This is a genomic window from Streptomyces sp. NPDC031497 (genome assembly GCF_055580905.1).
Genome location: NZ_JBVIKO010000010.1, coordinates 191,086 through 248,756, shown reverse-complemented (window position 1 = coordinate 248,756; position 57,671 = coordinate 191,086). Strand labels below are relative to the sequence as shown.

Genomic DNA, 57,671 nt, shown 5'->3' with positions numbered 1-57,671 from the left:
GCCGGCGGCGGGGGCCCTGTGGTCGGCGGAGGGCGACGCGGAAGCCGTACTCCCCTCGCTGCTGAGAGAGTTGACGCACGGTCGCAGCGGCAGTGCCCGGACGGCGGCCGAGCAGCTGGGGCGGCTCGGGGCCGCCGCCCGGGACGCACTGCCCGAGCTGCGCGCGCTGGCCGGATCCGGCCGGGTGCGGGAACGGACCGCGGCGGCGCAGGCGTGGTGGCGGATCGACGGGGATCCGGATCCCGTGCTGCCGGTGCTGCGGGCCGCCTGGTCGGAGAATCCCTACGCCCGCGGCGCGATCGCCGAGTGCCTGGCCGCGATGGGCCCGGCGGCCGCACCGCTGCGCGACCTGCTGACGGCCGAACTCGCCACCACCCGACGGCACACGGCACGGCCGGGCGGGTACGGCAGCCACGACATCGCCCAGGACGAGCGGCTGCTCGCCAACTGCCGGAGGGCGCTGGCGAGTCAGTGACCTCGGGGACCCCCAGGGGGCGGGCGAGGGCCTAGCCGGTCGTCCTGCCCCACTGCGGCCCGAGCCGCGACCACTCCGCGTCCCAGCGGTCCATCCGCCGCCGCTCCAGCCGGCCGCGCACCACGAGCCCGGCGACGAAGGGGACGGCGGCGGTGCTCAGCCCGACCAGCCCGCCGATCAGCGCGGAGCGGACATGGGCCTCGGACGCGGTGGGCGGACGGGTGACGAGATGCCCCTGGGGGTCCGTCCAGACGGTGACCGGAGTGCCGACCTTGCTGCCGGCCGGGACCCGGGCCTGGCCGGTGTGCGCGGAGCCGTCGGCGACGGTCCAGCCCACCCTCGCCCAGACCCGTTCGCGGTCGGAGGACTCGGACTTCGGCCCGGACCCTCCTGGGGCCTTGTCCATGACATGGGCCACGACCGGGTGCCATTCGGCGCGCTCGCGGGCCAGGCCGTCCTCGACCGACCGGGCCGCCGCGAGCCCGCCGAGCACCCCGGCCAGCAAGGTGAACAGCCAGGCGCCGAGCAGCACCCAGGCCTCCAGTGTGTCGGCGCGACGTTTCAGCGGGTTGCGCCGCCAGCGCCACAGCCAGACCTTCGGACCACGGAACGCCTTCAAAGGCATCCTCCTCACGCGCGCACGGACAGCCCGGACCGCCCTCCCATACGGGAGAGGCCGCCCCGTTGCTCACGGCGAACCTCCGAGTCGACGGTCGCACGACTGACCCCGCTCGCGCAGGCGTCTTCCGGAACGAGTTCCGTCACCCTGTTCGACCGGGCCGACACGACGGCTCCGACCTGCGCACACGAGCGGTCCGGCCGCTCTCGGTGGTGGGTGCGCACGGGCCGATGTCCGGGGGCCGGTTGCGCCGAAGACGTCGTGGAGGTCCACGGCAGGACGACCGGGCCGGTCGGGGCGACGGCCCGGGCCGGCCGGTCGCCGAGCAGGCGGTGGCCGCGCGCCGAACTGACGCGGCCACCACTGCCTGTGCGGGTCGGTCAGGTGGTCCGGGGCGTGCCGGTCGGACCCGGATAACGTTGTCGGCCGGTCATGACGCGGCGTCGAGCAGGTCGAGGGCGCTCTGCTGACGGGCGGCGTCCGCCTGGTCGAGCGGGCCGTACCAGCGCAGCCCGTACTGGTCGAGGGCGTTGCGGTCGCTCCCGTGGGCGCGGTCCGCCTGGCGTTCGAGGTAGGTGGTGTACGGGTGGTCCGGGAGCACGGAGTTGAGCCTGGCGAGGCCGCGCACGTGGGCGCCCTTGAAGGACGGGCCGTCGCCTCCGCAGTCGCCGCTCTCGCACGGATCGCGCAGGATGCCGTCGGAGGTGTGGAGCAGGGAGGTCGTGGTGGTGGCGTCGGCGATCTGCCGTGCGCTGGTGAGCAGTCCGCCGTCGCCCGTGGCCTGGTACAGCTCGGCCAGGGCACCGAGGAGGACGCCCTGGTTGTACGACCAGACGGCCTGGCCGTTGTTGCCGCAGGTGGACAGGTCGATGCCGTCGTTGACCAGGTGCGAGCCGTTGATCATGCCGCTGCCCTGGAACCAGCTCCAGCCGGCCCGGGCCCTGCCGAGGTACGTCGTGTCGCCCGGGACGCGGTTGTGCAGGGCGGCGTTGAGCTGGATGTAGAGGGAGTTGGCGATCGCGTTCTTGTAGGTCTTCGCCGTGCTCCACCACACTCCGCCGCCGCAGGTGCCGTCCCAGTAGGCGGCCATGTGGTCGGCGTCCGCGCGGGCCGTGGCCAGATAGCGGCTGTCGCCGGTCAGGTCGTACGCGGCCACCCAGGCCAGGCCCCACCAGCCGGTGTCGTCGATGTAGTCGTTGCGGAACTGCCCGCCCTGCGCGTTGATGTTCAGGTCGTAGGTGCGGGCGACGGCGTACCGGTAACTGCCCATGCCGGTCACGCGGATGTTGTCGATGAGCGCGGTCAGGGCGTTCGCGGAGTTCCACCAGCCGGTGGTGTCGAACAGGCCGGTCCCGTAGTCGTAGAAGGTCATCAGTCCGGTGGCCGCCGCGGTGCGCGGCTCGCCCGCGTTCCAGGTGGTGCGGGCCCAGGGAGTGCAGGCGATCTCGGCACGGTCCCCGGCCTTGCCGCAGGCGCGCAGGGCGCCCACGCCGAGGTTGTTCCAGTCGTCCACGTTGTACATGAGGGTGCGCCAGCCGCGCCGGCCCGTGGGCACGCTGGTGTCGCCGAGCTTGCTGCCCGAGCTCCAGGTGCGGCCGCCGTCGAAGGAGCGGTCGAGCCACACCTCGTCGCCCGGGTTGCCGTTGTCGATGGACGCCCAGCCCATGGCGTCGGCGTCGTCGAAGTGCAGGACGATCGACCGTGCGTAGAAGCTCGCCGTGACCGGTGTGCGGTCGCCCGGGGAGAGGGCGGGGTCACGGGTGTCGCAGTACCTGTTGCAGATGGTGCCGGCGGCGGACGCCGGTGGTGCGAGGGGGACGAGGACGGCGAGCAGCGCCGGGGCGAGTGCGGCCGCGGCTCGGGAAAGGCGGCGACTTCTTGATCTCTTTAGGGGGGTCATGGGACCTGCCTGCTCTGGCGATGGATGTGAGAGCGCTCCCAGAAGGTAGGAAAGAGCCGCGGGTGCGTCAACGCCGTGTGCGGGTGCGGACGTTGGATCGCCCGGGGCGCTAGCGGACCCCCGCCAGGACCTCCGCGGCGGCCACTCCGGAGGCGGCGGTGGCACCGTGGGTGAAGATCTGGGCGGCCGCGGGGACGGGGGCGCCCGGCAGGCCCATCTCCACGACGATCGCGTCGGGACGAGCGGTGACGATCTCGGCGAGGGCGCGCGCCATCCACCCGTGCCGGGAGGCGTCCCGGACGACCACGACCAGGGGGCGGCCCGCGGCCGGTGTCAGGGCATGCGTCTCCAGGGTGGCGGTACGTGACCGCAGGTCCTCGTCGCGCACCCGGATGGACGTCGTTCCGGGCAGCCGCTCGACCAGCGGGGCGGCCACGCCCCAGGGGGTCTCCTTGCCGATGGCCAGGTTGGTGGTGGGCACCAGCTCCACCACGTGCGGGGCGGCGGACAGGGGTACCGTCTCCTGCACGGCGCCGGTCAGCCGGATGGCCCGGCGGGCGGCCGCGAAGCCGATGCGGCTGCCGTTCGTGTCGGCGGGGCCGACCGGGCTCAGGCCTGCCGACCAGGCCGCGAACTCCCGCACGCGACCGCTCGCCTCGGCGAGCCGCGCCTCGGTGAGGTCCCCGGCGGCGACGGCGTCGACCAGGGCGTCGGCGAGCAGGCCGACGGTGGCCTCCTCGGCGTTCTCGCCGCCGACGCAGACGGCGTCGGCACCGGCGGCGACGGCTCGCACCGTGGCCCCGCCCAGGCCGTAGCGGTCGGCGACGGCACCCATCTCGATGGCGTCGGTGACGACCATGCCGTCGAACCCGAGCTCCTGACGGAGCAGGCCGTCCAGGATGCGCCGGCTGAGCGTGGCGGGCAGCTCGGTGTCGTAGGCGGGGACCAGCAGGTGACCGGTCATCACCGCGCGCACGCCGGCCTCCAGGGCGGCGCGGAACGGCGGCAGGGCCTGGGCGGCGATCTGTTCGCGGTCGGCGCCGTAGGTGGGCAGGCCGTGGTGGGAGTCGACGGCCACGTCACCGTGGCCGGGGAAGTGCTTGGCGCAGGCGGCGACCCCGGCCGACTGCAGGCCCCGGATCCATGCGCCGGTGTGCCGGGACACCACCTTCGGGTCGACGCCGAAGGACCTGACGCCGATGATCGGGTTGTCGGGGTTGGAGTTGACGTCGGCGCTGGGCGCGTAGTCGAGGCTGATGCCGGCGGCGCGTAGCTGACGGCCCAGGTCGGCGGCGACGGCCTCGGTGAGGTCGGTGTCGTCGACGGTGCCGAGGGCGAAGTTGCCGGGCCGGGTGGAGCCGGTCGCGGACTCGATGCGGGTGACGTCGCCGGCCTCCTCGTCGATCGCGATGACCAACTCGGGGTTCTCCGCGCGTAGTCGACCGGTCAGCCGGGCGACCTGGTCGATCGAGACGATGTTCCGGGCGAAGAGCACGACCGAGGCCAGGCCGTCACCGATGTCGCGCAGCACCCAGTCCGGCGCGTCGGTGCCCACGAACCCCGGCTGCAGGACGGAGAGCGCAAGTCGTCGCAAGTCCTTGCCCTGTGTGCTGGAGACCATCGAGTACGCCCTTCTGTTGGTACAGACCAATGAGCCTCCGCTCAGGCTAACCGCCCGTGTCAAGTGGGTCCGATTTCCGCCTTCTTGACGAAAACACGCCCTCAACTGCCATGTTTGACATGACGAGTTGGTCTAGTCCAAGTTAGGGCTGCGCGAGTTCGCACCGGGGCTGGTGTGTCACGTGGTGCAGTGATCCTGCGGGAACGACCACCGCCCTCGCTCCGCGCATCTGGCGACCCGGTCGGGGTCGCCGCCACCTGAGATCGAGGTCTGGAGCACCGCATGCCCACGACTGACCGTTATCTCCATCGAGCCCCGTCGAACCTCCCCTACTTCAGTTCCGACGGCGAGACCTATCTCGCCCAGACACCCCTGCGGGACCTGCAGAAGTCCCGCCCCCTCCGAGTCCTCTCCGAGGAGGACTTCGCCTTCTGGCAGACCTACGGATACGTCGTGGTGAAGGAGGCGATCCCCGCCTCGTCGGCCCGTCGGCTGCTGGACTTCGCCTGGGAGTTCCAGGGTCTCGACCCCGATCGTCCGGAGACCTGGTACGAGGACCGTGCCTACCGCTCGGACCTGGACCGGGAACTGCACATCTACGGCTTCGTCGAGGCCTACCACCACCAGCTCCTGTGGGACAGCCGCCAGACGCAGCGCGTCTACGACGCGTTCGTGGACGTGTGGGACGTCGAAGAGCTGTGGGTCACGCTCGACCGGCTCAACCTGAACCCGCCGAACATCAGGAACCGCGACCGGGCGCTGATCCCGAGCACGCAGGAGGGGTTCGACATCGAGCTCCACTGGGATGTCGACACCACCCTCGGCGTGCTGCCGCAGCGGGTCCAGGGGATCATCTCCCTCACCGACACCCGGCCGGAACTCGGCGGCTTCCAGTGCTGCCCCGAACTGTTCAAGCGGTTCGACCAGTGGAAGGCGTTCCAGCCCGACGACCGCGACCCGATCCGGCCCAGGATCGACCGTACGGAGTTCCCCGTGGTCCGGCCTGAACTCGGGGCCGGAGATCTGCTGATCTTCAACGGCCTGCTGGCGCACGGCGTGGCGCCCAACACCTCCGACGGGGCGGTGCGCGCGGCCCAGTACCTCTCGATGATGCCGGCGCTGGAGTCCCACGAGACACTCCGGCGCTCCCGGGTCGAGTCCTGGCGCACGCTCGGTACGCCGGACTGGAACGCGACGCTCCTCGGCGACGCCACCCGACACGAGTCCTTGCGGTACGGCAGGGCCGACCTCACCGATCTGGGGTCGAAGCTGCTGGGCCGCACGTCCTGGAGCGGGGCGGCCCCCGACGAGCCGGTCGAGCCGGTCGCGGGAGAGATACCGGCCGGAGAAGAGACATGCGCCGAATCTGCCTGACGCTGCCCACCAACCGACCGTGCTCCGCGACGATCGCCGCCGTCGCCGAGGAAGCGGCCTACGCGGCCGAGCACTTCGACACCGAGGTGCACCTGCTGATCCTGGACTCCTGCACGGCACCGGTCCGTGCGGAACACGCCGAGGCCGTACGCCGCGTCCCGGACGATCCGCGGATCGTCGTCCACCACCTCGACGAGGACGGGCAGCGGGACTTTCTCCGGCGGGCGATCGACCGGGCCGCGGTCATGAAGCCCGATCTGCTGCTGGACCTGATGCTCCCGGCCGGCGTCTCCTACGGAGCCTGCACCAACCGCGCGTTCCTCATCGCCGCGGCGCTCGGATGCGAGTCCGTCCACCGCAGGGACTCCGACAGCCGCTACCAGACGGTGAACGGAGACAACGTTTTCCCCGTCCATCACGAACTCCTGTCGCTCGGCAGGCGCGCGGCCGACGCCGCCTCCGAAGTCACCGAGAACGCACTGGCCGTCGACCACATGAGCAAGCGGGTCGCGATGGTGGGCAGCTCGTTCGTGGGCGAACTGTCCGTGGACATCGGCGAGATACTCCGGATCGACCCCGCCGTCTACCACGACGTGGTCGGTCTGTGGGCGCCCGCCCACTGGTCCGACGAGCAGCGCAGACAGCTCGTCGACGAGTCCTTCCGAGGCGCGGGCTCGGACGCGTTCACCACGGATCACTCCGTGCTGGCCCTGGTCGATCCCATGCGTGTGGACATGTGCAACATCAGCTTCCACGGAGTACACGAGCGCGTGCCGCTGCCGCCCGCGACCGACACGATCGGCAGCGACTACTTCCTGATCCACCTGGTCCACGACGCCGCCCTGCCGGGCGTCCTGCACAACCGGAACATCGTCAACTTCTACACCGGTGAGCGCAGGACCGACTCCGGCCTGATCGCGTACCAGATGCGCTTCGTCAAGTTCCTGCTGTCCATGCTCTACTTCAACTTCGTCTACGACGAGATGGCCCGCGCGGGCGGGCGGCTGCTCGACGACCAGGGGCAGGTGCGGGCGTCCGCGGTGGCCCGGCTGGCGCGGGAGAGCGCCCGGCTCGACCCGGGCGAGAACGTCCGGAAGCTGGACGTCCTCGACTCGGCCTACCGGAAACTGGGCGGCAGGTACGCCGAGTTCGCCGACCTCCTGTGGCAGCGCCGCGAGCGGCTCCTCGACGAAGCCCGCGGCGACATCGAGGACTTCGCCCTGCTCACGGAGGCGTGGGAGCCGCTGGTGCGCGCGGCGAGGCTCACCTCCGTACCCGCGACGCCCGGGCAGCAGCGGTGAGATCACCCGTGATCACCGTACTGGAAGGCGCCACCGAGGACCGGATCGTCTTCGACCTGACCGGGATCGAGGACGGCTACGACCGGCTGCGGCGTGAACTGCCCGGCGTCGACATCCGTTTCGCCATGAAGGCCTGCCCGGTGGACGAAGTGCTCGGGTGCCTCGCCGGGAAGGGCGCCGGAGTCGACGCGGCAAGCCCCCGCGAACTGGAGCAGGCGCTGCGTGTGGGCGTGCCGGTCGGCCGGATGCACTACGGCAACACCGTCAAGTCGGACCGGGACATCGCCGACGCCCACCGGCTCGGGGTCCGGGACTTCGCCACCGACAGCCTGGAGGACATGGCGGCGATCGCGGTCCACGCTCCGGGAGCGCGGGTGTTCGTCCGGCTCGCGACCGGCGGTGAAGGGGCGCTGTGGGGGCTCAGCGACAAGTTCGGCTGCACGCCCGCGGACGCGGTGCGGATCCTCACGGCGGCGCGGGAGAAGGGACTGACCCCCTCCGGGCTGTCCGTGCACGTCGGATCCCAGCAGATGACGGCCGACGCCTGGCACAGTGCCGTCGAGCGCCTGACGGACGTCCTGACCGCGCTGGGCCGGCGCGGAATCCTGCTGGACCACGTCAACCTCGGCGGCGGTCTGCCGGCCCTCGGATACCTCGACCGGTACGGCACGCCGCTGGACCCCCCGCTGGACAAGATCTTCGCGGTGATCCGCGAGGGCATGCGTCATCTCAGGAAGGTCCACGGCGAACACCTGGCGTTCGTCATGGAGCCGGGCCGCCACCTCGTCGCCGACCACGGGGTCATCCGGGCCCATGTGGCCAGGCTGTCGAAGCGGCGGCGCCCCGACGGCGAGCCCCAATACTGGCTCTACCTGAGCTGCGGCAAGTTCAACGGCCTGTACGAGATGGACGCGTTGCAGTACCGGCTCGTCTTCCCCACGCATCATGACGCCGAGTCCGTCCCGGCCGTCGTCGCGGGTCCCACCTGCGACAGCGACGACGCCTACCCCCATGAGCACGGTCTCGTGCAGGTCCCCGCGGCTCTGGCGTCGGGCGATCCGGTCTGGGTGCTGTCCAGCGGCGCCTACGCGATCAGCTACACGACCCAGGGGTTCAACGGCTTCGACCCGCTCCCCTACGTCTGCACGGGCGGGGGGCGGCCATGAGCGGCGACCATGTGCACATACGGCACATCACCGACGCCGACTGGGACACCATCGTCGCGCTGGAGTCCCGCGCGTACACGGCGCTCGGCCTGTCGGAGGGGCGCGCGGCGCTGCGGTCCCGGGCGGATGCCTCGCCGGACACCTGTTTCGTCCTGGACGTCGGCTCACGGCCGGCCGGATACCTGCTGGCACTGCCGTATCCGTCCTTCGGATACCCCGACCTCGCCCGGACGGAGGCGCCCGCGCTCGCCGCTGGCTCCGCACGCAATCTGCACCTGCACGACCTCGTGGTCACGGAGCGTCTGCGCGGCAGGGGCCTGGGCCGGCGTCTCCTGGACCACCTGACCCTGACCGCCCGTTCGCGCGGGTTCGAGCGGATCTCGCTGATCGCCGTCGGCCACAGCGAGCCGTTCTGGTCGGCGCACGGATTCACCCCGTACCCGGGTATCTCCCCGGGCGGTTACGGCGCGAACGCCGTCTACATGTCCCGTCTCCATGCCCGAGGCGACGGCCGAGTCGACCAAGCGAGTTGATGTGCGTGTTCCGTGTCCATGATCCCTTCCACCGCGCCCAGTTGGCCATCGCCGCGCTGTTCTGTTCGCTCGGTTTCCAGTACGCGACCTGGGCCTCGCGGATTCCCGCCCTCAAGGCGGACCTCGGTCTGACCGCGGCCGAGGTGGGGGTGCTGCTGATGGCCGCGGGCATCGGTGCCGTGGCGTCGTTCCCGCTGGTGCCCGTGCTCACGAGAAGGCTGGGTTCGGCGCGGCTGGCGCTGCTGTCGGCCCTCTGTCTGACCGTGCTGCTCCTCGCACTGGCCGCGGCGCCGGACTATCCCGTCGCCCTGCTGGTGATGGTGGCCGACGGGGTGTTCGTGGGCTGCCTGAACGTGGCCATGAACGCGCAGGGAGCAGCCCTGGAGACGCGGTACGAGCGCAACGCCATGGCCAGACTGCACGCGACGTTCAGCGCCGGCTCCCTGCTCGCGGCCCTCCTCGCCTCCGGCATGAACGCGGCGACCTCGTCGGTGGCGGTGCACTTCGGTGTGGCCGCGGTGCTGCTCGTGCTGCTGGTCGCCGTGGCGCGCCCCGGTCTGCTCGACGAAGACGCGTCCGCTGCGTCCGCCGCTTCCGCCGACGCCTCCGACTCCGACGCCTCCGCCTCCGCCGACGAGAAGCCCGGCAAGGCGAGGAAGAGCGGCGGCTGGAGCCTGCCGTCCCGCATGACGCTCTGGATGTGCTGCGCCATGGCGTTCGGCACCGTGACCGAGGGCGCCATGAACGACTGGTCCGCCCTCTACCTGAGGGAAGTCGCCAACGCCTCCGCGGAGTTGGCGCCGGCGGGCATCGCCGTGGTGTCGGGCATGATGGTGGTGGCCCGCCTCTTCGCCGATGGCTGGCGCACCCGTTGGGGCGACGGTCGGGTCGTCCTGTCGGGCAGCGCGCTGGCCGCCGCCGGGCTGGCCTTCGCCCTGGTGAGCGGGGGCGTGACGGCGGCCCTCATCGGGTTCGCCTGCGTCGGGCTGGGGTGTGCGGCCGTGACCCCGTGCGTCTATGTGGCCGCGGCGAAACAGGGCTCGGAGGCGCTGGCCCTGGTCGCCGCGACGGGCACGACGGGCCTGCTGGCCGGGCCACCGCTCATCGGGTTCGTGGCGAACTCGAGCAGCCTGGTGTGGGGGCTGGCGGTCGTCGCGGCAGCGGCGCTCGTGGTCACGCTGGCCAGTACGCAGATCCGCTGGACGCCGGCCGCCGGCCTACCGGCAGTGGCCGACCAGCCACTGACCAGCGGCAACTGACCGGCGGCCGGGTCATCGGGCGCCGCCTTCCGGGCCTGCCCGGCTGCCCCGTCGACGGGCACCTTGAGCCGGTCCGGTTCCCGTGCCACCCGCTCCAGCGCGGCAGTGGAACCGCACGGCGCCAACGGCTACCTGATCTCACAGTTCCTCTCCTCCACCGGTGTCCCGATCGCTCCCGTCGACGAGGCGACGTACTACCAGGGGGGGTGACGCCGGATACCTGACCTACCCGGCCTATCAGTTCACGGCGTGACGCCTCCCGCTCGTCGGCGGGCGATGTGCCCGTCGGCAGCGTGCACGTCGACAGCCCGCCGGAATGTGCGCTGCCGACGGCCGGGACGAGGCGGGCGGTGACGTCGGGGTGGGCGGCTGCCCGGCCCAGGGCCGGCCGCCTCCGAGGCGAGGCGCCGCACCCACGCCTCGGACCATCCGGCAGTCCGTCAGGACGAACGCCGGGCAGGCGTCGGGATGTCACCCGTGACGCCCGTACCGCAGCCGCCCTCCGAGCCGTCGCGGGCGCCACGGCTCACGGCAGACGCCAGTCCACCGGCTGGCCCCCTTGCCGCACCAGCAGGTCGTTGGCCCGGCTGAACGGGCGCGAGCCGAAGAACCCACGGTCCGCCGACATCGGCGAGGGATGAGCCGACTCGATCGCCGGCAGGTCCCCGAGCAGCGGCCGCAGATTTCGCGCGTCACGTCCCCAGAGGATGGACACCAGCGGCTTGCCACGCGCCGCCAGCGCCCGGATGGCCTGCTCGGTGACCTCCTCCCAGCCCTTGCCCCGGTGCGCCGCCGGACTGCGCGGAGCGGTGGTGAGTGCCCTGTTCAGCAAGAGCACCCCCTGCTGGGTCCAGGGGGTGAGGTCGCCGTTGGACGGTCTGGGCAGCCCGAGGTCGGTGTTCAGCTCGCGGAAGATGTTCTCCAGGCTGCCCGGCAGGGAACGCACCTCGGGCGAGACCGCGAAACTCAGTCCGATGGCCATTCCCGGCGTGGGGTAAGGATCCTGGCCGACGATCAGGACACGAACGTCGTCGAAGGGCTGCTGGAAGGCCCGCAGGACATTCGCTCCGGACGGAAGGTAGGTCCGGCCGGCCGCTATCTCGGCCCGCAGGAAGTTCCCCATCTCTGCGATGCGTTCGGCCGCAGGTTCAAGAGCCTTCGCCCAGCCTGCTTCAACTAGTTCATGCAAGGGTCGTGGTGCCACAGCGCGTCACCCTACTGGCACACACCGGGGTTCCGCACAGCCAGGGAAGCCCGCACGCACGGACGCCGCCCGCGGCGCTACTCTTCCTCCTCATCAAGGTCATCGAGCCCGTCCGGCGGATCGGGCCGTCGGTCACCGGGGAGGAAGGGAGCCCGTTGCGTCCAGCGTTCAAGCCACTCCCCCAGGGTCCTCGCGCCGTACCGGCCCCTCGTCGCCAACACTCTGGACCCGAAGGCCGGTTGCCGACGATGGCGTCCGCGCAGCCCTCGTCCATGCCCGCGGACCGGTGTCTGCCATGAGGGGTCCGCGATGAGCGCAGGGGGCGGCGAGGCGCACGGCCTGGAGGATCTCGCCGCCGGCCCCCTCGACTCCGGGGGCACCGGGCCCGGGTATCTCGCCGTCGACTCCGGGGGCTCCGGCCTGCGGGCCGTCGTAGGCGTGCCGGGGCGGGAGCCGTCGGTGCCGCGGGAGTCCCGGGAGCCGGTGCGTACCGGGGCGCGGGGCATCGATCCCGGGCATCTGCTGGAGCAACTCCTGCCCATGGCACGGGCGTTGATCGGCGAGTACGGGCTCGACGGGGTGACGACCGTCGTGGTCGGCGCCACCGGTCTGGCCAGCCTCGGCGACGCCCTGCGGGCCGAACTGCCGGACGCGCTGGCCCGCGAACTCGGCGCGCGGACGGTCGCCCTGGCCGCCGACGCCGTGACGGCGTACGTCGGCGCCCTGGGCCCCCACCCGGGCGCGGTGATCGCCGCCGGTACGGGGCTGATCGCGATCGGCACCGATCTGACCGGGTGGCGGCGGGCGGACGGCTGGGGGCATCTGCTGGGCGACTGCGGCGGTGGCGCGTGGATCGGCCGGGCGGGCCTGGAGGCGGCGCTGCGCGCCTTCGACGGGCGCGACGGCGGCTCGGCCGCACTGCTGGCGTGCGCCGAGGAGCGGTTCGGGCCGGCGGCCGGGCTGCCCGGGCAGCTCTACCCGCGGGCCGACCGGCCCGCCGTACTGGCCTCCTTCGCCCCTCAGGTCGCGGACCGCGCCGCGCACGACCCGGTCGCGGCCGGGATCCTGCGCGCGGCGGCCCGGCACATGGCCGAGTCGGCCGTCGCCGTCTGCCCCACGGCCGGTGAGCCCCGAGTCGCCCTCACCGGCGGCCTGTCCAGACTGGGCGACCCACTTCTGGTACCGCTGGCCGAGGAGCTGTCCACCCTGCTGCCGCGGGCACGGCAGGTTCCGGCGGAGGGCGATCCGCTGCGCGGAGCGGTACGCGTCGCGAGTGACCTGATCGTCGGGCGGCTCACTCTGCCGAGTGATGAAAAACTGCTCTCCGTAGTACATACAAAAGGCGATTGATCCCATTGGGGCACGAAGTGTCCGACAGGTGGCGGGATCACCTCCGAATCATGCGTAACTCATCAGACAAAACCGGACGGATACCGCTCACCTGCACCCTCCCCGAACAGGGGAGCCCAATAAGCCAGTAACATGCGTCGCCATGAGCTCCCCCACTGGGCCCGCGTCCGGCCTGCCAGTACGAATGCCGCGACCTCGCCAGCCCGGGCGGCACCGCCGACCCGAGCCGCTGGTGGCTCCCGAGGACGCGCCCGCGCTCGTCCTCGCGGTGCCGGGTACGCCCAGCGCGGCCACGCGCGGCCTCGCCGAGGAGGTCGTGAGCATCGCCCGCTCCGAGCTGCCCGGCCTGGATGCCCGGATCGGGTACCTCGACGGGGACGACGCGGAGTTCCCCACCCTCCAGTCGGTCCTCGCCCGTGCCGCCGAGGAGCGCGCCGCCCGCTACGAGCAGGCCGTCGCCGCCGGCACCGAGGGCGTCAAGATGCCCGACGGCCCGGTCGCGGTCGTCGTGCCGCTGCTGGCCGGCCCGGACAGCGCGCTGCTGCGCCAGGTCCGCCAGGCCGTCATGGAGAGCCGGATCGCCGCCGACCTGACCGACGTCCTCGGCCCGCACCCGCTGCTCGCCGAGGCGCTGCACGTGCGTCTCTCGGAGGCCGGTCTGGCCCGCGCCGACCGTGCCCGTCTGTTCACCGTGGCGACCGCGGCCGACGGCATCATCCTCGCCTCTGTGGGCGGCGAGGAGGCCGTGCAGGCCGCCGGGATCACCGGCATGCTGCTCGCCGCGCGACTGGCCGTGCCGGTGATGGCCGCGGCACTGGACCAGGACGGTTCGATCTCCTCCATCGCGGAGCAGCTGCGGGGCTCGGGGTCGCAGCAGCTGGCGCTGGCGCCGTATCTGATCGGTCCCGAGATCGACGGGGGCCTGCTGGCGGCGGCCGCCGAGGAGGCGGGGTGCGCCACGGCCGAGCCGCTGGGGCCGTATCCGGCGATCGGCAAGCTGGCGCTGGCCAAGTACACGACGGCGCTGGGGATCGCTCCCCAGCAGGCGCAGGGTGCGCCGGTGCGCTGAGGTCGGCGTGTGTGCCTTGACGGGTCCCTTCTCGGAAGGGGCCCGTCGGCCGTTTTCGGGGTGGTGCGGAGGTTCTTCGACCGGCCGCCCGGTGGGGGCTGAGCGCGCCCACGCGGCGGAGCCGCACATCGGCACAGCCCCGCGCCCCTTACAGGGTGGCTCAGTCGAAGACGATGCAGGACGCCGCCGGGATCTCCACCGAGCCGTCGTAGCGCGGTACGCCTGTCTCCTGGTCGACGGTGAACCAGGTGATGTCCCCGGAGCGTTCGTTCGCCGAGTACAGGAAGCCCTCGGACTCCGTGAGGGCCCGGGGCCAGTGGCCTCCGCACGGGACCGTCGCCGTCAGGTGCAGCTGGTCCTCGTCGACCGCGAACGTCGTCAGGACGTCCTCGCCCCGGGTCGCCGTCCAGACGAAGCGCCCGTCGGGTGACACGACGATGCCGGACGGATACGCGTCGCCGGCCGGTGCGCCGGGCAGCACCGGGGTCTCGGCCAGTGGCTTCAGGGCGCCGGTGTCGGCGTCCCAGCGGCAGACCGTGACGGTCGGGGTGAGCTCGTTGACCACGTAGGCGTACCGGCCGCCGGGATGGAAGGCCAGGTGGCGGGGGCCGGAGCCGGGGCGCAGAGCGAATTCGCGGCGGACGGCGAGGGTTCCGCCGTCCAGGGTGCAGACCCGTACCGAGTCGGTGCCGAGGTCGACGCTGACCGCCCAGCGGCCGGTGGGGTCCGGCTGCACCTGGTGGGCGTGCGGGCCGCGCTGACGGCGCTCGTGCGGGCCCGAGCCGCTGTGCCGCAGCACCCCGGAGGCGGCGCCGGCGAGGGTGCCGTCGGGGCGGACGGGGACGGCGCTGACGCTGCCGGAGCCGTAGTTGGCGGTCAGGACGTGACCCTCGAAGACGCTGAGGTGGGTGGGGCCGCTGGCGTCGACCGGGACCGGGGGCCCGGCGAGGCGTGGCTTGTCGTCGTGGACGTGGTACGCGGCCACCGCGCCGTCGGCGGTCTCGCTGACCGCGTACAGGGTGTGCCCGCCGGGGGCGAGCGCGAGATACGACGGATCGGGGACGCCGTCGACGCTCTCCAGAAGGGCCAGGGCGCCGCTGTGCGGCTGGACCGCCGCCGTGACGACCCCGGGTCCGCCCGCCGCCGTGAACGACCCGATGAACGCCCTCCGCCGCCTGCCGCCGTCTGCCACCGGTGTCCCCTCTCGATACGAGCCGGTACGAGTCAGGCCGGTACGAGTCAGTACGAGCCGGTCCGGGGCCGACGGTAGCAGTTTGCGGTCTAGACCAAGACGTCCGGGGCGGCGCGTCTCAGGCGCCGACCAGGGGTGAGCCCGAGGGGGTGCGCAGCGGCTCGGCGAGTTCGGCGAGGGCGCGCTCCAGCCCGTGCAGATGGGCGAGGGCGGGTTCGGCGGGCGGTTCGGCGGGGCCGCTGATGTGCGCGGAGCCCCGGGTCAGCGCCTCCACGGCCGCCTCGACGCGCCAGCAGGCGGCGGCCAGCCGGGCGTCGTGGGAGGCCTCGGGATCGGCGGCGACGGCGACCAGGCCGCGGATCTCCCGAGCGCAGTCGTCCAGCAGGGCGAGGACCCGGCGGGCGCGGCGCTTGCGGCCGGGCATCGGGGTGAGCGGATGGACGAGGGGGGCGACCGAGAGCCGTACCCGGCCGAGCAGCTGCTCCAGTTCGGCCACCCGGGGTGCCGGGTCGGCGGTGGCGGATCCGGCGAGCCGGGCGGCGGCCTCGGCCGTGCAGGCGTGGACGCAGCGCAGGGCACGCTGGATCCAGGCGTCGGTGGTGAGGTGGGTGGTGACCGGCAGCACGAACAGCACGGCGAGTCCGGCGCCGAGCGCGCCCACCGCGGTCTCGGTGAGCCGGAGCGCGAGCAGGCCGGGGGTGAGGACGCCGAGGAGGCCGTAGAGCAGTTCCGCGAGCAGGGTCACCCAGAGCATCATCCAGGTGTAGGAGACGGCTGCCGAGTAGAAGATGCCGAAGACGGCGGCCGCGACCAGGACGGCGGTGGGGACGGGGGCGCCGTGCACGGGGACGGCGACGAGCAGGCCGAGCGCGATGCCGATGACCGTGCCGAGGACCCGGCGGAAGCCCCGGACCAGGGTCTCGCCGCGCGAGGCGGTGTTGACGAAGATCCACCAGGTGGCGCCGACCGCCCAGTACCAGCGCTGGCCCGACACCGCCTGGCCGACGACTAGCGCGAAACCCGCGCCCGCGGTCGCCTGGACCGCCTGCCGGGTGGTCACCCGGGCCAGGCCGGTGCCGGCGGGCGGGGTGGGTGCCGGTGCCGGGGGCAGACGCCGCTCGTAGCACCACAGACCGAAGCGGACGGCGGCCGCGGCGAGCACGGAGAGCAGTACGGCGGCGTACAGCTCGGGCAGCTGTCCGGGCGTGGCGTGCAGGAACTGGGCGACGAAGTAGGTCATGAAGGCGAACACGCCGAGGCTGTGGCCGCGCGGCCCCCAGCGGCGCGCGTAGACGCCCGCGCCGACCACGGCCAGGAAGACCAGGTCCCGTGCGGCGGGCATGTCGTGCAGCCAGGCCGCGGCGGCCAGTACGGGGAGCCCCACGGCGGGCAGCAGCGCGGTGGTGACGGCCTGCCCGCGCACGGTGGCGTCGGCGACCGTGAACAGGGCGAGCAGCGCGGTGAGGCCGCCGGTGACGGCGCCCGTGAGGGAGTGCCCGGCCAGCCCGCAGAGCACGACGGCGAGGCCGATGCCCAGTACGGCCCGCGCGGCGAAGCGCAGCCGCACCCGCCCCGGGTCCGGAGCCGTGAACACCCTCTTCAGCACTGCTTCCCCTCCCATGGGACGGCACAGACGGACGGCCCAGACGGACGACACAGACGGACGACACAGACGGACGACACAGAAATGGCGCCGCGGGGATCCGCAGCGCCATCGACACCCCCATGAGACCATCGCCGGGGCGACTGGCTCAAGTGTCCGCGATTTCACTGAGCCAACGGCCCACTCATGACGCTGGGCCCTGTCCGCCGGGCACGCCAATGGCGCAGTTGGGCGCGGAACAGCCCTGAGCCATTGGTACAGTCGCACACCATGACCGTGGACGAACTCGACACCCGCATCCTGCGGCTGCTGCTGGAGCAGCCGCGCACCAGCGTGCGGGAGTACGCCCGGATCCTCGGTGTCGCCCGGGGCACCCTGCAGGCCCGCCTGGACCGGCTGGAGCGGGACGGCGTGATCACCGGGGGCGGCCCCTCCCTCTCCCCCGCCGCGCTCGGCCACCCGGTGCTGGCCTTCGTGCACATCGAGGTCACCCAGGGCCATCTCGACGACGTGGGGGACGCGCTGGCCGCCGTGCCGGAGATCGTGGAGGCGTTCTCGATCACGGGCGGCGGGGATCTGCTGACCCGGGTGGTGGCGCGGGACAACGCGCACCTGGAGGACGTGATCCAGAAGCTGATCAGCATGCCGGGCGTGGTGCGCACCCGCACGGAGGTGGCCCTGCGCGAACGCGTCCCGCACCGTCTGCTGCCGCTGGTGGAGTCGATCGGCCGGACGGCACGCGGGTAACGGCATCGCGGCCTCAACTCCTCTTACCTGTCAGTACCGTTGACGCCCCCACGCCTCTTCTCTATCTTCTGGAAATCTTCCGGGCGGATTCCCGAACGTCGTTCGAAATACCGGACCACACAGATGAGGTGCATATGGCGCAGCCCCTCTCCCGAAGGACCCTCCTCCAGGTGACGGCTCTGGTCGCCGCCGTCGGCGGGACCGGTGTCGCGGTCGGTGGGCAGGCGGTCGCGGCGCGGGCGGCCTGGACGGTACGGCCGTTCGGGCTGGGCGAGGTGGCGCTGGAGCCCGGACTGTTCGCGGAGAAGCGGGCGTTGATGCTCGACCACGCGCGGGGCTACGACGTGAACCGGTTGTTGCAGGTGTTCCGGGCCAACGCGGGGCTGGACACGGGCGGTGCGGTCGCGCCCGGCGGCTGGGAGGGGCTGGACGGGGAGGCCAACGGGAATCTGCGCGGGCACTACACCGGCCATTTTCTGACCATGCTGGCGCAGGCGTACGCGAGCACCGGTGAGGAGGTGTTCGGGACGAAGATCCGCACCATGGTGGGGGCGTTGGGCGAGGTGCGCGAGGCCCTGCGGCACGAGCCTTCCGTGCTGAGCGTGGCCGGGGTGCTCGGTGGGACCGCCGTGGCGAACGAGCGGGGGTCCTACCAGTACGTCGAGTTGCCGGCCGGCGTGCTCGGGAGCGCCTCCGCCGTCACCCTGTCCGCCTGGGTGAGACCCGCCCATCAGGACGCCTGGGCACGGGTGCTGGACTTCGGCGACGGCACCACCCGGTACCTCTACCTCGCCGCCCGCAACGCGAACGGGGTGCCCCGGTTCGCGATCACCACCGGCGGCGCGGGCGCCGAGCAGGGGATCGACGGCACCGCCGCGCTGCCTCTCGACCGGTGGAGCCACCTCGCGGTGACGATCGCCGACGGCACCGGCACGCTGTACGTCAACGGCACGGCCGTGGCCCGCAACACGGCCATGTCCCTCACCCCGGCCGCCCTCGGCACCCTCGCCGACCACTGGCTCGGCCGCTCCCACTACCCCGCCGACCCCGTCTTCGCGGGTGCCTTCGGCGGCTTCGACGTGTGGTCGCGGGCGTTGAGCGCCGACGAGATAGCCGGGTTGCAGAGCGCACGGGTCGGCGGCGACCTGGTCTCGTACGCCTTCGGCGAGACGTCCGGTTCGGTGTTCGCGGACGCCTCGGGACGCGGCCTGGACGCCGCCCTGCGCCGGACCTGGGGCGGGCCCGGCCACCCCGGGTTCCTCGCGGCCTACCCGGAGACGCAGTTCATAGTGCTGGAGTCGATGACCGGCAGCGACTACACGAAGGTGTGGGCGCCGTACTACACCGCACACAAGATCCTTCGGGGTCTGCTGGACGCCTGCATCGCCACCGGTGACGAGCGGGCGCTGGATCTCGCGTCCGGCATGGGCGACTGGATGTACGCACGGCTGTCCGTGCTGCCCGCCGCCACCCTCCAGCGGATGTGGGGGATCTTCTCCAGCGGTGAGTTCGGCGGAATCGTCGAGGCGATCTGCGACCTGCACGAGCTCACCGGCAGGGCCGAACACCTCGCGCTGGCCCGGCTGTTCGACCTGGACAGCCTGATCGACGCCTGCGCCGCGAACACCGACACCCTGAACGGCCTGCACGCCAACCAGCACATCCCGATCTTCACCGGCCTGGTCCGGCTGTACGACGCCACCGGCGAGGAGCGTTACCTGGCCGCCGCGAAGAACTTCTGGGGCATGGTCGTACCGCACCGCATGTACGGCATCGGCGGCACCAGTACCACCGAGTTCTGGAAGGCGCGGGACGTGATCGCGGGGACCCTCAGCGCGACCACCGCGGAGAGCTGCTGCGCCTACAACATGCTGAAGCTGAGCCGGGCGTTGTTCTTCCACGAGCAGGATCCGGCGTATATGGACTACTACGAGCGGGCCCTCTACAACCAGGTGCTCGGCTCGAAGCAGGACCGGGCCGATGCCGAGAAACCACTGGTCACGTACTTCATCGGGCTGACGCCCGGGCACGTGCGGGACTACACGCCCAAGCAGGGCACGACCTGCTGCGAGGGCACGGGCATGGAGTCCGCGACCAAGTACCAGGACTCGGTGTACTTCGCGGCGGCCGACGGCAGCGCCCTGTACGTCAACCTCTACAGCCCGTCGACACTGACCTGGGCCGAGAAGGGGATCACCGTCGGCCAGACCACCGGCTACCCGCGGGAGCAGGGCAGCACGCTCACCATCGGAGGGAGCGGGCGGCCTTCCTTCGAACTGCGGCTGCGGGTGCCGGTGTGGGCGACGGCCGGGTTCCGGGTGACGGTCAACGGGCGTGCGGTGCCGGGTACTCCGGTACCGGGCAGCTACTTCGCCGTGCCCCCGCGGACCTGGCGGGCCGGGGACACCGTGCGGGTGTCGGTCCCGTTCCGGCTGCGGGTGGAGAAGGCCCTCGACGACCCGTCGTTGCAGACCCTGTTCTACGGTCCCGTCCATCTGGTCGGCCGCGACCCTGCCACCGAGTACCTGGAGTTGGGGCTGTACCGGAACGCGGGGCTCTCCGGGGACCTGCTGCCGTCCCTGACCCCGGTGCCGGGCACTCCGCTCCACTTCACCCTGGACGGGACCGCCGGGACCGAGTTCGCCCCCTTCCACGAGGGGACCGAGGACCCCACCCACGCCTACTTCCGGCGCTCGGAGCCCACGGTGGTGTTCGGCGGCCTCGACTCGGGGGTCGCCAACCCGGCGAAGCCGGACGGCGGCTCGCTGCTCGACGAGATCTGGGCCGGAGCCCCGTTCCACGACAAGTGGGCGCTGGTGGCGCGGGTGCGGTCGGCCGTGGCCGCGTGGGTGGCGGACGGACTGCTGCCCGGGGCGGACGGGGACCGGGTCGTGGCTACGGCACGGGAGGCGTCGTACGCCCGCTGAACCTCACCCGGAAGGGCCAGCATCGCCAGCCGTTCGCTCCGCCGGTCGTGCGACATCTGTGATGACTGCATAGCGTGGCGGCATGACCACGACCTGGGCAGATCCGCAGCGACCGGCCACCGAGGACCGGCGGTGGCGGGCGCTCGGGGTGTGTCTGGCAGCCGGATTCATCTCGCTGCTCGACACCTCCATCGTGAACGTGGCACTGCCCTCCATCGAGCACGGGCTCGGGGCGACGGAGGCAGCCCAGTCCTGGGTGGTCTCCGGCTACGCACTGACCTTCGGACTGGCGCTCGTGCCGGCCGGCCGGCTCGGTGACATGCGCGGCCGGCGTCAGGCCTTCCTCTTCGGGCTGGCCGCGTTCACGGTGGCGTCGGCGGCCTGCGGGCTCGCCGCGAGCCCCGACTGGCTGGTGGTGTTCCGGCTGATCCAGGGCGCGGCGGCGGGCATGGTGGCCCCGCAGACGTCGGGCCTGATCCAGCAGATGTTCCAGGGCGCCGAACGGGCCAAGGCCTTCGGGCTGCTCGGCAGTGTCATCGGCGTCTCGACGGCGGTGGGCCCGCTGGCGGGCGGTCTGATCATCGACGCGGTCGGTACCGGCGACGGCTGGCGCTGGGTGTTCTTCGTCAATCTGCCCATCGGGGTGGCCGCGTTGGCGGCGGGACTGCGGCTGCTGCCCCGGTTCCCCGCGTCGCCCGGCCGGCGGGAGGAGTTCGACCCCGTCGGGGTGGTGCTCCTCGGTGCCGGGGTGCTCGCGCTGATGCTGCCGCTGGTGCAGGAGCAGCAGTGGACCGGGCGGCTGAAGTGGGCGCTGCTGCCGGTGGGCGGAGTGCTGCTGGGCCTGTTCTGGGTGTGGGAGCGGCGGCAGGGACGGCTCGGACGAGCGCCCCTGGTCGATCTGGACCTGTTCTCCCTGCGGTCCTTCACCCGCGGCGCGCTGATCAGCCTGACCTACTTCGCGGGGTTCACCACGGTCTTCTTCGTCCTCGCCCTGTTCCTGCAGAACGCGGCCGGGTACAGCGCGCTGGCCTCGGGCCTCACGGTGCTGCCGTTCGCGATCGCGTCGGCGGTCGGTGCCGCCCTCGGGGGCCGGCTGGTGGTGCGGCACGGGCGCAGGCTGGTCGTCATCGGCCTCAGCGGGGTGGCGGTGGGGCTGCTCGGGATCGCCGCCGTGGCGTGGCTGGTGCCGTTGGAGAGCCTGGGGTGGGCCGCGGCGGTGCCGATGATCATCGGCGGGATCGGCTCCGGTCTCACGGTCTCCCCCAACACCACGCTCACCCTCACCCGCGTCCCGGTGAAACGGGCCGGCGCGGCGGGCGGGGTGCTGCAGACCGGCCAGCGCGTCGGCTCGGCGGCCGGGATCGCCGTGGTGGGCTCCGTGTACTTCGCCCACCTCGCGAACCGCGGCCCGGCCACCGAGGCGCTCCAGTTGGGCCTGCTCACGTCCGTCGGGTTCATCCTGGTGGCGCTGTGCCTGGCGGTCGCCGACCTGCGCGAGCGGTCGAAGGCACCGGAGCGCGACTGAGAGCGCGACTGAGCCCAGGACGCCCTGGGCCAGGATCTTCTAGGCGGCCACCGCCTCCATCACCGAGAGCACGGTCGAGGTCGGCACGACCCTCGACAGCTTCAGACCCGCGGACTCGAACAGCGTGGCGAACTCCGGCTCGGTGCGTTCGCGGCCCACCAGTGCCGCCATCAGCAGCAGGTCGAGCGCCTTGGCCTGGTGGGGTGCGTTGCCCGGCGGGACGACCGCGTCGACGGCCAGGATCCGCCCGCCCGGTGCCAGGGCGGTGCGGCAGCGGTCGAGGAGGGCCACGCACTGTTCGTCCTCCCAGTCGTGCAGGATCCGCTTGAGCACGAGGACGTCACCCTTCGGCACGGCGGTGAAGAAGTCGCCGGCCTCGATGGTCCAGCGTCCCGCGGTCCCGGGCGTGTCCAGCCGGTGTCCGGCCAGGACGTGCGGCCGGTCGTACAGCACGCCGTGCAGACCGGGGTGGCGGTCGAGGACCGTCAGCAGGAAGCCGCCGTGCCCGCCGCCCACGTCCACGACCGTCCCGCCGGCCGGGAAGTCGCAGGCGGTGGCGATGGGCTCGTTCTCGGCGTCGGACATCGCGGCCATACCGCAGTGGAAGACGTCCGCGGTGTCCTCGTCCTGCGCGAAGTAGTCCCAGAACGGCAGCCCGAAAAGGTGCTCGAACGCGGACGTGCCCTCGCTGACACAGCGGCTCAGGTCGGCGGTCGGCAGCCACATGCTGCGGTCGGTGTTCATCAGGACGGCCGAACGCGCCGAGCAGGGCGCGTCGCTGCGCAGGGCGTCACCGGCGGAGGTGAGCCGGAAACGGCCGCTCGCGTCCTCCTCGAAGACACCGCGCGTGGCCAGCAGCCGGAGTACCCGGTACAGGCTCCGTGCGTCGGTGCGGGTGGCCGCGGCCAGCTCGGCCGCCGTGCGGGGGCCGTCGGCCAGATGATCGGCCACACCGACGACCGCGGCGGCACGCAGGGCCGCCGGGAACAGGTAGCCGAGCGATTCGTTGACGAGGAACGCGGACGAGGTACGGGGGTCGACGGCTTCGTCCGGGGCTACTTCGGGGCTCACGGGCGCCTCCAGCGCTGATCTCCGGGATGTCCGCAGGCATCGTGACATCGCGAGGGCCCAGGTTCGGGGAGGGTGATCGGGGCGCGCGGAAGCAGTCCGGGAGCGGGCCCGGGTCAGCCCCGGCGGATCCCTTACGGCGTACGACCCGAGCCCGATGACCCGCGGCCCACGCCCGGCTGACGGGCGACTCCTGGCCCACTGGCCCGCGGCCCATGACCGGCTGACTCACAACTCACCGCCTGCCGGGTCGCGGCCCACGACCGCCCGGCCCACCGCCCACCGAGGCGCGGCCCACGACTGCCCGGCCCACCACCCACCACCCACCGAAGCGCGGCCCACGACCGCCCGGCCCACCACCCACCACCCACCGAAGCGCGGCCCACGACCGCCCGGCCCACGGCTCACCGCCCGCCGGGGCGTGGCTCATGAGCGGCGGCGGGGTTTTCCGCGCTTCGCGGGCTTGGCGGACTGGGTGCGCTTGGGGCCGCCGGCCCGGCCCTGTGCGCCACGGCCCGCCGCGGTCGCCTTCTGCGGCCGTTTCGGCTGCGCCCGCGTCTCCTGAGAGCCCTGGGGCGTCTGTTCGGTCTGGCGGCCGCGTGTGCTGTTGACCGTGCGGCCGCGGACGATGCCGATGAAGTCCTCGACCAGGTCCGTGGTGGCCTCCTCGGGCCAGGACAGCGCGACGGTCGACCGGGGGGCGTCGGTGAGCGGCCGGTAGGTGAGGTCCCGGCGGTGGTGGAGACGGGCCAGCGACTGCGGGACGACGAGGAGGCCGACGCCGGCGGCGACCAGTTCGACGGCGTCCTCGGTGGTGGCCGGGCGCTCGAAGGCGGGCTCGCCGGGCGGCGCGTCCCAGTCGAAGACATCGTCCAGGGGATGGAAGAGGACCTCGTCGGCGAGGTCGGCGACGGTGACCTCCTCGGCCGCCGTGATCACGTGGTCCTTGGGTACGACGACCACCGAGGTCTCGGTGTAGAGGGGGATCGCGCTGAAGAACGTACGGTCCACCGGGAGCCGTACGAAACCCGCGTCCGCGTCACCCGCGCGCAGCATGTCGGACGCCTCGGCGGCCGTGACCTGGTGGAGGCTGAGGGGGATGCCTGGCAGGCGCTCGTGCCAGACGCGTACCCACTTGGCGGGCGTCACGCCGGGGACGTACGCGAGCCGGAACGACGGTGTTTCCTCCGAGCCTGTCACCTGGCCAGGTTAACCGGCGCGGGGCGGCAGCCCCGCATCGGCCGGAGACGGCGGCCTCGCATGACGGTCGTGGCCCCGCGTCCGCCGTGGTCGGCGCTTTCCTACCCGGCCGATACCCTTGGCCTCATGAGTTCGCACCAGACCACCCAGACGATGAAGCCCGCGACCGCGGCGAAGAAGCTGGGTGTGTACCTGCCCGCCACGCCCGCCGCCTTCCAGGAGGGTGCCGTCTCGCGCGCCGAGCTGACCGAGCTCCAGGCCGACCCGCCCGAGTGGCTGCGCGAGCTGCGGGCCAACGGACCGCACCCGCGTCCGGTGGTCGCGGAGCGGCTGGGCGTGTCCATCGCGGGGCTGGCCCGCGGCGGAGTGACCGAGCCGCTCACCACCGAGCAGATCGAGGAGCTCAAGCGCGAGCTGCCCGAGTGGCTGGCGAAGGAGCGCGCCACCCAGGCGGAGGTCCGCAAGGAGGGCGCGCGGCTGAAGAACCTGAAGCGCGAGAAGGAGGCGGGGCAGGGCTGACGTCCTAGCCCGACTGACTTCCGCACGGCCCCGGTCCAGGCGTCTCCGCCTGGACCGGGGCCGTTCCGGTATCCCGGCTCACACCTCTCAGCACCCCGTGTCACCGCTGATGAGCTGCGGTTTCCCCCGTCGTTGTGGACTGCGGAGGGCGTTGTCAGTGGTCTCCCCTACAGTCGCCATCACTTGATCACTGCGGTGCGGGGAGGCACGCATGGGGTGGGTGACGGCCGGGGACTACGAAGTGGCCCTGGACGACGGGAAGGTGGTCTGCCGCAACGCGGCGGGGCGGCGGCTGAAGTCCGTGCCCGCGAAGCTGGCGGACGATCCGGCGGTGGTGGGACTGCGGCAGCTCGCCGAGTGGCTGGAGCGGCACGAACGGCAGTGCCTGGCGGATGTGGAGCGGTGGTTGACCCGTTCGCTGCCGGTGCCGCTGGAGGTCCTCGCCCGCGTCTGGCCGGACCCGGCCCGGCAGGCGGCGCTGCGTGACCTGGTGGTCACGGGCGCCGACGGCGAGGTCGCCGGGTTCCTGCGGGACGCCGACGCCGAGCGCGGGCTCGGCCTGGTCGACCTCGACGGCGACACCGTGCGCATCGCCCCCGACCTGGTCCGGCTGCCGCACCCGGTGCTCCTCGAAGACCTGGAGGAGCTGCGGGAGTTCGCTGTCGAGCTGGGCGTCGAGCAGAAGGCCCAGCAGCTCTTCCGTGAGGTCTGGCACCGCCCTGCCGCGCTGGACGCGGACGCCGCCCAGGTCGAGGAGTACGCGGGCGGGGTGTTCAAGGAGCTGCGCTTCCTGCACGGCAGGGCCACGCAGCTGGGGTACCGGGTGCGCGGCGGCCACGCGGTGTGCTCCGTGCTGGAGGAGGGCCGCGGGGTCGAGGCCCGGGTCTGGGTCGGCGATTTCGACGCCTACTACGAGACCGAGACCGGCCCGCTGGTGTGGACCGATCCGGCGGGCCGGACCCTGAAGCTCAGTCAGGTCGGCCCGGTCGCCTGGTCGGAGGGCATGCGGATGGCGGCGGCGCTGTACGCCGGGCGGGACATCGAGGACGAGGAGCGGGCGGCATGACCACGTACGACGACACCACCACGGCCACGCTTCTCGACGCCGGCGCGATCCTGCCGTCGGGCACGACCCGGCGCGAGGACGCCGACGTCCTGACCGCCCGCACCTACACCCACCCCGCCCTGGACGACCGCCCGGTGGTGCGCCTGGTGCCGGGCACCCTCGGCGAGGCCGAGGACCTGGCCCTGGAGTTCCTCGGCCTCGCCCGGGAGCCCGAGGCTCCCGAGGTCGGTCAGGTGCGCCGAAAGACGCTGGGCTTCCCCGCCTGGGCGCTGGTCCACGACCCGGCCAACGGCCATCACGCGCTCGCCCTGGTCAAGGACGTCGAGCGGCTGGCCCGGCAGGCCAAGTCCAAGCCGGGCAACGCGAAGGAGGGCTTCGAGGCGCTCGGTGAGCGGCTGGGCCGCGCGGTCCCGCACTTCCTGCCGACCTTCTACGAGCAGGCCGCGCGGGTCTTCCTCCAGCACGAGAACACCACTTACGCGGCCGCTTTCTTCGGCAAGGCCCGTGAGGCCGAGCGGGTGCACGCCCTGGCCGTGGACGAGGAGCGGCAGCGGGCGGTGTTCCTGGAGTTCGCCTTCGCCGGGGCGCTCACGGTCAAGGCGCTCAAGGAGTACGTGAAGGACCTCGCCCGGCGGCTCGAACCGGCCACCGCCTGGGCGCAGTTCCGGCAGCTGACGGTGGAGCGCTGCGCGGCCGGGATGCCGCCGTACGCCTCGCTGCCGCAGGACGCGCGCGGGCTGATCAAGGCGGCGGGTCTTGACCGGGTCGCCGAGGAGTGCGCCCTGATCGCCGACCTGCTCGCCTCCCCGGCCGCCGTACGGGCACCGGCGTCCTTCTGGAACGCCTATCGCGGCGTGCTGCCGGTCCTCGCCGGGCAGCGGCCCGAGATCCGGGTGCGGCTGCTGGAGATCATGCCGGCCGGGCTGGGCCGGGAGGTGGCGGACGACGAGTTCTGGCTGGCGCTGCTGGCCGAGTGCGGGGCGGACCTGCTGCTCACCGACGAGGGCGGGGACGTGGACGCGGCGGACTGGCTGAGCCGCTGGGCCCAGCACCGCAAGCACGGGTCGGCGTACTCGCACCGCTCCCCCGCGACTCTGGCGCTGGTGGAGCGGATGGCGCCCCGGCTGCGGGCGGCCGGACGGCCCGTGGACCTCTTCACCGGGCGCTGGCATGCGGGGGCCGACCCCGATCTGCTGGACCTGTGCGTGGTGGAGGGCGTCGCGCTGGCCGTTCCGGACGCGGACACGCGTGTCCATCTGCCGTTGGACAGCTGGCTGCGCGACGAGCGGCCCGGGCAGCGGGATCTGAAGGCCCTCGCGGCCGAACCCCGTTACCGGACCCTGCTGTTCGAGGCCGTCGAAGAGCTGGGCCGGGGTCAGGGGCCCGCGGTTCTGCCCCAGGTGGCCGCGCATCCGGTCCTCGGCGACGTCCTGCGCGAGTGGCTGCAGGAGGCGACCGCGGAGTTCGCCGCCGCGACCGGACTGCCCGGCGCCGACGCGAAGCTGGAGCGGCTGCGCCCCTTCCGGGCAGTGGTGCAGGACAGCCCGCTCGCCGTCCGACGGCTCACCGGGTACGACGTCGTCCCGGTCCTCGGCCGTACGCTCCGCGCCGGAATCCTGGACGAGCTGGGCTGGCCCGCGCTGGAGGAGGCGCTGGAGCTGCTCGATTCCGAGGTGCGCAAGGACCAGGACAACGGGCTGTCGGTGACCGAGGCGTGGCCCGCGCTGATCCTGGCGCGCGGTCACAAGGCGATCGTGGTCGGTCCCGAGGGGGTGCTGCTCACCCACGACCTGCGGTTGCCGACGGACCTGGACCGCTGGCGGCGCCCCCGGTTCCGTTACGTCGACGGCGAGTTGCTGGTGCTGTGGCGGGACGGCTCGAAGCAGCACGGTTACTGGTCGAACCGCCCGTCCGAGGTGTTCCCGCTCGGCGGTGAGCAGATCCCCTCCTGGGGGCCGGCCATGGACGCGGCCCATGCCTCGGTCCCGCTGCCCGGTGGCGGCCGGGCCACGGGCGGCCGCACCCTGCACGCCGGGGACACGGTCCTGCCGCCGAGCCGCCCGGTGCTGGGCGACGGCACCACCTACTGGCGTCAGGGCAGGCAGGGGCGGCAGTCGGTGTGGCTGGAGTACGACCCGGCGACCGGCGAGCACGGACGTGCCTCGCTGCCGGCGCTGCTGGCCTCGGCCGTCCGCGAGGACGCCGCGCTGCTGCACGGCTCCTGCGAGGTGCTGCCGCTGCAACCCGGTCTTGAGCACAGCCCGTTCGGTACCGACGGCACGGTCCTGGGGCGCTGGGTGCGCACGGAGGGCGAGGGCACTGAGGCGCGGACCGTCGCCGGTACGCCGGACGGGCGGACGGCGACCCTGCGGGCGGCCCGCAACGGCCGGGTTCCGGGGGTGCCGCTGGGCGCGCTGCGGCTGCCGGGCGGGGCCGAGCCGATCGCCGCGCAGATGTACCAGAGCATCGCCCTGCACACGGGCGACGGCACCGAGCTCGGGCGGATGTCCTTCGGCGAGTCCGGCGGGGCGTACGCGGCCGGTACCCGGCTGGTGCCGCCGGTCGCGTTCTGGCACGCGCTGCGCCCCCGCAACGAGCGGGGCTCGGGCGTGCTGCGCGCCCTGACCGACGAGGCGGCCGGTGCGCTGATGCGGGCGACGGGCACGGCGCTGGACGAGCGCCGGCAGGCGCTGGCCCGGGCCGGACAGGACGACAGGGCGAGGGCCGCGGTGCCGGCCGCCGACGACGTCGCCCTGGCCGCGGTGGCGCAGTCGCTGCCCGGACTGGCCGACCGGCGGCTGCTGACCGGTGTCACCTCCCTCGTCCGCGCGGCGCTGCGGGTCGCCGAGTCGGCCGCTTCCCTTGCCACGCCCCCGAAGGAGCGGCCGCGGCAGCCCCGGCAGCGGACCGAGGGCATGTTCGCGGACTACTCCCCGGAGCACGGCGGGGACCGGGCGCTGCACGACGCCGTCGCCGGAGTCGTGCCCCTGCAGAACGCGTGGCAGAGCGGCTGGGCCGCGCTGCGTCAGATCCGCTCGGTGAACCACGTGCTGTCCGGCAGGCCCGCCGACGGCAAGCCGCTGCCGGGACACGAGCGGCTCGACGCCGTCGGCGACGGCTGGCTGAGCGACGAGCACACCGTCCCCGGCATCGGGGCGATCTGGCCGGCCGTTCTGGGCGCGCTGCGGCCGCTCGCCTACCGCGCCGCCTCACCGGCCCTCGCCGACGTCCAGCGCGAGCCGCTGCTCCTGCTGTTCGAGGCGCTGGCCGAGGGTCCGCTCCCCGGGCTCGGGACCACGCTGCGCGAGGTCGTGCTGAGCGAACCGCACGACAAACAGCAGCGGACGGGTCAGGTGCTGCGCCGGGACGGCCGTACGGTGGTGATACTCGGCTGCCAGAGCGTGGACGTCCGGACGGACGAGGTCGAGTGGCTGGCCCTGGACCACGATCCGTCCGGGGCGTTCGGTGCCGTCGGGCACTTCACGCTGGTCCGGGAGACCCGGCACGCCACCGGGATTCCGGCGGACCGGCTCGCGGCCCTGACCCGGCTGATCCGGGAGAAGGGCGCAGCGCCCTGGCGGCCCGAGGCTCCCGAGGCGCTGGTGGCCGCGACCCACGGCGGGCTCGGTCCGCTCCAGGCAACCGTGCTGCTGGCCGGCCATCCGCAGGCACCCGGCGCCGAGGGCCTTGCCACCATCGGCCTCAAACCTCGTCAGCGCGGCTTCGGTGCCGAGCTGTTGAACTCGCTGGGCCTGGACGAGCAGCGGGAGCTGCTCGGCGCGCTGCTGCCGGACGACCCGGCCGAGCTGTGGACGACCGGCCCCGGCACGGCGGCCGCCGCCCGGCTCTGGGCCGAGCGCCTCGGCACCCTGGTGCGCCTGCCGGAGGACCTCTGCACCGATCTCGCCGGCATGGGCGTCGGTCACGCCGAGGCCGTGCTCAACCCCGCGCGGACCCCCTGGCTCAGCCGCACCACGGTGTTCCGGCCCGACAAGGACGGCGACCTGACGGCCGCCGACCCGTCGGCGGTGCCCGGTTCGTATGCGCTGGCCGGGAGCGTGGAGAGCCTCGCGGCACTCGCGTATCTGCTGCCGTACGGGCATCCGCTGCGGGCCGGGCTGACGGACGGGCTCACCGCGCTGCGCCGTCGGCTGGCCGACCCCGAACTCCTGCTCGACCTGGGCCTGGACTGGACGGAGAAGGGCGGCCCGACCTCCGTCCAGCTGCGCAAGGTCTTCGGCCTGCCCGAGTCCGGCGGCGCCGACGCCGACGGGCTGACCCGGGCCGGTGACACGCTGGTGCTGCGCCCCTGGTACTCGGACACGGAGCACGTGATGGTCCGGCCGGCCACGCTGAGCGGACCGGACGACTCCGTCTTCGGGCTTCTGGAAGGGCTGGTCGGCGAGGGGCGTACGACCTGGCTGCGCGCCGTCCGGACGATCCTCGGCGACGACCTGGCCCGCGCCCTCGCGGCCGAGGGGCCCGCGGGGTACGCCCAGGACCCCACGGTCAGCGTGCCCGAGCTGGTCGCCGAGGTCGCTTCGGCCCATGGTCTCGGTGCGGACGCGGCGGCGCTCTACCTCCAGTTGCTGGCCCTGCCCGACCCGACCGACCGCAACTGCGCGCGCTGGACCGGCTGGAAGCCCGCGCGGACGAAGAGGGCGCGCGCCGAACTGGCGGCGAGCGGACTGGTCGTCGAGGCCAAGCGCCCGCGTGCCGGCCGCGCCCTCTTCCTGCCCGGCGGCTGGCGCGACCTCAAGGCCCCGGCCCTGCCGGTGGAGACCTGGAAGGAAGCCCTCTACCCGGTCTCCGACGGCGACCGCACCCTGCCGCTTGTCCCGGTGCCGGAGCTGTTCGCCCGCGCCTGGCAGCGCGTGCGGGCCGGGGACGCGCCCGCGTACGAGCAGCTGACCACGCGGGCGACCCGCGCCGGCCGCCGCCGATGACCCCGCTCCGCGCCACCACCCGCACGCGTACCGCCACCGGCACCACCACCCGTACCACCGCGAAGGACGACCACCGATGACCGCCAGTGCCGCTCCGCCCCGCCAGATCGTGCCGCCCGAGGACCGGTACGCCACCGAACTGGCCTTCCTCGCCGCGTACGACGACGGGCCGCGCCCGCCGGCCTGGCGGCTCACGCCCCGGGCCGTCGTCACCTTCGTCATGGGCAGCGGCGGCCAGGCGCTGCGGCTGCCCGACGGCGCCGAGGTACCGGCGGGAGTGCCGCGCCGGCTGGTCGTCGAGGGCAAGTTCGTCGGCGACCGGGCACTCGTCGAGCGCTGTGTGGTGACGCTCGCGGGTGAGCGGGGTCTGCTGCTGGTCGGCGAGCCCGGCACCGCCAAGTCGATGCTCTCCGAACTGCTGTCGGCCGCCGTGTGCGGCACCAGCGGACTGGTCGTCCAGGGCACGGCGGGCACGACCGAGGACCAGCTCAAGTACGGCTGGAACTACGCCCTGTTGCTCGCCCAGGGCCCCAGCCGGCAGGCCCTCGTCCCCTCTCCGGTGCTCACCGCGATGTCCCGGGGCGCCGTCGCCCGCGTGGAGGAGGTGACCCGCTGTCTGCCCGAGGTCCAGGACTCCCTGGTGTCACTGCTGTCCGAGCGGCGCATCGCGGTGCCCGAACTGGCGGGCACGGACGACGCGTTGGCGCACGCCGCGCCCGGCTTCACCCTCATCGCCACCGCCAACCTGCGGGACAGGGGCGTCTCGGAGATGTCCGCCGCGCTCAAGCGCCGCTTCAACTTCGAGACCGTGGGTCCGATTCCGGACCTGGACGCCGAGACCGCGCTGGTACGCGGCCAGGCCCGGGCATCGGTGGAGCGGGCCGGGGCGCCCTTCCAGGTCGACGACGCGGTCCTCGAGGCCCTGGTCACCGCGTTCCGGGATCTGCGTGAGGGACGGTCGGCGGAGGGCTGGGAGGTGGAGCGTCCGTCCACGGTGATGAGCACGGCGGAGGCGGTGTCGGTGGCGGGCGCGCTGGCCCTGGCCGCGGCCTACTTCCCCGGGGACCGAGACGTCCTCGGCCTGCTCCCGGGTCACCTCCTCGGCGTCGTACGCAAGGACGACCCCGCCGACGCGGCCCGGCTGCGCGGCTACTGGGACGGACCGGTACGACGGCGCGCGGAACAGGGCTCGGCGACCTGGCGCACCCTGTGGGACCTGCGCACGGTCCTGGAGGCGTGACGGTCGTGACCGACTCACCCGAGGCGGCCCTCGCGGCCCTCACCGACCCTGCCGCGCCGTACCTGATCGGCGTACGGCACCACGCGCCGTCCCTGGCGGCGGCGGTGCCGGCGCTGCTGGACGCCGCGAAGCCGGACGTGCTGCTCGTCGAACTGCCGGCCGAACTGCAGGAATGGCTGCCGTGGCTGGCCCACGAGGACACCCAGGCCCCGGTGGCCCTGGCGGCGGCGCCGGCCGACGGCAGCAGTGGCCCGGCGTTCTATCCGTTCGCGGACTTCTCCCCGGAGCTGGCGGCGGTGCGGTGGGCGGCGCGGGGAGGTGTGCCGGTGCTGGCTTGCGATCTACCGCTCGCCGATCCGGCATGGCGGGAGCGGGATGCGGCCGGAGGGGGGCCCGGCCGCCTGTCGCAGGCCTTGCGCTCACGGTTGTCGGGCCGGCCGGGGGACGACCTCTGGGACCGGCTGGTCGAGGCGACCGCGCCCGGTTCGACACCGGAGGCGCTGCGGCGGGCGGCGCTGCTGACGGGGTGGGCGCTGCGGGAGGAGTCGCCTGTATCGGAGGTGGATCTGCGGCGCGAGGAGTGGATGCGTTCCCGGCTGGCCGAGGCGACGGCAGACGGTAAACGGGCCACCATGGTGGTGGGCGCCTTTCACGCACCGGCTCTGGTGGCCGACCGAAGGGGCGCGGGGCCGCATTCGACGCGCGGCTACCGCCGCGTGGGCGCGACCGGCCCCCACCCACCCGCACCCGCACCCGCACCCGCACCCGCACCCGCACCCGAGTGGACAACCTCCCTCATCCCCTACACCTACGCCCTCCTGGACGAGCGCTCCGGCTACCCCGCCGGCATCCGCGACCCCGAATGGCAGCACATGGTTCTGAAGACAGCGGGTGATCCCCCTGCCCTGGAACAAGCGTTGACCAGCGCGGCAGTCCGCATCTGCGCCGCACTCCGGCAACAGGGCCACCCCTCGGGCCCCGCCGACGCCAGGGAGATCACCCGCCTGGCCGGAGACCTCGCCCGCCTGCGCGGTCTGCCCGCAGCGGGCCGCGGTGAACTGGTCGAGGCGACACAGACCGTGCTCGCACAGGGCGAGCCCTACGGCCGGGGCCGAGCCGTCGCCCGGGCGATGGAGACCGTACTGGTCGGCACCCGCGTCGGCCGTCCCGCGCCGAAGGCGCCCCGTTGCGGCCTCGCTCCCGCCGTGGAAGCCGAGTTGGCCGCCCTCGGCCTGCCCGGCCCGGCGGACCGCGGCCCCGCCCGGGACCTTCGCCTGGACCCCCTCCGCTCTGACCTCGACCGGCGCCGCGAACTGCTGCTGCGCCGGCTGGCGTTGTGCTCGGTGCCGTACGCCGAGCACAGACCGGTGACCGGTACCGGCGGTGCCGACGCCCTCACATCACGCTGGGAGGTGCGCTGGACTCCGGCCACCGCCGCGATGCTGACGGCGGCCGGGGTCCGCGGGGTCACCCTCGTCCAGGCGGCCGAGGGCCTGCTGCGCGAGCGGAGCCGCACGGAGCGGGAGGCAGGCGGCCCCACGGCGGCGCAGGTGCTCGACGGCCTGGAGCAGGCGGCCCACTGCGGTCTGCCCGGCCTGGTGGACGAGCGGCTCGGCGACACCGCCGCCGTGCTCCCGGGCACCGGCACGCTGCCCGAACTCCTCAGCGGGCTGGCCCTGCTGGACCGGCTGCGGGCCGGTCATGTCGCCGGTCTCGACGCGGACGAGGACCGTACGGCGAGGGCGGTCGCCGTGGCCGAGCTGCTGACGGCCGCCGCGGTGCGCCAGGTGGACGGCCTCACCGGTTCCGAGGACCCGGCCGACGCCCATGCCCTGATCGAACTCGCCCATCGCGCCGACCTGTTGGGCGGCATCCGGCTCGCCGACGCGCTGGCCCGGCTGGCCGCCGACGGCTCGCCGCTGATGCGGGGTGCCGCCGGAGCCGTGCGCGTACTGCTCGGCCAGGAGGACCCGGGTGCCTTCGGGGGCAGGGTCGCCTCCTGGGTGGACGGGGCCGTCGACGCGGCGTCACGGACCGCGCTCACCGCCCGGCTGACGGGGCTGCTGACGGCCGCCGGGCGGCTGCTGGAGGCGGCCGGGCCCGCGTTGGAGCCCCTGGTCGGCCGCGTGTCGGAGCTGTCCGACCGGGACTTCCTCGACCGGCTGCCGGCCCTGCGCGGCGGTTTCGACACGTTGAGCCCGGCTGACCGCGGGCGTCTGCTGGCCGGCGTCGAGGAACGCCTCGGCACCGACCGGGTGGCCGACACCGGCGCCGTCGACCCGGCGGCGCTGGCCACCTGGACCCGCGCGGACCTCGCCGCCCGCGAGACCCTGCGCACGCTGGGCCTGTTGCCGCCGCCCCGGGAACAGGCGGAGCCCGAGCCGGCCATCCCCGTCGCGCGCCCGGAGGAGCACCGGCTGGCCCCCGCCGACCGGTGGCGCCTGCTGCTCGGTCGCCGCACCGATCAACTTCCCCAGCGGGCGCGCGCCTTGGCGACCGCGCTGGACGAGTTGTACGGCAGCGGGCGCGGCGAGGGCAGCCGGGGCGATCTCGGGGGCGGCGGCGGGCGTGAGGCACCGTATCCCGGGGTGCGGGAGTGGTCGGAGGAACTGTCGGCGCTGTTCGGGCCGGGTGTCCGGGAGGAGGTGCTGGCGGCGGCCGCGGCGACGGGCCGTCAGGACGTGCTGGCCGAGCTGGATCCGGACAGCGTGCGCCCCTCCGTGGACCTGCTGCGCTCGGTGCTGCGGCACGCGGGCGGGCTGCCGGAGGCCCGGCTGGCCGCGCTGCGCCCGCTGGTCCGGCGTCTGGTCGACGCGCTGACCCGGGAGCTGGCGACACGGCTGCGCCCCGCGCTGCACGGCACGGCGCTGCCGCGCCCCAGCAGGCGTCCGGGCGGCGGCCTCGACCTGCCCCGTACGCTGCGGGCCAACCTGGCCACCGCCCGCCGGGCGGCCGACGGCAGGGTCCAGGTGATCCCGGAGCGCCCGGTCTTCCGGACCCGGGCCCGGCGCGCCGCCGACTGGCGGCTGGTCCTGGTCACCGATGTGTCGGGGTCCATGGAGGCGTCGACCGTCTGGGCGGCGCTCACGGCCTCGGTGCTGGCCGGTGTGCCCACCCTGTCCACGCATTTCCTGGCGTTCTCCACCAAGGTCGTCGACCTCACCGACCATGTCGAGGATCCGCTGTCGCTGCTGCTGGAGGTCAGTGTGGGCGGTGGCACGCATATCGCGGCCGGGCTGCGGCACGCGCGTGAGCTGGTGACGGTGCCGTCCCGGACGCTCGTCGTCGTGATCAGCGACTTCGAGGAGGGCTATCCGGTCGGCGGGCTGCTCGCCGAGGTCAGGGCGCTGGTCGGGGCGGGCTGTCAGGTGCTGGGCTGCGCGAGCCTCGACGACTCGGGGCGGCCCCGGTACTCCACCGGGATCGCCGGACAGCTGGTGGCCGCCGGGATGCCGGTCGCCGCCCTCAGCCCGCTCGAACTCGCCCGCTGGGTAGGGGAGAAGATCGCATGAGCGTCGAACTGCCCCCGGTCGCGCCGGCGGTGACCGCCGAACTGGTCGCGGCCCTCTCTCCCCGGCTGCGCAGACGGCTGGACGCGGGCATCGCCAAGCTGGCGGACCGCCCGGTCGTCCGGGACGGCGACACCGTGCGCATCACCGTCGACGACGAGGGTTCGGTGCTCGAACTGCACGCCCCCGAGGGCGTCGTGACCGACGCGACGGCCATCCGCTGCGGCTGCCTGCTGGCCCCGGACTGCCTGCACCGGGCGGCGGCGGCTTCGGCGGCGCCGGTGGCGGACCCGGCCGCACCTGTGCCGACGGCCGACGCGGCCGTGGCGGTGCCGGGAGTCGACGAAGCCGTTGCGGTGCAGGGCGCCGACACGGTATCGGAGGCACCGGTGGCCGACGTCTCCGAGACCGCCGGGAAGCGGGTGTCCGACTCGGCCGCACCGGAGGCCCCCGCTCCCGCCTCCGCCTCCGCATCCGCCTCCGCCTCCGAGGAATCCGCGACGCCCCCTCAACTCGCTGTGGCCGAGGCGGTGTTCGCCACCGCGGCCGCCGTGCTCGACGCCGGTACGGACGGTTCCGGGGCCGTGCTCCAGGCGGAGCTGCTGCGGGCCGCGCACGCCGCGCGCCTCGCGGGGCTCCCCCGGGCGGCCACGGCGGCGGTCTCCGTGGTCACCGCGTTGCGCGCGGCCCGCGCGGCCGACCCGGCGTTCCGGCTCACCGACCTCGTCGCCGCCCTGTCGGAGACCCTGTACGTGGGTTACCGCGTTCCGTTCGCGACGGGTCCGGAACTGACGGGGCTGCGCGGTACGGTACGGCAGCCGTACGCCCTGGACGGTTCGCTGCGGCTGTACGGCCTGTTCTCCGAGCCCGTGCTGACCGCGAGCGGCTACGCGGGTGCCGTCACCTGGACCGCCGACGCCGACGGCCGTCTGTACACGGTCTCGGACGTGGCCCCGGGCGGAGCGGGCCGGGCGGTGGGCGCCGCCGACCGCGCCGTACGCATCGGCGACACGGCACTGACGCATCGTGAGTTGGCACGGGCGGGCCTCGCGGTGTCCGGGGCGACGGTGTCTTCGACCGGACGGCTGGGGGCGGGCGCGGGGGTGCGGGCCGTGCGCGCGTCCGGTGCGGACTGGCGGGCCGAGCCGCTGGACCGGCTGTGGGCGGTGCCGGTGGCCGAGCAGGTCGGGCGCGCCCTGCGCGGCGGTCACGACCTGCTGTTCCTGGAGGTCACGCCGGCCGGCGTGGTGCGTGAGGCGGCGGGCGACGGTCTGCTGGCCGACTGTGGCGGCGTGCCGCTGCGGCTGACGGCGGCGCACGACCATCCGGCACTCCCGCACCGCGACAACCTGCGGCTGCTGTCCGCCGCCCGAGGCGGCCGGCTGCGCGTGATCGCGCGTCTCGTGCCGGCCCCGCACGCCCGCGCGCAGCTGCTCGCGACCGAGCACCCGACGATCGCCGGGAGCCGTGTCGACCTGGGTCTGGACCGGCTCCAGCAAGCGGATCTGCCGGCGCCGGCGCCGGCCACCGCCGTGCCCACGTCGGAGGAGGCGCCTCTGCACCTGTTGCGCCGCCGGGTCGAGCAGGCGGCTTCGGGCGGTCGGCGGGTGCTGGCCTTCCCGGGCAACGCGGCCGTGGACATCCGCCGTCTGCACGGGCACGGTCTCGCCACGGCCGGCGATATCCTCGAGGAGTTGCTCGCCGCGGCGGCGGACCGCTCACGCGACGTCTTCGGCCGCCTGCTTCCGGCGGACCCGGGCCGGTTCGCGCGGGCCTGGCTGACCGCGGCGCGCTACGCGGACGAGGTAGACCGTGCGCTGTGCGCCGCGGCCTGGGACGGGTGACCGGGCCGACTACCGGACGCGGGCCGCCACTCCCCCGTGCCGGCGGCCCGCACGACCGGAGCCGTCGGACCCGATATCGGTGCCCGGTTGAAGCATGCGACAGCGGGCTGTCGCGTGGGTATGCGTACAACTGCGTAGGGGCAGGGGCAGAGAGGTACACGTGGTGCACGGGCTGGACAGGGCCTACGAACGCCTCACCGGGCTGGCCGTGGCCGCGTTGCACGAGCGCGAGCCCGAACGGCTGTGGCCACTGCTCGCCGACGCGCTGACCGACCTGTGCGGCGGCGAGACACTGATCTACAAGCTGGACGACTGGAACGAGGGCAACGGCACGCTCGGTATGTCGCCCGCTGCCGCCGCCGAGTTGGACCGGCTCGGCGACGGGGCGTTGGGTGTGCTGCGCTCGGGCTACCCGTTCGCCCACCACTACGCGTCCGGCCTCGGGCGTACGCCCGTCACGGCCCGGCGGCTCGCGGGCGAGGACTGGGCGGCGAGCGAGACCGCGCGGGTGCTCGGCCGGGCCCTGGACCTGGACCAGGTCCTGGCGCTTCCGCTGCCGGGGACGGTGGCGCCGATCACCGGCTGCCTGGTCTACCGCTCCGGCGCGGACTTCACCGAGGACCACCTACGGACCGCCGAGCGCGCCCAGCCGCTGCTGGCCGCCGTCGAACAGCAGCGCCAACTGCTTGAGCAGTGGCGCCGGTTGGCCGCGCCGGCCAGTGAGCCGGAGGAGCGGGCGGCGGACTGCGCGCTGACGCCCCGTGAACTCACCGTCCTGCTCCTGCTCACCGACGCCCTGACGGCGGACGCGATCGGCCGGCGCCTGGGCATCTCGGCCCGCACGGTGCACAAACACGTCGAGAACATCTACCGCAAACTAGGCACCCGCGACCGCCTCAGCACGGTCCTGCACGCTCAGCGCCTGGGCCTGGTTCCCGCGCCCGACCGGTCGGCGGCCGGAAGGCATGCGCCGGACCGCGGGCGTGCGCCGGGCCACGTGCGTCTGCCGGTCCGCGGGCAGTCACCGGGCGGTGGGCGCCCGCAGGGCAGCGGCAGGCCGCCGGAGGGTCACAACGGCCGGTAGTCCGAGAGCCATCCGGTGACCACCACGGCGGAGACCACGTCGCCGGAGGCCGCCCGGCCCAGCCACACCGACCAGGTTCCGTCGCCACCGGTGCAGAAGGAGACCAGGTCGCCGCCGGTCTTCTCGTCGGCGACCCGCAGGGTGCCGCTCCTGACCTCCTCGACGCCGTCGTCACCGTCCCCCTCGAAGTGGCGCCGGAAGGTCGCGGACAGCGTGTCCCAGCCGGAGGCGTCGGCGAAGGAGCCCTGTGCCGCGTCGGTGCCGAACCCGTAGGCGTGGCCGTCAAGCAGCAGCCGGGGGTCCTCTCCCTCTCCGAGTCCCAACTCCCAGGTGACCGCCGGTTCGTCGGAGATCAGCAGTCGTATCAGGGGTTCTTCCGTCACGGGGAAGGGTTCGCCGTAGTAGTCGCCCTCACCGACGAGCACGGCCGTCTGCAGGGGATATGCGCCGGGCGGGATGCGCTCGGTGAGTTCCCTGGGGGTGCCCGTCAGGGGGTCGGCGACCACCAGCCGGCCGCTGGGCACCCGGAGCGTGGTGATCTCCTCGACCCGGTCGACGGTCAGCTCGCCACCCTCGTTCTCGGTGACGAAGGTGTCGCAGGCGAACCGGTTGCCCGGCCGGAGGAGTTCCTGCACATCGAACTCCAGTCGATACGGCCGGGGCGCTCTCCACAGGGTGGCCGGTGGCTCCTGTCCCTGGCCGGGCTCGTCCGGGTCGGATGCCGGGAGCTCGTCCGGGTCGGATGCCGAGGGCGCGCCCTGGCCGTCGGCCGTACCGACCCCGAAGGCCTCCCGGGGAATCCACCACTGTGCTTCCGGCAGGTCCTGCCGGCCGTGCCGGGACGAGCCGGTATCGCCCTGCTCCTCGACGATGTACTCGGCCTTCTCGCCGGGAGTCAGATTCAGCGTGGTCCGCCAGGCGTCGCGGGCCCGGTCGGGCTGGTCCGGTGTGGCGTAGCGCCGCTCCACGACCTGCCGCATGAACAGCCGGTCCGGCTCCAGCAGGCGCAGGTCGAACTCGCGGGTACGGCGCCCCGACTCGTCGTACATCCAGTGCCCGACATGGTGGTCGGACCAGGCCACGAGGTATACCGCCACCGGCTCGGCCCGTCCCGGCTCCCGGTGGACCACCACATACGGTTCGCCCTCGTCGTCCCGGCGTCGTGCCCCCGCCGCCGAGAGCGGCCGGTACGGGCGGCGGGTCCCGGCGTCCCAGCCCTCCGCGTACGAGATCTCCACCGTGGTCATGTCCCCCACCCGTTCTGCCCTGGTCCGTCCGTACGACCGCTGGGGGAAAACCGTACCGACCGCCACTGACAACGCGCGGTTCAAGGGGCCCCGGGGGCCGCGATATTGCGTGGACGACGGCTCTGGCGACCCGGCAGAGTGGCCGCCCATGACGAGCAGTGAGCTGTGGAGCCGCGCCGAGGCAGAGCGCTACGACGCGGAGGAGACCGAGATGACCTCGGCGGCCGTGCTCGGGCCGACCGTCGAGTTCCTCGCCGAACTCGCCGGACAAGGGCGGGCGTTGGAGTTCGCCATCGGAACGGGCCGGGTCGGTGTTCCGCTCCGGGAACGCGGGGTGCCCGTGGTGGGCATCGAGTTCTCCGAGCACATGGCGGCCGTGCTGCGCCGCAAGGTCGACGCCGAGACGCTGCCGGTGGTGGTCGGGGACATGGCGACGACCACCGTGCCCGGCGAGTTCTCCCTGGTCTATCTCGTCTACAACACGATCTCGAACCTGCTCACACAGGACGAGCAGGTCGAGTGTTTCCGCAACGCGGCCCGGCATCTGGCGCCCGGCGGCAGGTTCGTGGTCGAGCTGGGGGTGCCGCCGCTGCGGCTGCTGCCGCCCGGCCAGGTCGCGGTGCCGTTCGACGTCTCCGCAGGGCACATCGGTTTCGACACCTTCGACCTGGTCGGGCAGATCCTCGTCTCGCACCACCTCACCCGCGACGGCGAGGACGGCCGCTACCGCCGCGACGACTCCCGGCACCGGTACGCGTGGCCGGCCGAGCTGGATCTGATGGCCAGGATCGCGGGGCTCGAACCGGAGCGACGCGTCGCGGACTGGGACGGTTCCGCGTTCACCCAGGAGTCGCCAAAACACATCTCCGTGTGGCGCAGGCCGGCGTAGCCGGTGGAGCGCGGGCTCCGGCCGGCCCCGGGCTCGGCCGCGAGCGTGGTGCGCGCCGTCACGACAGGTCGATGGGAGCGGGGTTCCACCTGTACCGCGCGTCGGCCTCGTCCTTGAGGAGAACTCCGGCCTGGGCCATCCGGTCGAGCAGGTCCACCAGCATGTCGCCCAGCGGATATCCGTCCATCCAAAACATCCGCTTCACCTTGGAGAACTTCTGGTCGCGCGGAAAGACACCGAGGAACACCCCGAGTCGAAACGCCGCAACGTCGTAGTCCAGCCAATCGGCCAGCACGTCCCTGAGTTCCGCGCTGTCTCCCACTGCGTTCTCCTCGTCCGTTCATCGAGCACCACGTGCCCAGGATCTCAGCAGCGGAAGTTCACGTTGTTCTCCGTGTCCGGTCGCCGGACGACCCGTACGAGCGGGGCCAGGTCGGGCTCCGACGCGGCGGCGTCGAGCGCCTCGCGCAGCGCCTCGTTGTTGGTCGGGCGGGCCGCTGCCAGCAGGGCGAGGCCCCTGTCGGAGACGTTGGTGTAGATGCCCCGCCGGTCGGTCGGACACAGGTAGCGGGAGAGCAGACCCCGGTCCTCCAGGCGCGTGACGAGCCGGGTGGTGGCGCTCTGGCTGAGGACCACGGCGTCGGCGACCTGCTTCATCTGCAGGTGGCCGCCGTCCCCGTCGTGCTGGCGGCTGAGGACGTCGAGCAGGGAGTACTCGCGCACGCTGAGGCCGTGCCCTGCCTGCAGGGCGCGCTCGACATGCGACTCGATCCTGCCGTGCAGCAGGGACAGCGCGCACCAGCCCTGAGCGAGGGCGGTGAGCGCGGGGTCGGTGGCGGTCATGTGGCACGTGTCCTTCCGTGAGGGCCCCGGAGTGGCCCGGAGCCCTTTCAGAGCCTCCCGAGAGCCCTGCGATGCGTACACCACTATACCGCGTTTGCAATTAACCGCGTATGCAATTATTGTGGTCGCTCGTAAGGCGCTACCGCAACGTCCCCTCGGAAGGTTACTTCCATGCCTCTCGCGCTCCTGGCCCTCGCCATCGGGGCCTTCGGCATCGGCACCACCGAATTCGTCATCATGGGTCTGCTGCCCGACGTCGCCGCCGACTTCGGTGTCTCGTTGCCCACCGCCGGATTCCTCGTCACCGGATACGCCCTCGGCGTCATGTTCGGCGCCCCGCTCATGACGGTCCTCGGCACCAAGATCTCCCGCAAGAACATGCTCATGCTGCTCATGGGCCTGTTCGTGGTGGGCAACGTCATCTCGGCCGTCGCCCCCGTCTTCGCCGTCATGCTCCTCGGCCGGGTGGTCGCCTCAATGGCCCACGGCGCGTTCTTCGGCATCGGCTCCGTCGTCGCCGCCGAACTGGTAGCCCCCGAGAAGAAGGCCGGCGCCATCTCCATGATGTTCACCGGCCTGACCGTCGCCAATGTCGTCGGCGTGCCGCTCGGCACCTTCGTGGGGCAGAGCGCCGGCTGGCGCACCACCTTCTTCATCGTCGCCGCGCTCGGCGTCGTCGGCCTCGCCGGCATAGCCAGGCTGGTCCCGGACATGCCCAGGCCGGAGGGCGTGCGTCTGCGCCACGAGGTGGCCGCGTTCAAGAACGTCCAGGTGCTGCTCGCCATGGCGATGACGGTGCTCGGCTTCGGCGGGGTCTTCGCGGCCATCACGTACATCGCGCCGATGATGACCGACGTCGCCGGTTACGCGGAGTCGTCCGTGACCTGGCTGCTCGTCCTGTTCGGCCTCGGCATGGTGGCCGGCAACCTGACCGGCGGAAAGCTCGCCGACCGCAGGCTGATGCCGATGCTCTTCACCGCGCTCGGCGGCCTGGCGGTGGTCCTGGCACTGTTCACCGCCGGTGCGCACAACAAGGTCATGGCTGCCGTCGCCGTCTTCCTCATCGGAGCCCTGGGCTTCGCCACGGTGCCGCCGCTGCAGAAGCGCGTACTGGACTACGCACACGGAGCACCGACCCTCGCCTCCGCCGTCAACATCGGTGCCTTCAACCTCGGCAACGCGCTGTCCGCCTGGCTCGGCGGCATCGTCATCGCCGCCGGCTTCGGCTACACCTCGCCCAACTGGGTCGGCGCGGTCCTCGCCGCCGCGGCCCTGGTCCTGGCCGCCGTCTCCAGCACCCTGGAGCGCCGTTCCCCCGAACGCCACTCGGCCGTCACCGCGCCGCCCCGGGCTCCGGCCGCGGCGGAGCGTCCCGTAGCCGCGGACCGCTGACCGCGCAACCGCTCACCGCGCGCCACTGACCGCGCGCCGACGGCGCGCAGCGCAGACCATCGACTACGTACCCGCAGACCATCCCCCATCGCCCCGTCACCATCGGCGATCAGCAAGATCGACAAGAACAAGGGAGAACACCGTGACCTCCATCCCCGCCGTCACTCTCAACAACGGCGTGACCATGCCGCAGCTCGGCTTCGGCGTCTTCCAGGTCCCCGACGAGGAGACCACCGCCGCCGTCGCCGGCGCCCTGCGGGCCGGCTACCGCAGCATCGACACGGCCGCGATCTACGGCAACGAGCGCGGCGTGGGCCAGGCGCTCGCCGACTCCGGTATCGCCCGCGACGAGCTGTTCATCACCACCAAGCTGTGGAACGCCGACCAGGGCTACGACACCACGCTCGCGGCCTTCGACGCCTCCCTGGACAAGCTCGGCCTGGACCAGGTCGACCTGTACCTCATCCACTGGCCGACCCCGGCCCGTGACCTGTACCTCGACACGTGGCGTGCGCTGGAGAAGCTGTACGCCGACGGGCGCACCCGCGCCATCGGCGTCTCCAACTTCCAGCCCGCCCATCTGGAGCGCCTGCTCGGTGCCGCCTCGGTAGTCCCGGCCGTGAACCAGATCGAGCTCCACCCGGGCCTCCAGCAGGCCGAACTACGCGACTTCCACGCCCGGCACGGCATCGCCACCGAGGCGTGGAGCCCGCTCGCCCAGGGCGCCGTCCTCAAGGACGACGCGGTCACCTCGATCGCCGCCGGGCACGGCAAGAGCCCGGCCCAGGTCGTGCTGCGCTGGCACCTGCAGATCGGCAACGTGGTCATCCCGAAGTCCGTCACCGAGACCCGTATCCGCGAGAACTTCGACGTCTTCGACTTCGAGCTCAGCCCGCAGGAGATCGACGCGCTGACAGCGCTCGACCGCGGCATGCGCACGGGCCCGGACCCCGACACCCTCAACTAGCCGGCCACCGGGGCCGACGCCCCACCACCGACGACACCCCCCGCTTCGTACCCCCCCACGCAGTAACGCAGATTGAGGCACCACCATGAGCATCCGCTCCTTCCTGCCGGGCCGCATCGGCTTCGGCACCGCACCGCTCGGCAACATGTTCCGCGCCATCCCGGACGAAGAGGCCGCCGCCACCGTGCAGGCCGCCTGGGACCAGGGCATCCGCTACTTCGACACCGCGCCCCTGTACGGTGCGGGCCTGGCGGAGATCCGGCTCGGCGACGTCCTCGCCGACAAGCCGCGCGACGAGTACGTCCTGTCCACCAAGGTCGGCCGGGTCATCCTCGACGAGGTGGAGGACCCCGCGAGCCGTGAACTCGGTGAGAAGGGCGCGCTGTTCGAGCACGGCCGCCCCAACAAGATGGTCAACGACTACAGCGCGGACGCGACGCTGCGCTCCGTCGAGGACAGCCTGAAGCGCCTCAGGACGGACCGCCTCGACATCGTGTGGGTGCACGACATCGCCCAGGACTTCTACGGAGACGACTGGGTCGGCATGTACGAGAGCGCCCGCACCGGTGCGTTCCGCACCCTGACCCGGCTGCGCGACGAGGGCGTCATCAAGGCCTGGGGCCTCGGCGTCAACAAGGTCGAGCCGCTGGAGATGACGCTGGACCTGGACGAACCGCGCCCCGACGCGTTCCTGCTGGCCGGCCGCTACACGCTGCTCGACCACTCGCGCGCCCTCCAGCGCCTGCTGCCCGCCGCGGCCGAGCAGGACGTCGACATCGTCGTCGGCGGCCCCTACAGCTCCGGCATCCTCGCCGGCGGCAGCCACTTCGAGTACGCCGAGGCGCCGGCCCACATCGTCGACAAGGTCGGCCGGATCAAGGAGCTCGCGCAGCAGCACGGCATCGGCATCAAGTCCGCCGCCCTCCAGTTCGTGCTGGCCCACCCGGCCATCGCCGCGGTCATCCCCGGCGCGACCCGGCCCAGCCGTATCACCGAGGACCTCGCCGCGCTCGTCCAGGACATCCCGTACGGCTTCTGGAAGGCCCTGCGCGAGCAGAAGATCATCGCGCACGACGCGCCGGTCCCCCTGAAGGACGCGTCATGACCGCCGCCCGCGCCACCCTCGACGTGCGTCAGTCCGCCGACCGGGTCTGGCAGCTCATCGGCGGCTTCGGCTCCCTGCCCGACTGGCTGCCGTACATCACGCAGAGCCGGTCGAGCGAGGGCGGCCGGCTGCGCACCCTGACGAACGCCGAGGGCGGCGTCATCGTCGAACGCCTCGAAGCCTTCGACGAGACGGCCCGCAGTTACACCTACTCGATCGAGCAGGCCCCCTTCCCGGTCACGGCTTACCGCTCCACGCTCCAGGTCGTCGACCGCGGCGGCGACGGATGCCGGGTGGAGTGGTCGGGCACCTTCACCCCGGACGGCGTCACCGACGCCGAGGCGACCGCGCTCTTCGAGGGCATCTACCGGGACGGCCTGGCCGCCCTGGCGGAGACACTCGCCGCCTGACCGGCACGGGCGACAGCCGACGAGAGGGGCCGGGGTCCCGGCGGTCCCGGCCCCTCGGTCATTCTCCGTGGTGGAGCCGTCCCCTTATTGGGTGGCGCGTGCGCTGTCGTCCTGTCAGCATCTGCGGATGCTCACCCTGAACGATGATCTTGGCAACCTCTCCTATGTCGTCGACGGCGACGGACCGCCCGTCGTCCTCGTGCACGCCGGCGTCGCCGACCACCGTATGTGGGACGCGGTCGTGCCCGACCTGGCGAAACGGCACACCGTCATCCGGTACGACCTGCGCGGCTTCGGTGAATCCGCGCCACCGACCGGCCCGTTCAGCGAGACCGACGATCTGCGCCGTCTCCTGGACCACCTCGGCCACGAACGTGTCCGGCTCGTCGGCGCGTCCTGGGGCGGCCGCGTGGCCATGGACTTCACGCTCACCCACCCGGACCGGGTGCACTCCCTGGCGGTCTTCTCCCCGCCGTGGCGGGGATACCACTGGTCCGCGGAAATGGTCGCGTACGACGAGGCGGAAACGGCGGCCCTGGCCTCCGGCGACCTGGACGCCGCCGTCCGTATCAACCTGGACATGTGGCTGCGCGGGCCGGCTCGACGTTGGGAGGACGTCCCCGCCGGCCTGGCCGACCGACTCCGCGGCCCGCTGCGGACGTCGCTGGTGAACCAGGACGTTGTCGGGGAGCACTCCCAGGGCGCCGCGCCCGGCGACATCACCGCCGTCTCCGTTCCCACACTGGTCGGGATCGGCAAGCTCGACGTCGCCGACTTCCAGGACATCAGCCGGCGCTACGCCTCCGAGATCCCCGATGCCACCCTGGTCGAGTTCACCACGGCCGCTCACCTCATCGCACTGGACGTGCCCTCCGAACTCACCGCGCAGCTCGGCCCGTTCCTCGCCCGCTAGTGCACATCAGGGTGACGTGCGTCGCCGGTGCAGGTGACACCGGCGACACGCGCTCCGCTCATCCCAGGAAGCTCAGCCTCACCTGACGGTCGACATTGGAGATGTTGGTGTCGACCAGGCACACGGACTGCCAGGTCCCCAGTGCCAGGTGGCCGTCGATCACCGGAAGGGTGGCGTGCGGGGGCACGAGGGCCGGGAGGACATGGTCGCGCCCGTGGCCGGGGCTGCCGTGCCGGTGCTGCCAGCGGTCGTCGGCGGGAAGCAGGGTGTGCAGGGTGGCCAGCAGGTCGTCGTCGCTGCCGGAGCCGGTCTCGATGACCGCGATCCCGGCCGTCGCGTGCGGCGTGAAGACATTCAGCAGGCCGTCGCGGCCGGCCGCGGCCTCGCGCAGAAAGGCCTCGCAGTCGGCGGTCAGGTCGACGACCCGCTCGCGGGTCCCGGTGGCGACTTGGAGCACTCGTGTGGTGAAGGCATCCGGCATTCCCCCATCTTCCCCCCTCCTCGCCCGTCCACCTGCCCCGCTGGGCCGCCGACGGGGGTGACCGTGCCGGGAAGATCCCCGGCCGGCCCCCTGTTGGTACAAACGTGAACAACGTGCGCGAGGTCGAGGTAGTCGTCATCGGCGCTGGTCAGGCGGGTCTGTCCAGCGCCTATCACCTGCGGCGCACCGGTTTCGAGCCGGACCGCGACTTCGTGGTCCTGGACCGCTCCCCCGCCCCGGGCGGCGCCTGGCAGTTCCGGTGGCCGTCACTGACGTACGGCAAGGTCCACGGCATGCACGCGCTGCCGGGCATGGAGCTGACCGGAGCCGACCCGGCGCGGCCGTCCGCCGAGGTCATCGGTGGGTACTTCACGGCCTACGAGCGCACCTTCGACCTGCGGGTACGCCGGCCCGTGAACGTCCGCGCGGTCCGCGAGGGCGAGGGCGGACGGCTGCTCGTGGAGACGGACGCCGAGGACTGGTCGACGAGGGCGCTGATCAACGCCACCGGCACCTGGGACCGGCCGTTCTGGCCGCGTTACCCGGGCCAGGAGACCTTCCGCGGGCGGCAGTTGCACACCGCGCAGTACGCCGGGCCCGAGGAGTTCGCCGGGAAGAAGGTGGTGGTGGTCGGCGGCGGTGCCTCCGGCACCCAGCATCTCCTGGAACTCGCCCCGTACGCGGCCGCCACCACCTGGGTCACCCGGCGGCCGCCGGTCTTCCGCGAGGGGCCCTTCGACGAGGGCGCGGGCCGTGCCGCGGTGGCCCTGGTGGAGGAGCGGGTGCGGCAGGGGCTGCCGCCGAGGAGCGTGGTCTCGGTGACCGGGCTGCCCCTCAACGATGCCATCCGGCAGGGCCTGAGGGACGGCGTCCTGGACCGGCAGCCGATGTTCGACCGCCTCACTCCGGACGGGGTGGCATGGGACGACGGCCGGCATGTCGACGCCGACGTCATCCTCTGGGCGACCGGTTTCCGCGCCGCCCTCGACCATCTGACGCCGCTGCGGCTGCGCGAGCCGGGCGGCGGCATCCGCGTCGAGGGGACCCGGTCGGTCGTGGATCCCCGGGTCCACCTCGTGGGGTACGGCCCCTCGGCCAGCACCATCGGCGCCAACCGCGCGGGCCGCGAGGCCGTCCGCGACATCAGACGGCTGCTCGCCGGGAAGCCGGTCGCCGCGTGACACGGCGTGCGGCGTGCGGCGTGGTGATTCATGCGTCGTGCGCCACGCGTCGTGCGATACGCGTCGTGCGATACGCGAGTACGTGACGACGCGTGACGCAGCGGCGCCTCAGCTGGACGGCTGCGACACCTGCGGCGAGTGCTGGGCCTTTTTCTTCCGCTCCGCGTTGAACTCGGCGACGTTGCGCTGGTGTTCGGCGTAGTCGGCGGTGAACCGCGTGTCCCCGGGCTTGACCGTGACGAAGTACAGCCAGTTGCCCGGCGTCGGGTTCATCGCGGCACGCATGGCGTCCTCGCCCGGGTTGTCGATCGGGCTGGGCGGCAGACCCATGCGCTGGTAGGAGTTGTACGGGTTCTCGATACGGGTGTCGCCCACCGTGGTGTCGAGGGTGCTGCGGTTGAGGCCGTAGTTGAGGGTGGAGTCCATCTGCAGCGGCATGCCGCTCTGCAGCCGGTTGAGGACGACCCGGGCCACCTTCCCCATGTCCGCCTTGTTCGCCGCCTCGGCCTGGACGATGCTGGCGATGGTCACCGCCTGGTAGACGTTCATCGCGTCGCGCTGCGCACCGGCCGCGACCGGCGCCCCGCCGAACCTCTGGTTGGCGGTGTCGACCATGAACTGCAGCACGGACTGCGGGGTCGCGTCCTTCGCCAGGGGATAGGTGGCCGGGAAGAGATAGCCCTCCGGGTTGCCCTCGGCATCGCCCGGCAGCTTCAGGCCCGCGGTGCCGACGGACCCCTTGGTGCTGCCGGCGGGAAGGGCGAGCGCCTTGTCGACGGCGTCGTAGATCTGGGACGCCCGCCAGCCCTCCGGGATGACCAGGGTGGCGGACCTGGCATGCGCGCCGTGGACCAGGGACAGCAGCGGCACCGTCACGGCGGCGCCCGCCACGACGAGGCCGGCCGCACCGAGGAGGAGCCGGCCCCGGCGCGTCAGCCGGATCGCCTTCCGCCGCGTCGCCCCCGGCCGGATCTTGTTCCGTCGGACCGCGTTCCGTCGCGGAGTGTTCATCTGCATGCAGGAACGTTAGCCCGCATAGCACCACAAACCCGACATATCGTCAGCTTGTCGGCATCACGTTGCCGAGTTCACGTCGACGAGTTCACGTCGTCGGCTTCAGTTGGTCGGCGGAGTCGCCCACTGGCGCCCCGGTCGCCCCGCCGCCGCCCCGGCCGTCGCACCGTCTCCCACGGGGCCGCCTCGCCGGTTCCGGCCGACTGCTCACCCGTCGCCTCCACCGCGTCCGCCGTCTCCACCCGGGCGTCCCGGCGCACCAACGCCGCGTACCGGCCGTCGAGTTCCAGCAGTTCCTCGTGCGTGCCGCGCTCGGCCACGTGACCGGAGTCGAGGACGACGATCTGGTCCGCGCCGCGGATCGTGGACAGCCGGTGGGCGATGGTGACGGTCGTCCGGTTGGCTGACAGGGCGTCGATGGCTTCCTGGACGGCGTGTTCGGTGCGGTTGTCCAGAGCGCTGGTCGCCTCGTCGAGGAGGAGGACCGGCGGGTCGCGCAGGATGGTGCGCGCGATGGCCAGCCGCTGCTTCTCACCGCCGGAGAAGCGGTGACCGCGTTCGCCGACGACGGTGTCGTAGCCGTCGGGCAGGGCGGCGATGTGGTCGTGGATCTGGGCCGCGCGGGCGGCCGCGTGGAGTTCCTCGTCGGTGGCGTCCGGCTTGGCGAAGCGCAGGTTGTCGGCGACCGAGGCGTGGAAGAGGTACGTCTCCTGGGAGACGACGCCGACCGCGCGGGCGAGGGTGTCGAAGTCGAGGTCACGGACGTCGACGCCGTCCAGGGTGACCCGGCCGCCGGTGACGTCGTAGAGCCGGGGCACCAGGTAGCCGAGTGTGGACTTGCCGGCGCCGGTCGGGCCGACGATCGCCAGGCTGCCGCCGGCCGGGACGGTGAGGTCGATGCCGTCGAGGACGGGGCCGCTCTTGTCGTCGTAGCGGAACTCGACCTTCTCGAAGCGCACCTCGCCCTTCACCCGGTCGAGGTGGACCGGCTCGTCCCGCTCGGTGATGTCGATGGGCAGGTCGAGGTACTCGAAGATGCGCTGGAAGAGGGCGAGCGAGGTCTGGATCTGGACGCCGGTCTGCAGCAGGCTCACCGCCGGGCGGAACAGGCCCTGCTGGAGGGAGACGAAGGCGACGATGGTGCCGAGCGAGATCTGCGGGCCGCCCAGCTGGAGGGCCATGCCGGCGGTCCAGTAGATGACGGCGGGCATCGCGGCCATCACGATCGTGATCACGGCCATCCGCCAGCGGCCGGCCATGTTCGAGCGCACTTCCAGGTCGACGAGCTGCTCGGACTCGTCCGAGAAGGAGGCGGTGAGCGAGTCGGCGCGGCCCATGGTCCGGCCGAGCAGGATGCCGCTGACGGAGAGCGACTCGGTGACCGTGGCGGCCATCGCGGCCATCTGCTTCTGGCGCTGGGTGGTGATCTTCTTGCGCTCGTTGCCGACCCGGCGGCTGATCCACACGAAGGCCGGGAGCAGGACCATCGAGACGATGGTGAGCCGCCAGTCGAGGGCGATCATCGCGACGATGGTGGCGACCACGCTGGTCAGGTTGGAGACCAGGGAGGTGGCCGTCGAGGTGACGGTGGCCTGCATGCCGCCGATGTCGTTGGCTATCCGGGACTGCACCTCGCCGGTGCGGGTGCGGGTGAAGAAGGCGAGCGACATGCGCTGGAGGCGGCCGTAGACGGCGGTGCGCAGGTCGTGCATGACGCGCTGGCCGACGGTGGTGGATATCAGCGTCTGCAGGACGCCGAAGACGCTGGTGAGGACGGCGCTGAGGATCATGCCCAGCGCCAGCAGGCTGAGCAGTCCGGTGCGGCCCTGCGGGATCGCGGTGTCGAGGATCGCCTTCAGGAGGAAGGGCGTGGCGACCGAGACCAGCGAGGCGGCGCCGACCAGCAGGCCGACGATCGCGAGCCGGCCGCGGTAGGGGTGGAAGAGGGCGAGGATGCGGCGCACCTGGCGGGGCTGTCCGGCCGATGTGCCGTCGGGGGTCCAGTTGATCTCGTCTCGGGGCATGGCTCCTACGGAGGGTGCGGTGTGTACGGACTCACGGAGCATAGCTCACTGTTACCTATACTCACAATGAACATAGTCCTGATATTGTTCCCGTATGAGCACCCCCGACTCCGACGGCCCGCTCGCCGAGCAGTTGCTACGCCTCACGCGCCGGGTGTGGCGTATCCAGAAGCACCATCTGCAGGCGCGCGATCTGGGCGTCACCCCGGCTCAGTCTCGGCTGCTGCGCACCCTCGCGCACTACGAGACTCCGCCACGCATGGCCGACCTCGCCGAACGCCTCGAGGTGGTACCGCGCGCGGTGACCACGGTGGTCGACGGCCTGGAGGCGAGCGGCAAGGTGTGCCGGGTGCCGGATCCGACGAACCGCCGGGTGACCCGGATCGAGATCACCGACGAGGGGCGCGAGACCCTGCGCGAGCTGCGGGCGGCGCGGCGGTCCGCGGCCGAGGAGATCCTGGCCCCGCTGTCGGAGGAGCAGCGGGAGGTGCTGGGCGGCTTGCTGGACACGCTGGTCGACGGGCCGGCGGTCGCGAAGGGCTGCTGAGGCATGAGAAGCGGCTCCCCTCCGGCGTTCCGGAGGGGAGCCGATCCGCTTCCGCGCGTCAGCGTTCGGACACGGACTCCTTGGCCGGCACCTGTGCGGGCACCTCGGCCTCGGTGGCCGCGACGGCAGCGGACGCGACTTCGGCGGGCACGACGTCGACGGGCGCGACCTCACCGCCCAGTACCTTCTTCGCCCGCTCGACATCCAGCGCGCCCTCCCAGCGGGAGACGGCGAAGACGGCGACGCAGTTGCCGAGCAGGTTGGTGACGACGCGCATCGAGTCCATGACGCGGTCGACGCCGAGCAGCAGGGCGACCGCACCGGCCGGGATCGCCCCGAGCGAGGAGGCGGTCGCGGACAGCGCGAGGAAGGCGGAACCGGGGATGCCGGCCATGCCCTTGCTGGTGAGCATGAGCACCAGGACGACGGTGATCTGCTCGCTCAGGCTCAGGTCGACGCCCACGGCCTGGGCGATGAACAGGGTGCCGATGGAGAGGTAGAGCGAGGCACCGTCGAGGTTGAAGGAGTACCCGGTGGGCAGCACCAGGCCGACGGCGTCGTCGCGGGCGCCCGCCTTGCGCAGCTTCTGCATCACGCGCGGCAGCACGGACTCCGTGGAGGCGGTGCCCAGCGCGAGCAGCAGCTCCTCGCGGATGTAGCGGACGAACTTCCAGAGGCTGAGCCCGGTGAGCGCCTTCAGGGCGACCGCCAGCAGGGCGACGAAGACCGCGGCGGCCGCGTAGCACAGGACGATCAGCTTGGCGTAGGTCTCGATGACGCCGAGGCCGTACTGGCCGATCAGCACGGCCATCGCGCCGAAGACGGCGATCGGGGCGAGGCGCATCACGAAGCCGACGATCGCGAAGATGATCTCCTGGGCCTGCTCGATGGCCGGCAGCACCTGCGGCACCCTGGTCCGGCCGAGGTGGAGCAGGGCCGCCCCCACCAGGCAGGCCAGTACGAGCACCTGAAGCAGCGAGTTCTCCGCGAAGGCGCCTATGAAACTGGTGGGCAGGGCGTCGAGAACGAACTCCGTCGTCGACGGCAGCGAGCCGCCGCCCGTCTTGGCGTCGACCGCCTTGGCGCTCAGCGTGGCCGGATCGACGTGCATCCCCGAGCCGGGCTGGACGACGTTGGCGGCGACCAGGCCGATGACCAGGGCGAGCGTGCTCGCCACCTCGAACCAGATCAGGGCCTTGAGCCCGATCCGCCCGAAGGCCTTCAGGTCACCGGCCTTGGCGATGCCGACGACGACCACGCAGAACACCAGCGGGGAGATGATCGTCTTGATGAGCCGGGTGAAACCGTCGCCGAGCGGCTGAAGGTCCGAGGCGAAGCCGGGCCACAGCCTCCCGACGACGATTCCGAGCACGATCGCGCAGGCGACCTGCGCGAAGAGAGAGGTACGCAGCATGCGTGCGACGCGTCGCGGCAGGGACGGTACGGACTGCGGCACGGGCACTCCTGGTGGGGGTTTCGACTCGCGGAAGCCCAGCGGGACTTCCGCGACAGCGGGACTTCTGCCATACGGAAAGCGGTTTCCGTGTCGATCACTCTGGAGCCCTTCTTGATCCCGTCCGAGACCACCGTGTATCAGCCGTGTAAATCACGCGCCTGGTGACGCAGCGCACACCACTCGGCTCAGCAGCGGCTGCGATCCTCCGTCAGCACCCCCTGTTCGGTGGCCAGCGAACGGTCGTAGCACCCGCCGGACCCGTACAGCCGGTAGCGCTCGCTCGACGTACCGACCGCGTGCCGCTGGTCGCGCGGCACGTCGAGGGTGTACGTCGCGTCACCGCGGTAGGTGTCGTCCAGCCGCGACCGGCCGCCCCCGGGCCGGGTGACCGCCGCCCGGTCGCCGAGGGCGAGTTCGGTGCGCAGCCGGTTGTCCGCGCCGATGGTGATGGCACCGTTCATCGTGTACGTCCGGTGGGTGCGGGTCGTCCGGGGCGCCCCGCCCGCCTTCACCGTGACGTTCTGGTCGTCCGTCCAGGTGGCGTCCAGCGCGTCGGTCGTCTCACCGTCGTTCCAGCGGTGCGCCGAGGTGTTGGCCAGCGTCCGACTGACGGTGGTGGTCACCCGGCCGTGCGAGGTGTCGACGTATCCGGAGACGGTGAGCCGGTGGCCGGCGTCGGTGTCGACCCGGTACTCCCCCGAACCCGGCGTGTAGACGGAGGAGTTGACGAGGTCGGAGACCTTGGACCCGGTGAGCTTCCCGGTGACGTGGGCGCGGTGCGCGTCCTGCCAGACCAGCACGTTCACGGGAGCGCTCCAGCCGGTCTGCCCCTCGGGGACACCGACGACGGAGACCTCGACCTGGTGCGGGCGGCCGTCGTCGAGGATCCCGGCGAACGGCGTCAGGTCGTATTCGATCGGCTTGACGTCGAAGGCGCGAGGGCCTGGAACGACGTACCAGAGGAAGGGGTTGGACCAGCCGCCGGTCCACACGTTCGGGAACGGCGCAGCTATTCCGGCCAGTCGGCCGTCGACCTTGATCTGCACCTCCCGGTAGGGCCCCTTGTCCGCCTTGCAGGAGTACGACGCCGGGTCGGCGACCGTCAGATACCAGAACTCCTCGCAGCCGCCGCCGGATCCGGTGGCGTACACCTCGGCGACGATGCGCTCGCTGTTGCGCGGGGTGGTGAGGGTGATGCCGCCGTCCAGGGTCAGCACCTGGTCGGGAACCGTGGCCTGCGGGCGTCCCGCGTAGAAGGTGAGCGTGACCTTGACGTCGATGACGCCGGTGTAGGTGTCGTCGACGACGTTGCCGATGAGCATCTCGACGTCCTGGGTGCCGCGGAAGGTGTCGCTGTAGCGGGTGACGTCCTTCTGCACGTGCCACTCGATGCCGTCCGGCGAGGGCTCAGGGGTGGAGGTACGCAGCACCTCGACGCCTCCGACGTGCAGATAGCCGAGCCGGTCGTACTGACGGCCCTTCACCTTGCCGTCGAGCCGCAGCACCACCTTGCTCCAGCGGTCGCCGCAGCCCTGGGGCGGCGCATAGGTGCCCCGGTACGGCGTGAAGTCGCGGAACTGGGCCTCGGCCAGGGTGACTTGGCAGGACTTGGCGCCCTTGGGCACGGACACCGGCGGGGCCGCGGTCACCGGGTCGTGCCAGTCGGTGCCGAACTCGGCCGGGACGTCGGCGGCCACGGCGGCGGGGGCACCCGTACCGAGGAGCGCGCTCGCCAGGAGGGTCACCCCGGCGAGCATGGACATGATGATCCGTCTTCTCATGGCCGGTGTTCTACGGGGAGTTGACCACCCGCCGCAATGAGGAGACCGGCCGACCGCTCCATGACCCGCACGGACGCACACCATCGGGACTTATGATGCTATAAGCGGATCTTGCTGACACAGTGCTCCCATGGAGATCACGACCGCTCGCGTCCGTCGCATGGCCCTCGCCCTCGCCCTCGGCGGTGCCGTCGCCCTCACCTGCGACGCCGTGCTCGCCGGCCTCCCGCACCGGGGTCACGGCTCCCCCGCCCCCGGCCCCTCGGCCGCCGCCTCCGACCCGGCCCCGGCGCCCGGCGCTCCGGGCATCGGCGACCCGCTGATGCCGCTGGACGGCAACGGCGGCTACACGGTGCGCCGTTACACCCTCGACTTCGACTGGCAGGCGCCCGGGACGCCGTTCGAGGCCGGCGCCACCGTCAGCGCCACCGCCACCCAGGCCCTGTCCCGCTTCGACCTGGACTTCGCGGGCAACACCCTGCACAAGGTCACCGTCGACGGCGCACCGGCCACCGCCGTACGGGACGGCGACGAACTCGTCGTCACGCCCGCGCGGCCGATCCCGCGCGGCCGCGCCTTCGCCGTCCGCGTCACCTACACCGCCGACCCCACCCAGCGCCGGCGGCGCGGCGACGCGATCCGGGAGTACGGCTGGGTGCCCACCGCCGACGGCACCCTGCTCTGCGCGCAGCCCGACGGCGCCAAGCTGGTCTTCCCGGTGGACGACCACCCCAGCCTGCGGGCGCCGGTCACCTTCCGCATCACCACCCCCGCGGGGCTCCGCGCGGTGGCCAACGGCCGGCTGGTCGACCGTGCCCAGCGGCCGGGCGGACGCGTGCGCTGGACGTACGACTCCGAGGAGCCCATCGCGGCCCAGCTGATCCAGGTGGCGATCGGGAAGTTCACGGTCGTCGACCGCGCGGGCCCGCGCGGCCTGCCCGTCCGGGACGTGGTGCCGGACGGCCTGGTCGCGGACACCGAGGCCGGCCGCGCGCTCACCCCGGAACACCTCGCCTGGCTGGAACGGCGGCTCGGCCCGTACCCGTTCCGCCGCTACGGGGTACTGGTCGGGGACACCGATCTGCCGGTGGCGCTGGAGACGCAGTCGCTGTCCCTCGTACCCAAGGACGACCTGCTGGGCGACCGGGTCGACGCCGAACGCAATCTCGTCCACGAGCTGACCCACCACTGGACCGGGGACAGCGTCGCCCTCCGGCGGTGGTCCGACCTGTGGCTGAGTGAGGGTCACGCCCGGTTCTACGAGCGGCTGTACTCCGACGAACACGGCGGCGTGAGCATGGAGGACGCCATGCGGGCGGCCTACGAGCAGCACGACCAGTGGCGGCACGACGACGGGGCGCCCGCCGAGCCGACGGAGCCGACGCTGTTCAAGGTGATGCGGTACGACGGCTCGGCGCTGGTGCTGTACGCCCTGCGGCAGAAGGTCGGTGACGAAACGTTCGACCGGATCGAGCGCACCTGGGTGACCAGGTACCGGGGCCGCGCGGCCGGCACCAAGGACTTCGTCGCGCTCGCCTCCGAGGTCGCGGGCGAGGATCTGACGCCCTTTCTGACGCCCTGGCTGTACGGGCCGGACACCCCGCCCATGCCCGGCCATCCCGACTGGCAGGTGGACCCGGTCGAGGACTGAGTCCGGGACGGTGGGCGGCCGTCCTTCGGACGCCGATCCACTGCCGCCGACCGGGTGGCCTCTGCCGGACCGCTGGTCCACCCGGTTGACGTTCGGCGCGCCGTGCCGCGCCGGACACGGAAACGTACGAGGGGTGACGTTAAGGGCGATCCCTTTGCCCTGGTTGCGACGAGCGTGGTTGGAGACCCTCAGCAAGCGGTTGGAGACCCTCCGGTATGAGAAGAACTGTCGCCCCACGTGTGCCCGCCGCCCTGCGGACCTGCCGGCTGACGGCCTGTCTGCTCGCGACGGCCGCGCTGCTGCCACCGCTGCTGATCCTCCCGGCGTCGGGCGCCGACGAGGCGGAGGACCAGCGCCTGCAGAACGCCTTCGCCGATGCCGCCCGCGAGTTCCACGTGCCACGCAGTGTGCTCCTGAGCGTGTCCTACATGCAGTCGCGCTGGGACTCCCACCCGGGCACCCCCAGCGTCGCGGGCGGCTACGGGCCGATGCACCTGGTGGAGACCGGCGGCGGCCACGTCCCCGCACCGGCCGCCGCACCGGCGGGGCCGGACGGCCGCGGGAACAGTTCCCCCGCGGGGACGGGGTCCGCCTCGGGCGGGCACGCCGTGCAGCCGGCGGACCTGGAACGCGCCGCCCGGCTGCTCAAGGCCCCGCCCACGGAGCTGCGGACGGACGCCGTCACCAACGTACGCGGCGGCGCGGCCCTGCTGGCCGCCGCGCAACGGCATCTCGGCAAGCCGCTCAGCGAGGACCCGGAGGACTGGTGGCAGGCGGTGGAACGTTTCCCCGGCACCCGTGACGTCACCTCGGCCAAGACCTACGCCGACGACGTCTTCGCCCTGATCCGCCGGGGGGCGCACCGCACCACCGCCGAAGGCCAGGAGGTCACGCTCCCCGCCTCCCCCGGCGTCCGCGCGCACCCCGGCCCGCAGGTCCCGCACCGGCCCAAGGAGGTCGAGTGCCCTCGGGAGCTGGCCTGCGACTGGCTCGCCGCGCCCTACGAGGAGATCGACGAGGACGGCGACTACGGCAACCACGACCTGGCCGACCGGCCCCGGGACCAGAAGATCGAGTACATCGTCATCCACGACACCGAGTCGACACTGCCGAACATGTTCCAGACCGTGCAGGACCCGACCGAGGCATCCTGGCACTACTCGATCCGCTCCAGCGACGGCCACGTCACCCAGCACGTCAGGACCAAGGACGAGGCCTGGCACTCGGGCAGCAAGTTCGTCAACGGCCGTTCGATCGGCATCGAACACGAGGGGTTCCTCGCCCATCCCGGCACCTGGTACACGGAGCAGATGTACCGGTCCTCGGCCCGCCTGGTGCGCTTCCTGGCGAAGAAGTACGGCGTCCCGATGGACCGGCAGCACATCTTCGGCCACGACAACGTGCCGGCCCCGACCGGCGACAGCATCCC

General features: G+C 72.7%; 45 protein-coding genes (2 of these 45 only partly in view). 29 read left to right on the top strand and 16 right to left on the bottom strand.

The genetic code is table 11. The features are described 5' to 3' along the window. A protein-coding gene (locus tag ACZ5K7_RS22790) for a HEAT repeat domain-containing protein (RefSeq protein ID WP_468915590.1) crosses the window boundary here: on the top strand, positions 1-475 show its 3' portion. Its footprint begins 1,505 nt before the window's first position; only the last 475 of its 1,980 coding nucleotides appear in the window; the start codon falls outside the window, past its left edge; the stop codon is at positions 473-475. A 31-nt stretch (positions 476-506) separates the two neighbouring features. Here ACZ5K7_RS22790 and ACZ5K7_RS22785 read toward each other — a convergent pair whose 3' ends face one another. The 3 genes from ACZ5K7_RS22785 to ACZ5K7_RS22775 form a co-directional block, all read right to left on the bottom strand. Next, on the bottom strand, positions 507-1,100 hold the full coding sequence (locus tag ACZ5K7_RS22785; RefSeq protein ID WP_468915588.1) for an Rv1733c family protein: 594 nt from the start codon (positions 1,098-1,100) through the stop codon (positions 507-509). A gap of 424 nt (positions 1,101-1,524) precedes the next feature. Next, complete coding sequence (locus ACZ5K7_RS22780; protein WP_468915587.1) at positions 1,525-2,994, bottom strand: glycoside hydrolase family 76 protein; 1,470 nt, start codon at positions 2,992-2,994, stop codon at positions 1,525-1,527. A gap of 109 nt (positions 2,995-3,103) precedes the next feature. Then, positions 3,104-4,615 (bottom strand): glycoside hydrolase family 3 protein, encoded by a 1,512-nt coding sequence (locus tag ACZ5K7_RS22775; RefSeq protein WP_468915585.1) that lies wholly within the window; start codon positions 4,613-4,615, stop codon positions 3,104-3,106. Positions 4,616-4,897: 282 nt separating this feature from the next. On the opposite strand from ACZ5K7_RS22775, the gene ACZ5K7_RS22770 reads away from it, so the two are divergent. The 6 genes from ACZ5K7_RS22770 to ACZ5K7_RS22745 all read left to right on the top strand — a co-directional run bounded on the left by ACZ5K7_RS22770 (position 4,898) and on the right by ACZ5K7_RS22745 (position 10,458). Further along, a complete protein-coding gene (locus ACZ5K7_RS22770; RefSeq protein WP_351698733.1) occupies positions 4,898-5,989 on the top strand; it encodes a phytanoyl-CoA dioxygenase family protein in 1,092 nt (363 codons plus the stop codon). Continuing rightward, entirely contained in the window at positions 5,971-7,290 is a 1,320-nt protein-coding gene (locus tag ACZ5K7_RS22765; RefSeq protein ID WP_351698731.1) for a DUF6271 family protein, read from the top strand. Before ACZ5K7_RS22770 ends, ACZ5K7_RS22765 begins: the two co-directional genes overlap by 19 nt. An 8-nt stretch (positions 7,291-7,298) precedes the next feature. After that, positions 7,299-8,456 carry a type III PLP-dependent enzyme gene (locus ACZ5K7_RS22760; protein WP_468915582.1) on the top strand — a complete coding sequence of 386 codons (1,158 nt, stop codon included), beginning with the start codon at positions 7,299-7,301 and terminating at the stop codon, positions 8,454-8,456. Next, a complete protein-coding gene (locus ACZ5K7_RS22755) occupies positions 8,453-8,989 on the top strand; it encodes a GNAT family N-acetyltransferase (RefSeq protein ID WP_468915580.1) in 537 nt (178 codons plus the stop codon). Before ACZ5K7_RS22760 ends, ACZ5K7_RS22755 begins: the two co-directional genes overlap by 4 nt. Next, a complete protein-coding gene (locus ACZ5K7_RS22750) occupies positions 8,989-10,248 on the top strand; it encodes an MFS transporter (RefSeq protein WP_468915578.1) in 1,260 nt (419 codons plus the stop codon). The genes ACZ5K7_RS22755 and ACZ5K7_RS22750 overlap by 1 nt, the downstream gene beginning before the upstream one ends. 63 nt (positions 10,249-10,311) lie before the next feature. Further along, positions 10,312-10,458, top strand: coding sequence for a hypothetical protein (locus ACZ5K7_RS22745; protein WP_468915705.1), 147 nt, complete (start codon positions 10,312-10,314; stop codon positions 10,456-10,458). A gap of 316 nt (positions 10,459-10,774) precedes the next feature. Here ACZ5K7_RS22745 and ACZ5K7_RS22740 read toward each other — a convergent pair whose 3' ends face one another. Beyond that, positions 10,775-11,452 carry a uracil-DNA glycosylase gene (locus ACZ5K7_RS22740; protein WP_468915577.1) on the bottom strand — a complete coding sequence of 226 codons (678 nt, stop codon included), beginning with the start codon at positions 11,450-11,452 and terminating at the stop codon, positions 10,775-10,777. A gap of 309 nt (positions 11,453-11,761) precedes the next feature. Between ACZ5K7_RS22740 and ACZ5K7_RS22735 the strand changes: the two genes are divergently transcribed. Then, on the top strand, positions 11,762-12,802 hold the full coding sequence (locus tag ACZ5K7_RS22735) for an N-acetylglucosamine kinase (protein WP_468915576.1): 1,041 nt from the start codon (positions 11,762-11,764) through the stop codon (positions 12,800-12,802). A gap of 142 nt (positions 12,803-12,944) precedes the next feature. Beyond that, the gene (locus ACZ5K7_RS22730) at positions 12,945-13,871 is read left to right on the top strand and encodes a sirohydrochlorin chelatase (RefSeq protein WP_351698721.1); all 927 of its coding nucleotides are present in this window, start codon (positions 12,945-12,947) and stop codon (positions 13,869-13,871) included. 160 nt (positions 13,872-14,031) lie between these two features. On the opposite strand, the gene ACZ5K7_RS22725 is transcribed toward ACZ5K7_RS22730, so the two are convergent. Together ACZ5K7_RS22725 and ACZ5K7_RS22720 are read right to left on the bottom strand one after the other, a co-directional pair. After that, positions 14,032-15,063, bottom strand: a complete 1,032-nt coding sequence (locus ACZ5K7_RS22725) for a lactonase family protein (RefSeq protein WP_468915575.1) — start codon at positions 15,061-15,063, stop codon at positions 14,032-14,034. A 118-nt stretch (positions 15,064-15,181) separates the two neighbouring features. Then, the gene (locus tag ACZ5K7_RS22720; RefSeq protein ID WP_468915573.1) at positions 15,182-16,669 is read right to left on the bottom strand and encodes an FUSC family protein; all 1,488 of its coding nucleotides are present in this window, start codon (positions 16,667-16,669) and stop codon (positions 15,182-15,184) included. A 267-nt stretch (positions 16,670-16,936) separates the two neighbouring features. Between ACZ5K7_RS22720 and ACZ5K7_RS22715 the strand changes: the two genes are divergently transcribed. The 3 genes from ACZ5K7_RS22715 (at position 16,937) to ACZ5K7_RS22705 (ending at position 21,865) form a co-directional block, all read left to right on the top strand. Beyond that, a complete protein-coding gene (locus tag ACZ5K7_RS22715) occupies positions 16,937-17,413 on the top strand; it encodes an Lrp/AsnC family transcriptional regulator (protein WP_351698715.1) in 477 nt (158 codons plus the stop codon). Positions 17,414-17,547: 134 nt separating this feature from the next. Next, the gene (locus ACZ5K7_RS22710) at positions 17,548-20,340 is read left to right on the top strand and encodes a beta-L-arabinofuranosidase domain-containing protein (protein WP_351698713.1); all 2,793 of its coding nucleotides are present in this window, start codon (positions 17,548-17,550) and stop codon (positions 20,338-20,340) included. An 82-nt stretch (positions 20,341-20,422) separates the two neighbouring features. After that, complete coding sequence (locus ACZ5K7_RS22705; RefSeq protein ID WP_468915571.1) at positions 20,423-21,865, top strand: MFS transporter; 1,443 nt, start codon at positions 20,423-20,425, stop codon at positions 21,863-21,865. A 39-nt stretch (positions 21,866-21,904) separates the two neighbouring features. Here the strand turns inward: ACZ5K7_RS22705 and ACZ5K7_RS22700 are convergent, their stop codons facing one another. Beyond that, on the bottom strand, positions 21,905-22,936 hold the full coding sequence (locus ACZ5K7_RS22700; RefSeq protein WP_468915569.1) for a methyltransferase: 1,032 nt from the start codon (positions 22,934-22,936) through the stop codon (positions 21,905-21,907). Between the two features lie 423 nt (positions 22,937-23,359). Next, positions 23,360-24,133, bottom strand: a complete 774-nt coding sequence (locus ACZ5K7_RS22695; RefSeq protein ID WP_351698707.1) for a LysR family substrate-binding domain-containing protein — start codon at positions 24,131-24,133, stop codon at positions 23,360-23,362. Between the two features lie 126 nt (positions 24,134-24,259). On the opposite strand from ACZ5K7_RS22695, the gene ACZ5K7_RS22690 reads away from it, so the two are divergent. From ACZ5K7_RS22690 to ACZ5K7_RS22660, 7 genes are all read left to right on the top strand, one after another. After that, positions 24,260-24,652 carry a DUF5997 family protein gene (locus ACZ5K7_RS22690; RefSeq protein ID WP_351698705.1) on the top strand — a complete coding sequence of 131 codons (393 nt, stop codon included), beginning with the start codon at positions 24,260-24,262 and terminating at the stop codon, positions 24,650-24,652. 211 nt (positions 24,653-24,863) lie between these two features. After that, on the top strand, positions 24,864-25,718 hold the full coding sequence (locus ACZ5K7_RS22685) for a DUF4132 domain-containing protein (protein WP_468915567.1): 855 nt from the start codon (positions 24,864-24,866) through the stop codon (positions 25,716-25,718). Further along, positions 25,715-30,664 (top strand): hypothetical protein, encoded by a 4,950-nt coding sequence (locus tag ACZ5K7_RS22680; protein WP_468915565.1) that lies wholly within the window; start codon positions 25,715-25,717, stop codon positions 30,662-30,664. The genes ACZ5K7_RS22685 and ACZ5K7_RS22680 overlap by 4 nt, the downstream gene beginning before the upstream one ends. A 76-nt stretch (positions 30,665-30,740) precedes the next feature. Next, positions 30,741-31,904 carry an ATP-binding protein gene (locus tag ACZ5K7_RS22675; protein ID WP_468915563.1) on the top strand — a complete coding sequence of 388 codons (1,164 nt, stop codon included), beginning with the start codon at positions 30,741-30,743 and terminating at the stop codon, positions 31,902-31,904. After that, a complete protein-coding gene (locus tag ACZ5K7_RS22670) occupies positions 31,862-35,416 on the top strand; it encodes a vWA domain-containing protein (protein ID WP_468915703.1) in 3,555 nt (1,184 codons plus the stop codon). Before ACZ5K7_RS22675 ends, ACZ5K7_RS22670 begins: the two co-directional genes overlap by 43 nt. Further along, positions 35,413-37,257, top strand: a complete 1,845-nt coding sequence (locus ACZ5K7_RS22665; protein WP_468915561.1) for a hypothetical protein — start codon at positions 35,413-35,415, stop codon at positions 37,255-37,257. The genes ACZ5K7_RS22670 and ACZ5K7_RS22665 overlap by 4 nt, the downstream gene beginning before the upstream one ends. Positions 37,258-37,420: 163 nt before the next feature. After that, on the top strand, positions 37,421-38,341 hold the full coding sequence (locus ACZ5K7_RS22660; RefSeq protein ID WP_468915560.1) for a helix-turn-helix transcriptional regulator: 921 nt from the start codon (positions 37,421-37,423) through the stop codon (positions 38,339-38,341). Here ACZ5K7_RS22660 and ACZ5K7_RS22655 read toward each other — a convergent pair. After that, positions 38,326-39,588, bottom strand: a complete 1,263-nt coding sequence (locus tag ACZ5K7_RS22655; RefSeq protein ID WP_468915558.1) for a DUF4241 domain-containing protein — start codon at positions 39,586-39,588, stop codon at positions 38,326-38,328. The genes ACZ5K7_RS22660 and ACZ5K7_RS22655 overlap by 16 nt on opposite strands. A gap of 148 nt (positions 39,589-39,736) precedes the next feature. On the opposite strand from ACZ5K7_RS22655, the gene ACZ5K7_RS22650 reads away from it, so the two are divergent. Further along, entirely contained in the window at positions 39,737-40,477 is a 741-nt protein-coding gene (locus ACZ5K7_RS22650) for a class I SAM-dependent DNA methyltransferase (RefSeq protein WP_468915556.1), read from the top strand. 58 nt (positions 40,478-40,535) lie between these two features. Here ACZ5K7_RS22650 and ACZ5K7_RS22645 read toward each other — a convergent pair whose 3' ends face one another. Both ACZ5K7_RS22645 and ACZ5K7_RS22640 read right to left on the bottom strand, forming a co-directional pair. Further along, positions 40,536-40,799 (bottom strand): hypothetical protein, encoded by a 264-nt coding sequence (locus tag ACZ5K7_RS22645; protein WP_351698690.1) that lies wholly within the window; start codon positions 40,797-40,799, stop codon positions 40,536-40,538. Positions 40,800-40,843: 44 nt separating this feature from the next. Then, positions 40,844-41,320 (bottom strand): MarR family winged helix-turn-helix transcriptional regulator, encoded by a 477-nt coding sequence (locus tag ACZ5K7_RS22640; RefSeq protein WP_468915555.1) that lies wholly within the window; start codon positions 41,318-41,320, stop codon positions 40,844-40,846. Positions 41,321-41,491: 171 nt separating this feature from the next. Between ACZ5K7_RS22640 and ACZ5K7_RS22635 the strand changes: the two genes are divergently transcribed. The 5 genes from ACZ5K7_RS22635 (at position 41,492) to ACZ5K7_RS22615 (ending at position 46,107) form a co-directional block, all read left to right on the top strand. Next, positions 41,492-42,712: an MFS transporter gene (locus tag ACZ5K7_RS22635; protein WP_468915553.1), complete on the top strand. Its 1,221-nt coding sequence runs from the start codon at positions 41,492-41,494 to the stop codon at positions 42,710-42,712. Positions 42,713-42,896: 184 nt separating this feature from the next. Then, on the top strand, positions 42,897-43,679 hold the full coding sequence (locus ACZ5K7_RS22630) for an aldo/keto reductase (RefSeq protein ID WP_468915701.1): 783 nt from the start codon (positions 42,897-42,899) through the stop codon (positions 43,677-43,679). Between the two features lie 85 nt (positions 43,680-43,764). Continuing rightward, positions 43,765-44,784 carry an aldo/keto reductase gene (locus ACZ5K7_RS22625; protein ID WP_468915551.1) on the top strand — a complete coding sequence of 340 codons (1,020 nt, stop codon included), beginning with the start codon at positions 43,765-43,767 and terminating at the stop codon, positions 44,782-44,784. Continuing rightward, positions 44,781-45,194: an SRPBCC family protein gene (locus ACZ5K7_RS22620; RefSeq protein WP_468915549.1), complete on the top strand. Its 414-nt coding sequence runs from the start codon at positions 44,781-44,783 to the stop codon at positions 45,192-45,194. The genes ACZ5K7_RS22625 and ACZ5K7_RS22620 overlap by 4 nt, the downstream gene beginning before the upstream one ends. 127 nt (positions 45,195-45,321) lie before the next feature. Continuing rightward, positions 45,322-46,107, top strand: a complete 786-nt coding sequence (locus tag ACZ5K7_RS22615) for an alpha/beta fold hydrolase (protein ID WP_468915547.1) — start codon at positions 45,322-45,324, stop codon at positions 46,105-46,107. Between the two features lie 58 nt (positions 46,108-46,165). Here the strand turns inward: ACZ5K7_RS22615 and ACZ5K7_RS22610 are convergent, their stop codons facing one another. Further along, a complete protein-coding gene (locus ACZ5K7_RS22610) occupies positions 46,166-46,588 on the bottom strand; it encodes a secondary thiamine-phosphate synthase enzyme YjbQ (RefSeq protein WP_351698676.1) in 423 nt (140 codons plus the stop codon). Positions 46,589-46,692: 104 nt separating this feature from the next. Between ACZ5K7_RS22610 and ACZ5K7_RS22605 the strand changes: the two genes are divergently transcribed. Then, positions 46,693-47,769: an NAD(P)-binding domain-containing protein gene (locus ACZ5K7_RS22605; RefSeq protein WP_351698675.1), complete on the top strand. Its 1,077-nt coding sequence runs from the start codon at positions 46,693-46,695 to the stop codon at positions 47,767-47,769. A gap of 108 nt (positions 47,770-47,877) precedes the next feature. Here ACZ5K7_RS22605 and mltG read toward each other — a convergent pair whose 3' ends face one another. Together mltG and ACZ5K7_RS22595 are read right to left on the bottom strand one after the other, a co-directional pair. After that, positions 47,878-48,786 (bottom strand): endolytic transglycosylase MltG, encoded by a 909-nt coding sequence (mltG, locus tag ACZ5K7_RS22600; RefSeq protein ID WP_468915545.1) that lies wholly within the window; start codon positions 48,784-48,786, stop codon positions 47,878-47,880. Positions 48,787-48,857: 71 nt separating this feature from the next. Then, positions 48,858-50,807, bottom strand: a complete 1,950-nt coding sequence (locus ACZ5K7_RS22595; protein WP_468915544.1) for an ABC transporter ATP-binding protein — start codon at positions 50,805-50,807, stop codon at positions 48,858-48,860. A gap of 94 nt (positions 50,808-50,901) precedes the next feature. Between ACZ5K7_RS22595 and ACZ5K7_RS22590 the strand changes: the two genes are divergently transcribed. Then, complete coding sequence (locus ACZ5K7_RS22590) at positions 50,902-51,354, top strand: MarR family winged helix-turn-helix transcriptional regulator (protein WP_351698671.1); 453 nt, start codon at positions 50,902-50,904, stop codon at positions 51,352-51,354. Between the two features lie 58 nt (positions 51,355-51,412). Here the strand turns inward: ACZ5K7_RS22590 and ACZ5K7_RS22585 are convergent, their stop codons facing one another. Continuing rightward, entirely contained in the window at positions 51,413-52,810 is a 1,398-nt protein-coding gene (locus ACZ5K7_RS22585) for a cation:dicarboxylate symporter family transporter (RefSeq protein ID WP_468915542.1), read from the bottom strand. 185 nt (positions 52,811-52,995) lie between these two features. Next, positions 52,996-54,591 (bottom strand): peptide-N4-asparagine amidase, encoded by a 1,596-nt coding sequence (locus tag ACZ5K7_RS22580; RefSeq protein WP_468915541.1) that lies wholly within the window; start codon positions 54,589-54,591, stop codon positions 52,996-52,998. A 130-nt stretch (positions 54,592-54,721) separates the two neighbouring features. Between ACZ5K7_RS22580 and ACZ5K7_RS22575 the strand changes: the two genes are divergently transcribed. Then, a complete protein-coding gene (locus ACZ5K7_RS22575) occupies positions 54,722-56,242 on the top strand; it encodes a M1 family metallopeptidase (RefSeq protein WP_468915539.1) in 1,521 nt (506 codons plus the stop codon). A gap of 215 nt (positions 56,243-56,457) precedes the next feature. Beyond that, a protein-coding gene (locus ACZ5K7_RS22570; protein ID WP_351698663.1) for an N-acetylmuramoyl-L-alanine amidase crosses the window boundary here: on the top strand, positions 56,458-57,671 show its 5' portion. It continues 778 nt past the right edge of the window; only the first 1,214 of its 1,992 coding nucleotides appear in the window; it begins with the start codon at positions 56,458-56,460; its stop codon lies beyond the right edge, outside the window.

Bases quoted from the DNA above. Each gene is read 5' to 3' on its own strand.
- ACZ5K7_RS22785 (WP_468915588.1), bottom strand. From the start codon at position 1,100: ATGCCTTTGAAGGCGTTCCGTGGTCCGAAGGTCTGGCTGTGGCGCTGG.
- ACZ5K7_RS22780 (WP_468915587.1), bottom strand. From the start codon at position 2,994: ATGACCCCCCTAAAGAGATCAAGAAGTCGCCGCCTTTCCCGAGCCGCG.
- ACZ5K7_RS22775 (WP_468915585.1), bottom strand. From the start codon at position 4,615: ATGGTCTCCAGCACACAGGGCAAGGACTTGCGACGACTTGCGCTCTCC.
- ACZ5K7_RS22770 (WP_351698733.1), top strand. From the start codon at position 4,898: ATGCCCACGACTGACCGTTATCTCCATCGAGCCCCGTCGAACCTCCCC.
- ACZ5K7_RS22765 (WP_351698731.1), top strand. From the start codon at position 5,971: ATGCGCCGAATCTGCCTGACGCTGCCCACCAACCGACCGTGCTCCGCG.
- ACZ5K7_RS22755 (WP_468915580.1), top strand. From the start codon at position 8,453: ATGAGCGGCGACCATGTGCACATACGGCACATCACCGACGCCGACTGG.
- ACZ5K7_RS22750 (WP_468915578.1), top strand. From the start codon at position 8,989: ATGTGCGTGTTCCGTGTCCATGATCCCTTCCACCGCGCCCAGTTGGCC.
- ACZ5K7_RS22735 (WP_468915576.1), top strand. From the start codon at position 11,762: ATGAGCGCAGGGGGCGGCGAGGCGCACGGCCTGGAGGATCTCGCCGCC.
- ACZ5K7_RS22730 (WP_351698721.1), top strand. From the start codon at position 12,945: ATGAGCTCCCCCACTGGGCCCGCGTCCGGCCTGCCAGTACGAATGCCG.
- ACZ5K7_RS22715 (WP_351698715.1), top strand. From the start codon at position 16,937: ATGACCGTGGACGAACTCGACACCCGCATCCTGCGGCTGCTGCTGGAG.
- ACZ5K7_RS22710 (WP_351698713.1), top strand. From the start codon at position 17,548: ATGGCGCAGCCCCTCTCCCGAAGGACCCTCCTCCAGGTGACGGCTCTG.
- ACZ5K7_RS22705 (WP_468915571.1), top strand. From the start codon at position 20,423: ATGACCACGACCTGGGCAGATCCGCAGCGACCGGCCACCGAGGACCGG.
- ACZ5K7_RS22690 (WP_351698705.1), top strand. From the start codon at position 24,260: ATGAGTTCGCACCAGACCACCCAGACGATGAAGCCCGCGACCGCGGCG.
- ACZ5K7_RS22685 (WP_468915567.1), top strand. From the start codon at position 24,864: ATGGGGTGGGTGACGGCCGGGGACTACGAAGTGGCCCTGGACGACGGG.
- ACZ5K7_RS22680 (WP_468915565.1), top strand. From the start codon at position 25,715: ATGACCACGTACGACGACACCACCACGGCCACGCTTCTCGACGCCGGC.
- ACZ5K7_RS22675 (WP_468915563.1), top strand. From the start codon at position 30,741: ATGACCGCCAGTGCCGCTCCGCCCCGCCAGATCGTGCCGCCCGAGGAC.
- ACZ5K7_RS22665 (WP_468915561.1), top strand. From the start codon at position 35,413: ATGAGCGTCGAACTGCCCCCGGTCGCGCCGGCGGTGACCGCCGAACTG.
- ACZ5K7_RS22655 (WP_468915558.1), bottom strand. From the start codon at position 39,588: ATGACCACGGTGGAGATCTCGTACGCGGAGGGCTGGGACGCCGGGACC.
- ACZ5K7_RS22650 (WP_468915556.1), top strand. From the start codon at position 39,737: ATGACGAGCAGTGAGCTGTGGAGCCGCGCCGAGGCAGAGCGCTACGAC.
- ACZ5K7_RS22640 (WP_468915555.1), bottom strand. From the start codon at position 41,320: ATGACCGCCACCGACCCCGCGCTCACCGCCCTCGCTCAGGGCTGGTGC.
- ACZ5K7_RS22635 (WP_468915553.1), top strand. From the start codon at position 41,492: ATGCCTCTCGCGCTCCTGGCCCTCGCCATCGGGGCCTTCGGCATCGGC.
- ACZ5K7_RS22630 (WP_468915701.1), top strand. From the start codon at position 42,897: ATGCCGCAGCTCGGCTTCGGCGTCTTCCAGGTCCCCGACGAGGAGACC.
- ACZ5K7_RS22625 (WP_468915551.1), top strand. From the start codon at position 43,765: ATGAGCATCCGCTCCTTCCTGCCGGGCCGCATCGGCTTCGGCACCGCA.
- ACZ5K7_RS22620 (WP_468915549.1), top strand. From the start codon at position 44,781: ATGACCGCCGCCCGCGCCACCCTCGACGTGCGTCAGTCCGCCGACCGG.
- ACZ5K7_RS22615 (WP_468915547.1), top strand. From the start codon at position 45,322: ATGCTCACCCTGAACGATGATCTTGGCAACCTCTCCTATGTCGTCGAC.
- ACZ5K7_RS22610 (WP_351698676.1), bottom strand. From the start codon at position 46,588: ATGCCGGATGCCTTCACCACACGAGTGCTCCAAGTCGCCACCGGGACC.
- mltG (WP_468915545.1), bottom strand. From the start codon at position 48,786: ATGCAGATGAACACTCCGCGACGGAACGCGGTCCGACGGAACAAGATC.
- ACZ5K7_RS22595 (WP_468915544.1), bottom strand. From the start codon at position 50,807: ATGCCCCGAGACGAGATCAACTGGACCCCCGACGGCACATCGGCCGGA.
- ACZ5K7_RS22590 (WP_351698671.1), top strand. From the start codon at position 50,902: ATGAGCACCCCCGACTCCGACGGCCCGCTCGCCGAGCAGTTGCTACGC.
- ACZ5K7_RS22580 (WP_468915541.1), bottom strand. From the start codon at position 54,591: ATGAGAAGACGGATCATCATGTCCATGCTCGCCGGGGTGACCCTCCTG.
- ACZ5K7_RS22575 (WP_468915539.1), top strand. From the start codon at position 54,722: ATGGAGATCACGACCGCTCGCGTCCGTCGCATGGCCCTCGCCCTCGCC.